This window comes from Nissabacter archeti (assembly GCF_018257325.1).
Taxonomy (GTDB): domain Bacteria; phylum Pseudomonadota; class Gammaproteobacteria; order Enterobacterales; family Enterobacteriaceae; genus Chimaeribacter; species Chimaeribacter arupi.
This window is the reverse complement of record NZ_JAERKB010000023.1, coordinates 1-56851: the sequence shown is the minus strand read 5'-3', so window position 1 is coordinate 56851 and position 56851 is coordinate 1. Positions and strand designations below refer to the sequence as shown.

The window sequence follows — 56851 nt, the reverse complement described above, 5'->3', positions numbered from 1 at the left end:
TGCTCAGGCTATCTGTGAAGCTGTTCGTCGTCCGCATATGCGGTTCGTACCAGTGAAAGACGAAAGCCAGCAGGCCATGCAGTGTTTACATCGTACCCGTCAGGGTTTTATCGAAGAGAAAACAGCAACGTATAATCGTCTGCGAGGATTGATATCTGAATTCGGTGTCATCGCGCCACAAAGTGCTGATGCCCTGCGCCACATGGTTTCTGTGCAGAAGAGCTCTTTACCGCTTCAGGTTCAGCAATGTGTTGATGATTTGATGGAACACGTTGATCGCATTGAAGCTAACATCACTGAATATGACCGAATTTTGTCCCACATAGCCAAAACAGATCATCGCAGTCAGCGGCTGATGGAGCTAAAGGGCGTTGGTCCCACAACGGCCTGTGCACTGGTCGCCAGTATCGGTAATGCACATGATTTTAAAAATGGACGTCAACTGGCAGCCTGGCTGGGGCTGACGCCATCACAATACAGCAGCGGGGGAAAGTCGAAACTCGGCAGGATCACAAAAGCCGGTGATTCGTATCTGCGAACGCTTCTGGTTCAGGGGGCTCGTTCAGTGCTTATTGGCGCCGGGAAAAGGACTGACTCATTCAGCCGTTGGGTTTGTATGTTGGTTGAGCGCAGAGGGTACTGGCGGGCTGTTGTGGCCATCGCCGCCAAAAATGCGCGGCTGTGTTGGGCATCACTACATTACGGTGATGATTTCCGGCTGTACTCAGTCAACTAAAGCTCGAAGCTGTATAACCATCTGACCTGCAATTCGTTGATGATAAAGGGTTAGACCCCGTGAGGCCTATCTGGCTATTGTACAGGATATACGTATCCGCTTAACGAACAAGAACCTCACGCGCGTCTTTCATCAGGGCCCGAATCGATGACGATTCATCATGGCCGTTTATAGTACCGCAGTCTCTCCCCTTTATTTTTACTGAAGAGCAGACAGAAACCATAAATACCGGCTTTGACATGCCGGGGAAGTCCTTATAGTACAATAATTTTCGATATCCAAACTGACCCCATATAACCCGGCGTCATTTTTTTTCCTGACGGCTTCGCGCGTATCTTCCGGACTCAGTCCCGGGAAAACCGGTACCGTGGGGGTGTCTTCGGTAAAAAGGATCCGCTGACGGTCTTCCGCTGGCAGATTTTTCCAGGGAGTGTCGATGTCATACCCCAGCGTCACCAGAATATCCCGCAGATTCTGTCCGTGCCAGGCCGGGGGCCAGGAAGCAATAGCCCTTTCACGGATACTAAGTGAAGGATCGGGCACCATCAGTGTTTCAGTTACCTCATAGATATGGCCCAGACAATGGCAAGAAGGGCATGCCCCCTGCGGCGTGTTGGGAGAAAAATCCTCGGCATACAGCATCGGCTGTCCGGCAAGATAAGCGCCCGCCCGTGAGTACATAGACGGCAGGCGAGCTGTGTTACGCAGTCAGGTTCTGGAACTGCATAACATCAGCCATGGCTCTGCTGGCGCAAGAAGTATCGCCATCATGGCAACCCTGAGAGACTTCAAAATGGGACGCTGGCTTGCTGGCAGGCTCATGAAAGAACTGGGGCTGGTGAGTTGTCAGCAGCCTACCCACCGGTATAAACGTGGTGGTCATGAACACATCGTTATCCCGAATCACCTTGAGCGACAGTTCGCAGTGACAGAACCTACCAAGTGTGGTGTGGCGATGTGACGTATATCTGGACAGGTAAACGTTGGCCTTACCTCGCTGTTGTTCTCGATATGTTCGCAAGGAAACCGGTGAGCTGGGCAATGTCATTCTCGCCGGACAGCAAGCTGACCATCAAAGCGCTGGAAATGGCGTGGGAAGCTCGCGGTAAACCAGCCGGAGTGATGTTCCATAGTGACAGTAATAATGCCGATGTCAGTCTTTACCACCACTTAGTTTGCCGTTTAACCAGATTGGTGTGATTACTGATGCAGTGAAGACCTTCCCGCATCCTGACTCACACAGCGATCGACCTTTTGTGTCCTGCCCTGGACCCGTCGGTTGCCGGAAGCGCCTTCATGCGAGGCATCTCCTCACCGATGCGCGTGACTCAAGAAGGGCCTGACGGCTTGTCTCGTTACTGTCCTGTCCGGGTTATCTGTCTGGAGATTCAACTCTGTTTCCTCACAGGAGCTCTGTCATGGTTGATAAAGTTACCGAAGCTGCCGTTGTGGGTGGCGTGGATACACATAAAGATTTGCACGTTGCCGCTGTCGTAGATCAGAACAATAAAGTCCTTGGGACTCAGTATTTCTCCACAACACGACAAGGTTACCGGCAGATGCTGGCATGGATGACCTCGTTTGGGACATTAAAGCGAATTGGTGTTGAGTGCACAGGTACCTATGGTTCCGGTTTGCTTCGTTATTTTCAGAACGCCGGGTTAGAAGTTCTTGAGGTGACTGCTCCAGACCGGATGGAGCGACGCAAACGGGGTAAAAGTGACACAATTGATGCTGAATGTGCCGCTCATGCAGCATTCTCAGGCATCAGGACAGTTACTCCCAAAACGCGTGATGGCATGATTGAGTCCCTGCGGGTATTAAAAACTTGCCGAAAAACAGCAATATCAGCCCGCAGAGTCGCTCTCCAGATTATCCATTCAAATATTATCTCTGCCCCGGATGAATTACGTGAACAGCTCAGAAATATGACGCGCATGCAGCTCATCAGGACCCTGGGTTCCTGGAGACCTGATGCCAGTGAATACCGCAATGTAACCAACGTTTATCGCATTTCATTAAAGTCCCTTGCCCGACGCTATCTCGAGTTACATGACGAAATCGCTGATCTGGATGTCATGATTGCGGCAATTGTCGACGAGTTGGCACCTGAGCTGATTAAACGTAATGCTATCGGATACGAAAGCGCTTCACAGTTGCTGATCACTGCCGGAGACAATCCTCAACGGTTAAGATCAGAATCAGGATTTGCGGCACTGTGTGGTGTCAGCCCGGTCCCCGTTTCTTCTGGAAAAACGAACCGTTACCGACTTAATCGTGGTGGAGATCGTGCTGCAAATAGTGCACTTCACATCATCGCCATCGGACGCTTACGAACTGACGCAAAAACAAAGGAATATGTCGCCAGGCGTGTAGCCGAAGGACATACAAAAATGGAAGCGATACGCTGTCTAAAGCGATATATCTCCCGCGAAGTTTACACGTTACTGCGCAATCAAAACAGGCGGATCAACAGTATCCCGATAACAGCTTGACTCTTAGAAGGGCGTCCAGGGTAGCCTCTATACAAGCAGGCAGTTCCGGCAGTTACTGTGGAGTTGCCGGATCGGGCAGAGTATGAGCCGACGTGGAAACTGTTGGGACACTCATTCTAATATACTTTCAAATACCGGATCGGACTGACCCGTGCTGGGATTGGCTCGAATGCCTTTGTGTTGACCTGTCGTCCGATTCTGGTATTTCCCGGGCATAGCCGGGCCCAGCGTTTGTGACCTGATAGGAGCTTTGTGCTGCATCTTGAGTGTCCTGTCCTGCGATGGGGATGGTTGTGCTACTGATATCTGGGAGGTAAACCATGCAAAACAATTTTCAATCTCCTGAAAGCGTGATCCTGGGTGTCGATACACACCTTGATATTCATGTCGGTGCTGTTATCAGTCAGGCGGGTAAGCTGCTTGGTACTCGCATTATTCAAACAAATCAAATTGGCTATCAGGAGCTATTTGATTGGGCTAAATCTTTTGGAGTTCTCGAACGAGCAGGTATTGAAGGAACCGGAACTTATGGTGCTGCATTAACACGTTTTCTTATTAAAAATGGTATTTATGTTGTTGAAGTTAACCGACCAGACCGCTCAAAACGCCGCCTTGAAGGAAAGTCAGATCCACTGGATGCAGAGAATGCAGCCCGCACCGTACTTTCGGGGAGCAGCAAAGCCATACCCAAAATGCAATCCGGCGCGTGTGAAGCTCTCCGGATAATTAGCGTTGCCCGACGTAGCGCTGTAAAAGCCCGTACTCAGGCGATTAACCAGCTTCGTTCGCTGCTGGTTAGTGCACCGCAGGATGTCCGCGACAAACTCTGGAAATCGAAACCACACGAGTGCGTAGCTGCCTGTATTAACTGCGGCGTATAGCTCTGTACAGCACGCTTAGAAGCCTTGCGAAACGATGGGGGGCACTGACTGAAGAGTTGAATGAACTGGACGAATCGCTGGATAAACTGACCCGTAAATATGCCAGTAACCTTCGTAGCCAGTTTGGCGTAGGGCCACAGACGGCAGCCACACTGCTGGCAGTTGCAGGTGATAATCCCGAACGTTTAAAAAATGAAGCAGCACTGGCATCGCTTTGTGGCGTAAATCCGCTGCCAGCATCATCAGGAAAAACAGTCAGGCACAGATTAAATCGAGGTGGCTCACGTGAAGCAAACAATGCCCTGTGGGCAATAGCCCTTGTGCGTATGCGAAGTGATCCGCGGACAAGAATCTATGTCGACAGACGAACTGGTGAAGGGCTATCGACCAAAGAGATCCTGAGATGTCTAAAACGCTACATCGTCCGTGAACTCTACCCATTGATTTTATCAGATCTCACATATGCCAATCGCCCGCTCTTGACATAGGAGCGTCAACAGCCCGATGGAACGCTTCTTCCGTAGTCTGAAAAACGAGTGGGTGCCGGTGACAGGTTATATAAACTTTAGCGAAGCTGCTCATGCGATCACAGACTATATCGTCAGGTATTACAGCTCGCTAAGGTCGCATGACTATAACGGTGGATTACCCCCAAACGAATCGGAAAACCGATACTGGAAAAACTCTAAAGCGGTGGCCAGTTTTAGTTGACCATATATGGACGCCCCGGGTGATGCAAGTACTAGTTCGATGCGGTTTGCGACCATATATCCGGCGTCGTTAGTAGGTTCAATGACCTGCGCCATGATGTTATCCGAGCCCTGTTTCCTAATCACTACACCGGTATTTGATTACCCAGGTCAACTTCAGGCTGTTACAGGGACGGCAACCGTGTCAGCACATCCTTGAGATAGGCATACGGATCGTGCCCATTATTACGGGCCGACTGGATCAAACTCATGATCGCAGCAGCGCGCTTGAGCATGCGAACCCACGCCGAGCATTTGAGAAGGCAACGGGATGAACGCTGGCTGGATAGCCGTGGTTTTGTGGGTAGGCAGCCGAATCCATTTGTGGTCGAGGTTGGCATTGAGGCTGTAGCCCAAGGCGATGTTTGCGATGGAGGCACCGGGTTCAGAACACTCCTGAATGACCTGAGCCTTGAAAGATTTGCTGTAGGTACGGCGCTGAGGGCGCATGGAAAATCCGCTTGATGGGCCATGGCCTTCGGAGGCGGTGTCGGGAAGGTGTGTTGGCCGGACGGATACTGTTGAACTACGTTGTCTGGGGCAACGGAAGTGTTTCGGCCCGACTCTGGAACGCGATCCGCAGCGACGACTGGGCAATTCCGCACGTTGGCCTGAGCAGCCTCGGGGAAATCGTCGTCTGGGCGCGCCCAGACGAGTTTCCGCCAAGGAACATGCAGACGAGCAAGGGGCTGCGGGCACTCGGCTACAACGTGAGGATCGGTGTTTGATCGAGGCGCCTGTGGCACACGCAGGCTGAGGAGCTAGGCGCTGTCCATTGCCTGATCAGGCCGCCCCCCTGTGCCTTGCCTGAGCAGTTGACCTGCATCAATGGGGCGGGAGAACGCTGCACATTGACTCTTGACTCTTGAAGTTATTCATAGTAGGTCTAATATTACAAAGTATTGCAAGGATTTCCTTGGCCGGAACCGCAAAGCGACGCGATTGGAGAGGGTGAGATGAAAGCGCACCTACAGGTGATTTTCACGCTCGATGAATTGGCTGCGTACTTGAAAGTCGGCAAGCGGACGCTTTATCGGCTCGCCGCACACGGGGAAATTCCGGCTTTCAAGGTGGGCGGGACGTGGCGGCTTCGTCAAAGTGAAATCGATCAGTGCATCAATGATCAGACCCGAGCCGGAGCAAAGAAGGAGGTGATGCGCAAGCGTGAACAGCAGAAGTCATCCGAGCAGCCCGTGTCGCCTGGGCGCACTGCCCGTCGCAGCAGGCAAAGGGCTTGAGTAACTCGTTTTCCAATTTTTCTGGAGGTATGACATGGACATCGATTTCAAGAAGTTGGCTCCCTGGAACTGGTTCAAGAACGAGCAGCAAGAGCAGCAGACCGCCTCTTCCCTGCCGGTGCAGCGCAATGACCTGCCAGCGGCGAGCGGGCCAGTCAGCCCGATCCTGCAACTGCATCGGGAAATCGACCGGCTGTTCGATGACGCATTCCGGGGCTTCGGTTTTCCGGCGTTGAACATGCCGCAGTGGCCATCCGATTGGTCGGGCATGCTGAAGCCGGCCCTGGACATCCAGGAAACCGACAAGCAGTACAAGATTACCCTGGAAGTGCCCGGTGTCGAGGAGAAGGACATCCAGATAACTCTCGACAACGACGTGCTGATGGTGCGTGGCGAGAAGCGCCAGGAACAGGAGAAGAAGGAAGGTGGCTTCCACCGTGTGGAGCGCTCCTACGGCAGCTTTCAGCGTGCCTTGAACCTGCCTGACGACGCCAACCAGGATTCGATCAAGGCATCGTTCAAGAACGGGGTGCTCACGGTCACGATCGACAAGCGCGAGGTCAGCGCGCCGAAGCAGGGACGCTCGATCCCGATCAACGGCTGACGTCGCCGGCTCGTTCGTCACAAGAAAAACCCGGCACGAGACGAGGAGTCGCGGCTCGCGATGCCTCGTCGCCTCAACCTTGTCAACCTTCTCAGGAGCATCAGCATGGCCAGAAAACAATGCCAGGTCTGCGGCCAACCCGCCACCGTGCGGGTGGAAGCCAATCTCAACGGTCGTAACAGCACCATGCTGTTGTGCGACGACCATTACCGGCAATTAGTGCGCCAGCAAAAGCGCACCGTTTCGCCGCTGGAAGCCTTGTTCGGCTCGCGCAGCGGCCTGTTCGAGGACTTCCTCGGCAGTGACTTCTTCCGCATCGGCGAAAACGCGACGCCAGTTGCCGCCGATACCGATGACGTGGTCGATGCCTCGTTTGGCGAGCCCGCCACCGCAGGTTCGGGTGCGCCGCGCCGTCGCGGCAGTGGGTTGGCCAGCCGCATCAGCGAACAGTCGGAAGCCTTGCTGCAGGAGGCCGCCAAACACGCTGCCGAATTTGGCCGCTCCGAGGTGGATACCGAACATCTGCTGCTGGCGCTGGCCGACAGCGACGTGGTCAAGACCATCCTGGGTCAGTTCAAGATCAAGGTCGATGACCTCAAGCGGCAGATCGAGTCTGAGGCCAAGCGCGGGGACAAGCCCTTCGAGGGCGAGATCGGCGTGTCGCCGCGCGTGAAGGATGCGCTCAGCCGCGCCTTCGTGGCCTCCAATGAACTCGGCCATTCTTATGTCGGTCCAGAGCATTTCCTGATCGGTCTGGCCGAGGAAGGCGAAGGGCTGGCCGCCAACCTGCTGCGCCGCTACGGCCTGACGCCGCAGGCGCTGCGCCAACAGGTCAGCAAGGTGGTCGGCAAGGGCGCCGAGGATGGCCGCGCTGAGACGCCGACCAACACGCCAGAACTCGACAAGTACTCGCGCGACCTGACCAAGATGGCGCGCGACGGCAAGCTCGACCCGGTGATCGGCCGCGCGCAGGAGATCGAAACCACCATCGAGGTGCTGGCCCGGCGCAAGAAGAACAACCCGGTGCTGATCGGCGAGCCGGGTGTGGGCAAGACCGCCATCGTCGAAGGGCTGGCGCAGCGCATGGTGGCGGGTGAAGTGCCCGAGACCTTGCGCGACAAGCGCCTGGTGGAACTCAACATCAACGCCATGGTGGCCGGCGCCAAATATCGCGGCGAGTTCGAGGAGCGCGTGCAGAAGGTGCTGAAGGAGGTGACCGAGCACCAGGGCGAGCTGATTTTGTTCATCGACGAGGTGCACACCATCGTCGGTGCCGGCCAGGGCGGTGGCGAAGGCGGGCTGGACGTGGCCAACGTGTTCAAACCGATGATGGCGCGCGGTGAACTCAACCTGATCGGCGCCACGACGCTGAACGAGTACCAGAAATACATCGAGAAGGATGCCGCACTGGAGCGGCGCTTCCAGCCGGTGACGGTGCCCGAGCCGACGGTGGCCCAGGCCATCATGATTCTGCGCGGCCTGCGCGACACCTTCGAGGCGCACCACAAGGTCAGCATCTCCGAGGACGCGATCATCGCGGCGGCCGAGTTGTCCGACCGCTACATCACGGCGCGCTTCCTGCCGGACAAGGCGATCGACCTGCTCGACCAGGCGGCCGCGCGCGTGAAGCTGTCGGCCACGGCCCGGCCGGTGGCCGTGCAGGAGCTGGAGTCCGAACTGCACCAGCTACGGCGTGAACAGGATTACGTGGCCGCGCGCAAGCAGTACGACCAGGCCGCCGAGCTCGGCAAGCGCATCGAAGCCAAGGAGGCCGAGCTCAAGAAGCTCGTCGAGGACTGGGAGCGGGAGCGGGCCTCCGGCAGTGCCGAGGTCAAGGCGGAACACGTGGCGCAGATCGTCTCGCGCCTGACCGGCATCCCGGTCAACGAGTTGACGGTGGAAGAGCGCGAAAAGCTGCTGCACTTGGAACAACGGCTGCACGAGCGCCTGGTGGGACAAGACGAGGCGGTCCGTGCCGTGGCCGATGCCGTGCGGCTATCCCGCGCCGGCCTGCGCGAAGGCGGTAAACCGGTGGCTACCTTCCTGTTTCTGGGCCCGACCGGGGTGGGCAAGACCGAGCTCGCCAAGGCATTGGCCGAATCGATCTACGGCGATGAGCACGCCCTGTTGCGCATCGACATGTCGGAATATGGCGAACGCCATACCGTGGCGCGGCTGGTGGGCGCGCCTCCGGGCTATGTCGGTTACGACGAAGGCGGTCAGCTCACCGAGAAGGTGCGGCGCAAGCCCTACAGCGTGCTGCTGCTCGACGAGATCGAGAAGGCACACCCTGACGTCTACAACATCCTGCTGCAAGTGTTCGACGACGGTCGCCTCACCGACGGCAAGGGCCGGGTGGTGGATTTCACCAACACCATCATCATCGCCACGTCCAACCTGGGTTCGGACATCATCCAGCGACGGCTGAAGGCGCGTGAGGCGGCTGGCGAGGAGTACGAAAAGACCAAGGCCGAGGTCATGGACGTGCTGCGCGGCCACTTCCGGCCCGAGTTCCTCAACCGCATCGACGAGATCATCGTCTTCCATGCGCTGGGCAAGGAGGAGATCCGCCACATCGTCGGCCTGCAGCTCGATCGCGTGGCGCGCAGCGCCGCCAGCCAGGGCGTGACGCTCACTTTCGATCAGACGCTGATCGACCATTTCGCGGAAGAAGGCTACAAGCCCGAGTTCGGTGCGCGTGAACTCAAGCGCCTGATCCGCAGCGAGCTGGAAACTGCGCTGGCGCGCGAGATGCTCGGTGGCGGCATCGGCAAGGGCGATCACGCCAGCGCACGCTGGGACGACAAGGCCGAACGCGTGGTGTTCGAACGCAAAGAGCCACCGCAGACCCCGGCCGAGCCGGAGCAGCCGGATGTCGCGAAGGCGACCGAGACGCCTCACGGCGACGCTGGCAAAGACTCGAGCAAGAAGAAGTCGGCGAGCGACGCATCTTGATGGCGGGCGAGGCTGCCGTGTCCGACTCCATCAGCCTGGCATGGGCAGCCTCCCTGGCATCGATCGCGGTGGCGGTCGTCTACAAGCGTGATCCGCGGTCGGCCACGCCGTGGGGGCTGCTCATCAGCGGCGGCACTGCCCTCCCGCTCGCTGGCCATCCGTTTGCGTGACGGTGCGGCCCGTCTGTTCACCTGATCCTCTGGCAACTCGACTTTCGAGGAACACGGTCCATGGAAAAAAAGAATCAATGGAATACCGGCTACTGGATCGTTGCCCTCCTGCTGTTGCTGAGTTTGCAGAGCTACTGGCAGACGGCGAAAACCGTCGAGCCGGTGCCCTACAGCGAGTTCGAGAAGGCGCTGGACGAGGGGCGCGTGGCCGAAGTGCTGGTGTCGGATCGTACGGTGACCGGGCGCCTGAAGTCGCCGGACAGCCGGGGCAAGACGACGATCGTGGCAACGAGGGTCGAACCCGATCTTGCCGATCGCCTGTCGAAGTACGACGTACCCTATGCCCGCGTGTTGGAGAGCACCTGGCTGAGCGATGTGCTGTCGTGGATCCTGCCAGCGGTATCCTTCTTTGGCGTCTGGTTCTTCCTGTTCCGCCGCTTCGCCGAGAAGCAGGGCATGGGCGGGTTTCTCAACATCGGTAAGAGCCGCGCCAAGGTGTTCGTGGAAAAGAACACCGGTGTGACGTTCGCCGATGTGGCGGGGGGGGGATGAGGCCAAGGCGGAGCTGGTCGCGATCGTCGATTTCCTGAAGAATCCGCAGGACTATGGCCGTCTCGGGGCGCGCATTCCCAAGGGCGTGTTGCTGGTCGGCCCACCGGGCACCGGCAAGACATTGCTGGCCAAGGCTGTTGCCGGGTGGCCGAATCGACCCAGGCGCGCATCGATCAGGCTATCCGCGACATCGTGATGGGCGTGTTCGAGCGCGCCTACCGGATTCTCGACATCAACCGCGCGGTGCTGGAGCGCTGCGCGCGCGAGCTGCTGGCGCGGGAAACGCTCGACGAAAGCGATATCCGTCAATTGACTCAAGGACTTGTTCGGAACTGAAAACAGTAGTAGCTGCCATTCAGAGTAAACCGACGGCTCTGTTCAGTGCGTCATCCAATTCGTCGGCATTGTTCAAGGAGAACCGATATGTCTGCATTGACTCCGTGGGACCCCTTCCGGGAACTGGATGAATTGCAAAACCGCCTGGCGACGATGTCCGGACGAATACCCCAGCGACAGGGCGCCCGTACCGGCAACGAAGCCATGACCACGGCGGACTGGGCTCCAATGGCGGACATCAGCGAGGATGAGAACGCATTCCTCCTCAAGCTGGATCTGCCGGATGTCCCCAAGGATGCCGTGCGCGTCAGCGCGGAAAACGGTGTGCTCACCATCAGCGGCGAGCGCAAACTGGAAAAAGAGGAGCAGGGCAAGAAGTTCCACCGCATCGAACGTGCCTATGGCCGCTTTGTGCGCAGCTTTGTCTTGCCTGACAACGTTGATCCGACCAAGGTGACGGCTTCCATGAAAGACGGCGTGCTGGAAGTGCGGCTTGTCAAGGCCGAGCAAGCCAAACCGAAACAGATTGAAATCTCAGTCAACTAACTTCAATCAAGAGCCCAAGATCATGAATATCAAACAGCCACAATACACCTTCTCCGCACTTGCCCTGGCGGTTGTCGTCGGACTGAGCGGACCGGCTCTGGCCCAATCGGCGGCAGGTTCTAGCCCAGGTGCTTCAGCACCCTCTGCCGCATCCAAGGCGGCACAGCCACAGGTAGATGACAAGGCCGCCCGGGAAGCCGATAAAAAGCGTGCCGAGCTCACTCAAGACGCCATCACGGTGCTCACCAAGACCCAGGAGGCTTTGACCCTCCTTGATGCAAACAAGACCAAGGAGGCGCTTGCTGCGCTGGAACTGGCCAGCGGAAAGCTGGAACTGGTATTGGCACGCGACGCCAAACTTGCTTTGGCGCCGGTCGATGTACGCGTCATCACCCACGATATCCACGCCAACGTGGAATCGGTAAAGAAAGCGGTCAAGTTGTCTCGGGAGTTGTTGGGTGATGGCGAGGTGCAAAAGGCCCGGCCCATCGTTGCCAATCTGGCCAGCGAAATCGTAATCCAAACCGACAACCTTCCGATGGCAACGTACCCGGCAGCGATCAAGTCGGCCGCACGGCTCATCGACAGCGGCAAGATCGACAACGCCAAAGCGGAACTCGCCCGAGCACTGAACACGCTGGTGGTGACCTCGGTCGCCTTTCCTCTGCCCGTGCTACGGGCCGAAGCCGCGATGGCAAAAGCTGAAAAGCTGGCCGAGACCGACAGGCGCGATGCCAAGCAGAACGAGGAGCTCAGCACCTTGCTGTCGTCCGTGCGCACGGAGATCGAGATGGCGCAGATCCTGGGTTATGGCAAGAAGGCGGACTTCAAACCCATCTTCGATCAGGTGAAGTCCATTGAGCAAAAGTCGGCTGGTGGCAAAAGCGGCAAGGGATGGTTCGACGAGTTGAAGACGCGCATCCAAAAGCTGTTTTGAGGTGATGAAGGGGCTGACTGCTCTGTCGGTCAGTCTCGCGATGTTCGCATTCAGCCCCAATAGATTCGCCTATTTTCACTATCTCATACGAGGCATATCACCATGAATGAGCAAACACCGAATCCCAATGCGACGAACGAAGGAAAAAACGAACAGGCCGCGGTAAGCAGCCTTCCTGTCAGTCCAGAGTCCAAGCCTGAAGTCGTCACGGAGGTACAGCCTGAGGTTCAGAAAGAAACGGACTCGCAGGCGGCAGACAAACGTAAACAAGTCCTCGATGAGGCAGTCTCGGCCTTGTCGCTGACCAAATCAGCGCTGGCCGCACTTGACGGCAAGGACACTGCACGCGCATTGGCAACGCTGGCCGAAGTGACGGGAAAGCTGGAGCTGATCGTCGCGCGCGAACCCACGCTCGCCCTGGCCGGCGTTGATGTGCGCACCATCGTGCACGACTTGTTCGCCAACACGGAAACCATTGAGGCGATGACCGACGAGGCGCTGGATGCCCTCAAACATGGCGAGGTGCAACAGGCTCGCCACGTGCTGGCTTTGCTGGCCAGTGAAATCGTGATCACGGTCACCAGCATCCCTTTGGCGTCCTATCCCGCAGCCGTGAAGGCAGTCGTGCCGCTGATCGATCAGGGCAAGATCGAAGAAGCCAAAGCCGCGCTGCAGTCAGCGCTCAGCACGCTGGTCGAGGAGCGCAGCGTGCTTCCGCTGCCCGTCCTGCGTGCGAAGCTGCTCCTGAAGCGCGCCGAGCCCCTGGTAGAAGATGGTCAGCGCAGCGAAGCATCCAATGAGCGCCTGGAGACATTGTTGAACGAAGCCCGGCAGCAGTTGGAAATGGCAGAACTGCTGGGCTATGGAAAAAGGAAGGACTTTGAGCCCCTGTACGCTGAACTCAAGAAAATCAAGGAAAAGACGGGAGGGGGAGGCTGCGGAAAAGGCTGGCTCGATGAAGTCAAGGCAAAACTGTCCAGGTTGTTCTGAAACCGCTGGAGAGGGGGCGCATAGCGCCCCCTCTCTTGTCCCATGAGTGTTTGATTTTTTATTTTGTATAGATCTTTAGGAGATATTGCATGAAAACAGACACCATCGCCAATTCCAATGCGGATGACCCCACCAAAGCACTGTGTTCGCTGAGCCAAAATTGGTGGCTTTTTGTGCTGCGCGGTGTCTTGGCATTGATTTTTGCAGCCCTCGCGTTCTGGATGCCACAATCGGCTCTGTTGGCCATGACCATCATGTTCGGCGCATTTTCCTTGGTCAATGGCGCGTTCAACTTGTTTGCAGCGGTGCGCCATATCCAGAAAAAAGAGCGCTGGGGCTGGCTGCTGTTCAGCGGCATTGTCGGCATACTTACGGGCGTCGTCGTCCTGGTTGCTCCTTGGGTCGCCACGATAGTCTTGGCTTCTTTTTTATGGGCTAGCGTGGGCTTCTGGGCGATTTTCACCGGTGTGCTGGAGATATCCGCCGCCGTTCGGCTGCGTCGGGAAATCAAGGGTGAAATCTGGCTTGCCCTCAGTGGACTGCTCTCGATTATCCTTGGTGCTATCGTCTTGTGGATATTTTTTACCCGTCCGGTCGAGTCATTCGTGGCCGCAGGCTGGCTGTTGGGTTTCCATGCGGCAGTCTATGGCGTCACGCTTTTGTTCTTGAGTTGGAGTCTTCGCAAAACGCGCCTGGGGTAAGAGCGTGCCAAACCAAAATCTATGGATATGAGCATCCTCGATTCATGCCTCCATAGAAATGACATCGAAGGAGTCATACATGCAGATACAATATAGCTATCGAGCTATCGACAAAGAGTTTCATGAACCTTGGCAGAGAGCTTTGGGAAATGTGATCGAGCACGCCCTCAAGCCATTGCTCGACAAACACACTAAAGATTCAGCGCGACTTCAAATCGTCCTTGATCGCGACAAGATCAAGCGGCAATTTCTGGCCAGTGGCTATATGCACCTGCCCGGCAAAAAGATTGTCAGCGTTACTGCATCACATAACGAGCTGACGCCCCTCGCGCAGATGCTCGCACAGTCGTTGTTCCGTCAGGCCAAGAAGCATTTTGACCGACTGCATGCTCAGGATCAAATCAAGCGCAAAGCACGACGCGAGCGCTTGCGCGAGCTCAAGGTGCGGATTGCCGCAAAACCCGCATCAGCCGCCCATGAGGCCGAGGTGACCCGAATGCCTCTACTGTCGAAACTTGAGGCTGTCGCAAGGCGTGAGCTGGCTTATCTGCGGGCCGTCGGCGATTTACCGCGCGATTATCCGACGCTGCGCGACGTGGTGGATGAAGCGATTGTCCGAGCTAAGGTGGAATGGCAATCCGTGCCGGGGGAAAAAGAGGCTTACACCGGTCTTTTGAAGCATCTGTTCGCCGTCCTGGATAACGAAGTGGCAAGCAGCCGGCAATTTGGCGAATCCGTTTCTCTGGACGCGCCGGTCGAACCGGATGCCCAAGACGTGGCCGAGGCCATGGTGGAAGAGGAAATCTTCGAATTTTATCAGCACGATGACACACTCAAGCTGGCCGATATTTTCGCTGGCAGTCAGCATCCCGATGTCGCAACGATCGCGGAACAGGAGGAGCTGATTGATCGGTCGAGCGAGTTCGCTTTTGCATTTGACCTGCTGAAGGACATGCCGCGTTTGTGGCGGTGCATTTTTCTGCTTATCCGTGTGGACGGGCTGAATGCCAGCAGCGTCTCTGAAATCCTGCTGATTCCTAGTAAGGAAGATGCTGTCCGAAGGTGGCTCATGCAGGCCGAAGCATTCATCGCTGCTCATCTGGAAGAGGCCGGAGTAAGCAAAAACGGGAACGATTGGCTCCAAGGCGTTGATTGGTCGGCATTGTCTGTGACCCGAAACGAGGCAGCCTCACTGTGGTCCAAGGAGGCGAACCATGAAGAATGATCTTCACCTTGTCTGCCCGCATTGCCAGTCCATCAACCGCGTACCGACTGCGAAGCTATCGGAACATCCCAACTGTGGCCGCTGCCAGCAGCCCTTGTTCACGGGCGAGCCCATCGAGTTGACCACGGCGACGTTCTCGCGCCACGTGGAGCGCAGCGATCTGCCGCTGCTGGTCGATTTCTGGGCGCCATGGTGCGGGCCGTGCAAGATGATGGCGCCACAGTTCCAGCAAGCGGCGCACCAGCTCGAACCGAGGATCCGGCTGGCGAAGGTGAATACCGAGGCTGAGCCCCACCTGGCCACGCAGTTCGGTATCCGCAGCATCCCGACGCTTGCCCTGTTCCAGGGTGGGCGGGAGATCGCCCGTCAGGCCGGCGTGATGGGCGCGCAGGACATCGTGCGCTGGACGTCGACGCAAGTGGGACGCTGACCGATGCAGGGCTTGCTCGGCACTACACTAATCCTGCTGGCAGCTTGCAGCCTGGCGGCGATGGCGACGGCGGCGTTCAGAGTGCCCGCCTTGCTGGGGTATCTCTCTGTCGGCGTTGTACTGGGCCCCTCAGTCATCGGCGTGATCGCGCCGGGGGAGACGCTGAGCTTTCTGTCCGAGCTGGGCGTGGCGCTGCTGTTGTTCATGGTCGGACTGGAATTCTCCCTCGGAGACTTCTGGCTCGCCCGCAGGACGGTGCTGATGGCGGGCGCTCTGCAGATGATCGCCGTGGCCCCGCCGCTGATCCTGCTATTGATGTGGCTGGGGCAGCCCGGCCAGAGCGCCGCGCTGCTCGGCACTGCGGCGGCCATGTCGTCCACGGCGCTGGTCAGCCGACAACTGGCCGACCAAGGCGAGCTCACCACCCGCCACGGACGCAGTGCCATCGCCGTGCTGGTCTTTCAGGACCTGGCCAGCGTGCCCCTGCTGGCCTTGCTGGCGATCTGGGCGCGCGGCGAGTCGCCGAAGATCGAGCATGTGCTGCTCGAAGTATTCGGTGTGCTGCTGCTGTTCGCGGCAGCGGCCCTCGCCTCGCGCCGTCTGTTGCATGGCCTGCTGGGCTGGGTGGCGCGGCGGGGCCACGAGGAATCGTTCGTGCTCGTCTCCTTGTGCGTGGTGGTGGCTGCCGCCGCCGCTGCGCACGCGGTCGGCGTATCCGCCGCCCTGGGGGCCTTCCTCGCCGGGATGGTGCTGGGCGAGAGCGACTTCCGGCACCACATGGAAAGCCACCTCAGGCCGTTTCGCGATGTGTTGTCGGGCGTGTTCTTCGTGACCATCGGCCTGCAACTGGACGCAGCACAGATTCTTTCGGCACCGCTGGCGGTGCTGGCGTGGCTGGTGGTGCTGGTACCGGTCAAGATCCTGCTCAATACGCTGGCCTTGCGGGCGACGCGCCTGTCCGCCCTCGATGCCTGGCGCACGGGCATAGCGTTGGGGCACGGCGGCGAGTTCGCCCTGCTGTTGTTGGGCACGGTCTTGCAGCAGCATCTGATCCCCGCGACCGTCGTCCAACCCATGCTGGTCGCGCTGGTGCTCAGCATGGCCCTGGCACCGCTACTGATCCGCCATCACGATGTACTTGCCCGGTTCTTGAGCCGCACCGGCGGCGTCATTCAGCCACCCCAGGCTGAAGAAGTCGAGATCGCCGCGCAGACGACGCGATATCGAGACCATGTCATCGTTTGCGGCGCGGGCGAGCTTGGCCTGACAGTCAGCGAGATTCTTCGCCACGCCGGCGTGGCGCATCTGCTGCTGGAGGCGGACGCGCAGAAGGTCGAGGCCGCGCGTGCCGCCGGCGCGCCGGTGTTCCATGGCGATGCCAGTCGGCCCGATACCTTGCTGGCTGCCGGCTTGACGCATGCGCACTTGGTGGTGCTGACGTTCGCCCATGCCCAGCAAGCGCTGCGCATCGCCCAGGCGATTGCCGAGCGCCGTCCGGCGCTGACCTTGTGGGTGTCATGCAGAAGTACGACCGCGGCCGATGCATTTCGCGCCATGCCCAACGTGCGCGTGTATCAGCAATCCTTTGCCGCAGCTATTGGGCTGGCGGAACAGGTGATGTCGACGCTTGGCATGTCGACCGAGCTGATTGAAGGACACATCAGCGCAATGCGCCGCCGTCTCGACAGCAGCCGTTTTCCAGGGAGTTCATCGTCATGAAATCAACACGCCTTAACCCATTTCAGGTCTTACGTGACCAATTGGCCATCATGAGTTTTTACGAGCGCTTCGAGCAGGTCGTCGCGCTCGTGCTGTCGGCGGTGATCGCCGTCATCATCGTGGTGTCGCTGTTCCAGCTCATCTCCATCGTCTTCACGCTGCTGGTTCTAGATGCCTTCAATCCCCTGGACCACGAGGTATTCCAGAGCGTGTTCGGCATGATCATGACGCTCTTGATCGCGATGGAGTTCAAGCATTCCATCGTGCGCGTGGCGCTGCGTCGGGACAGCATCATCCAGGTCAAGACGGTGGTCCTGATCGCGCTGATCGCACTCTCCCGCAAGTTCGTGATCCTCGACTCCGACGCGAGCCCCGCAAAGATAGCCGCGCTGGCAAGCGCCACGCTGGCTCTGGGTGCGACCTACTGGCTGCTGCGCAAGCGCGGCGACCGCGCCGCCGAGACCTCTGAGCATGACCCGTCATCATCCCAGTGATCCGCGCACGGCGCTCTTGCAACACCGCTGGCTCAACCGCCTGCAGACCGGGCTGTTGGTCCTGACCATGGTCGGGATCGCAGCCGCAGCAGGGAGACTGCCGTTTGGGGAAGGCTGCCTGTGGCTAGCGCTGTTTGCCGTTGCAGGTGCGTTGCTGCTGGAACCGGTAGCCGCGTCGGCGCTGAGCTTGCGCCTGTACCGCGTACGGGCCTTGCACCCGCAAGAAGCCCACAAGATGTGGGCCCTGTTGCGCGAGCTGCCCGCCCGTGCCGGTTTGCCCGCCACGCCGGTGCCGCACTATGTGCCCAGTGCCGTCGTCAACGCCTTCGCCACCGGATCGAAGCAGGAGGCATCGATCGCCCTCACCGATGGCCTGCCTGCTGCGCAGCCTGAGCCCACGCGAGCTGGCGGGTGTGCTCGTGCACGAGGTCGCGCACATCGCTAATGAGGATCTGCGTGTCATGGGGCTGGCGGATTCCGACTGTCGCCTCACGAGCCTACTGGCCCTGATGGGACAGATCGCGATCCTGCTCAGCCTGCCCGCGCAGCTGGTTGGCGCGGCGGAGGTCTATTGGCCTGGTCTATTGTTATTGGCCGCATCGCCCCAGCTGGCCCTGCTCGCACAGCTCGGCTTGTCTCGCGTGCGTGAGTTCGACGCTGACCGCCTTGCGGCGGAACTGACTGGCGACCCGCAGGGGCTGGCGTCCGCGCTGGCGAAAATCGAGCGGGTCAGCCGCTCCTGGCGTGCCTGGCTATGGCCGGGATGGGGCAATCCCGAGCCCTCCTGCTTGCGCACGCGTCCGGCAACGCAAGAGCGCATCGCACGCCTGCTGACGTTGGCGCCTGGGCCAGCATCAGCGTTGCCACTCCGCGCGCCCCATTTTTTGCCGGAATCCGCTTTGGCGACGCGCCCACCGCGCTGGCGCCCGAGCGGGCTGTGGCGCTGATTGCCCATCAACAGGAGACGTCTCATGGCCTATCTCGACCCGTACCAACGCCCCGCGCCGGACCGCTTCGTCCGGCGCGGGCTCTTCATCACCGCCTGCATTGCCGCGCTCATGCTGCTGTGGCAATTTCTGCCCGCCATCGAGGCATGGTTCAGTCCGCGCGAGGCAGCAGAACGCACCGTGATGGCGCGTGGCGATCTGGCGGCGGACGAGAAAACCACCATCGAACTGTTCGAAAAATCGCGCGCCTCGGTGGTCTACATCACCACCGCGCAATTAGTACGCGATGTCTGGACGCGCAACGTGTTCTCCGTGCCGCGCGGCACTGGCTCGGGCTTCATCTGGGACGACGCCGGCCACGTCGTCACCAACTTCCACGTCATCCAGGGCGCGTCCGAAGCCACCGTCAAACTGGCCGACGGCCGCGACTACCAGGCCGCGCTGGTGGGGACGAGCCCCGCGCACGACATCGCCGTGCTCAAGATCGGCGTCGGTTTCAAGCGCCCGCCGGCCGTGCCGGTCGGCACCAGTGCCGACCTCAAGGTGGGTCAGAAGGTGTTCGCTATCGGCAACCCCTTCGGCCTGGACTGGACGCTCACCACTGGTATCGTCTCCGCGCTCGACCGCTCGTTGCCGGGAGAAGCGGGCGGCCCGGCCATCGATCATCTGATCCAGACCGACGCCGCCATCAACCCCGGCAATTCCGGTGGCCCGCTGCTCGATTCGGCTGGGCGGCTGATCGGAATCAATACCGCCATCTACAGTCCGTCTGGCGCCTCGGCCGGCATAGGCTTTGCGGTGCCGGTCGATACCGTCATGCGCGTGGTGCCGCAACTCATAAAGACCGGCAAGTACATCCGTCCGGCGCTGGGCATCGAGGTGGATGAGCAGCTCAACGCGCGTCTGCAGGCGCTGACCGGCAGTAAGGGCGTATTCGTATTGCGCGTGACGCCGGGCTCGGCGGCGCACAGGGCCGGGCTCGTCGGCGTCGAGGTCACCGCAGGCGGCATCGTGCCCGGCGATCGCGTTATCAGCATCGACGGTATCGCCGTCGACGACGTCACCACATTACAGGCCCGGCTAGACGACAAGAACGTTGGAGATGTTGTGGTCTTGTTAGTGGAGCGGGCCGGCAAGACTCGCGAGATGCTTGTGGAACTACAACCGGGAGTTTGATGGAAAGTGGGTCATGGATCTGCACAGCGAAGCAGCCAAGCGACTTCAGCCTTGCGCCGAACTACGAGCCCTAGCTAGGGATGGTCTGAAGTAGCCCTGTATTTCCGGCTGACTTCAGCCACTGCTGATTTTGAAAGCGGTGAACCGATCAAAAACGATCGGATCACCCGCTCATTTCGGTGCTTTCAGCCGTCGCGAGCACCTTGCGACGGCCATTTTCCGCATTACAGGCGCACCTCTCCTGCGCTTGCCAGCAAATGTCGGCGGGCCATCCATAGGTTCGACAGGGCAAACAGCGTCACCAGTTGTGCAGTGTTCCTCACCAGCCCTCGGAAACGTACCTTGGTGTAGCCGAACTGCCGCTTGATCACGCGAAACGGGGGCTCTACCTTCGCTCGCACTTGCGCCTTGGCCTTCTCGATCTTGCGCTTGGCTTTGTACAGGGCGCTGCGTTTATCGAGCATCTTGTAGGTGCTGCGGCGTGCTGCGACCTGCCAGATCACTTCTCGGTCGGCATGCTCGGAGCGCTTTTCGACGCCTGTGTAGCCGTCATCGGCGCAGACGACGTTCTCGTCGCCGTGCAGCAGTTTGTCGACCTGGGTGACATCCGCCACGGTGGCTGCCGTGCCCACCACGCTGTGTACCAGCCCCGATTCATCATCAACGCCGATGTGCGCCTTCATGCCAAAGTAATACTGGTTCCCCTTCTTGGTCTGGTGCATTTCCGGGTCGCGCTTGCCGTCCTGGTTCTTGGTTGAACTGGGCGCGTGGATCAGCGTGGCATCGGCGATAGTGCCCTGGCGCAGCGACAGACCGCGATCCCCCAGGTAGCCATTGATCACACAGAGGATGCCGGCTGCCAGCTCATGTTTCTCCAGCAGACGACGGAAGTTGAGGATGGTAGTTTCGTCAGGAATACGCTCCAGGCTCAGCCCGGCGAACTGACGTAGGATGGTCGTCTCGTACAGCGCTTCTTCCATGGCCGGATCGCTGTAGCCGAACCAGTTCTGCATCAGATGGATACGCAGCATCGCCATCAAGGGATACGCCGGGCGACCACCTTCGCCTTTCGGATAATGCGGTTCGATCAGGGCAATCAGCCCTTTTCACGGCACCACCTGATCCATCTCGATCAGGAACAGTTCCTTGCGGGTCTGCTTGCCCTTGCCGGCATACTCGGCGTCGGCGAAGGTCATCTGCTTCATGGAAGAACTCGGGTGGCGGGATCAGCGTATTTTGGACTGCCCCCACGCCCGTAGACAAATTCTGTCCTCACGATGAGGCCTGTTCGAAGGCCTCCGGACTGGCGCCGCCGAGGTGACTGTGGCGACGGGCCCGGTTGTAGAACACTTCAATGTAATTGAAGATATCCGGCCGGGCCAGATCCCGAGTTTTGTATATTCTCTTCCTGATGCGTTCTTTTTTCAGTGAACTGAAGAACGATTCGGCCACCGCATTATCATGGCAGTTGCCACGCCGGCTCATGCTCGGTGCAAGGTTATTGGCCCGGCAGCAGCTCTGCCAGTCGTTACTGCCGTACTGACTACCTTGATCGCGATGTACGATGACCTCGCCGTCTGGGTTTCGGCGCCAGACCGCCATCATCAGCGCGTCGAGCGCCAGTTCGCGTGAGAGAGTGGGGTTCATCGACCAGCCGACCACATTACGGGCGAAGAGATCGATAACCACCGCCAGACACAGCCAGCCCTGCCAGGTGCGGATATAAGTAATATCGGTGATTGGCCCGGACAACGGTAAACTGCCGCTGCACACGATTAGGCGCAACCACTAAAGGTCGGCCAGCGATACGACGCGGAGCTTTATAGCCGCGCACGGCTTTAATCCGGTTCAATTGCATAATACGGCCCACCCGGTTTTTACCGCAGATTTCCCCGATTTCGTTCAGGTCGCCATGAACCCGGCGGTAACCGTATACGCCTCCGCTCAGTGAATAGGAGTCACGGATAAGCGTCAGCAGACGCTGGCTATCTTTATCACGCGCCGAGGCAGGGTCATGCAGCCACGCATAGAACCCGGCCCGGGCGACATTCAGTACCCGACACATCGTCATCACACCCCATACAGTTCGGTGCTCATTGATAAAGCGGTACTTCAGTCGGGCTCCCTTGCAAAGTACCGCGCGCCCTTTTTCAGGATATACCGTTCTTCTTCGGTGCATTTTAGTTGCGCCCGGAGTTTGGTAATGCTGCCAACTTACTGATTTAGTGTATGATGGTGATTTTAAGGTGCTTGCGTGGCTTCCATTTCCATCAGATGTCCTTCCTGCTCCGCTACTGAAGGCGTGGTGCGTAACGGCAAAAGCACTGCCGGACATCAGCGCTATCTCTGCTCTCATTGCCGTAAAACATGGCAACTACAGTTCACTTACACCGCCTCTCAGCCCGGTACGCACCAGAAAATCATTGATATGGCCATGAATGGCGTCGGATGTCGCGCCAGTGCACGCATTATGGGCGTTGGCCTCAACACGGTTTTACGTCACTTAAAAAACTCAGGCCGCAGTCGGTAACCTCGCGCATACAACCGGGCAGTGATGTGATTGTCTGCGCTGAAATGGACGAACAGTGGGGCTACGTCGGTGCTAAATCACGTCAGCGCTGGCTGTTTTACGCGTATGACAGGATACGGAGGACGGTTGTGGCGCACGTCTTCGGTGAACGCACTCTGGCCACACTGGAGCGTCTTCTGAGCCTGCTGTCGGCCTTTGAGGTCGTGGTATGGATGACGGATGGCTGGCCGCTGTATGAATCCCGCCTGAAGGGAAAGCTGCACGTTATCAGCAAGCGTTACACTCAGCGCATTGAGCGACATAACCTGAATCTGAGACAACATCTGGCAAGGCTGGGACGGAAGTCACTGTCGTTCTCAAAATCGGTGGAGCTGCATGGCAAGGTCATCGGGCATTATCTGAACATAAAACACTGTCAGTAAGTTGGAGTCATTACCCGATGCACGGTGATGCTGCCAACTTACTGATTTAGTGTATGATGGTGTTTTTGAGGTGCTCCAGTGGCTTCTGTTTCTATCAGCTGTCCCTCCTGTTCAGCTACTGACGGGGTGGTGCGTAACGGCAAAAGCACTGCCGGACATCAGCGCTATCTCTGCTCTCACTGCCGTAAAACATGGCAACTGCAGTTCACTTACACCGCTTCTCAACCCGGTACGCACCAGAAAATCATTGATATGGCCATGAATGGTGTTGGATGCCGGGCAACCGCCCGCATTATGGGCGTTGGCCTCAACACGATTTTACGTCACTTAAAAAACTCAGGCCGCAGTCGGTAACCTCGCGCATACAGCCGGGCAGTGACGTCATCGTCTGCGCGGAAATGGACGAACAGTGGGGCTATGTCGGGGCTAAATCGCGCCAGCGCTGGCTGTTTTACGCGTATGACAGGCTCCGGAAGACGGTTTGCGCACGTATTCGGTGAACGCACTATGGCGACGCTGGGGCGTCTTATGAGCCTGCTGTCACCCTTTGACGTGGTGATATGGATGACGGATGGCTGGCCGCTGTATGAATCCCGCCTGAAGGGAAAGCTGCACGTAATCAGCAAGCGATATACGCAGCGAATTGAGCGGCATAACCTGAATCTGAGGCAGCACCTGGCACGGCTGGGACGGAAGTCGCTGTCGCTCTCAAAATCGGTGGAGCTGCATGACAAAGTCATCGGGCATTATCTGAACATAAAACACTATCAATAAGTTGGAGTCATTACCCTTTTTTCAACTTCTGATGGATGCGAGTGATTGAACTCATACATTAATGTTTTCCCACGAAGTCTTTTTTCAGGTAAGCCTTCGCACATATCGGTAAATAGCTTGCCTGCTTTTATTTTTTCTGTCATCGACATGTTCATTTTTAACATTCCGTCCTGATAAGTTGGTCGGATAAGGCGCTCGCGCCGTATCCGACATTAATTTCTTAAGCGACTTCATTCACCTGGCGACGCAGCAGGGAAAGTGGGCCGGGGCCGCTAAGCGTGAACACGGAAATTAAGGTGAAGCCCAGCGCCACCAGACCCAGCACCAGGTAAGCGCCCTGGAAACCGATGCTTTCATACATATTGCCCGCCAGAATAGACATAAAAATCATCGCCAGTTGCTTAAAGAAGCAGAAACAGACCAGATAAATCGTCGCTGAAAAACGCACTTCAAACTGGCTGGTAATATATTTAAAGCTGCCCACCAGCAGGAACGGTACTTCAAACATATGCAGCGTTTTCAGAATAACCACTTCCAGTGCTGAGGTAGCGAACGATGAGCCAATAATACGTACTGACATAATAGTGCCAGCCAGCAGCAGGGCGTTTTTCCCACCGATGCGATTAATGATCAGTGGCGCAAAAAACATAATCGAGGCGTTAAGTAATTCGCCCATTGTCGTTACGTAGCCAAATACCCGCGTACCCTGTTCACCGGTAGCAAAGAACGAAGTAAAGAAATTAGCAAACTGTTGGTCAAAAACATCGTAGGTGCAGGAAACGCCAATAACATACAGTGACAAAAACCACAGTTTTGGCTGTCTGAACAGTTCCAGCGCCAGCTTAAGGCTAAATGCCGAATGGTTGGCACCTACCGCATTGGCAACCGTGGCAGAAGAGGGCGCATCCGTTTTGGCGAAAAAGAGTAAAACGGCGAGGAGGAGTGCACAGCCAGAACCCAGCCAGAAAACAAACTGATTATTGATGGTGAACATGATGCCGACAATCGAGGCACACAGCGCCCAGCCAACACAGCCAAACATCCGCGCGCGACCAAATTCGAAATTACTGCGACGGCTGACTTTCTCGATAAATGCCTCTACTGCTGGCGCACCGGCGTTAAAACAAAAGCCTAGATAAATACCACCAACAATCGATCCTACTAAAATGTTGTATTGTAACAGTGGCCCGAAGATAAAAATAAAGAACGGCGCAAACATCACTAACATGCCGGTAATAATCCACAGCAGGTATTTGCGCAGCCCGAGTTTGTCAGAAAGCAGACCAAACAGCGGTTGGAATAATAGCGAGAACAGAGAAATAGCGGCAAAAATAATACCCGTATCACTTTTGCTGATATGGTTGATGTCATGTAGCCAAATCGGGAAAAACGGGAAGTAGGCTCCCATGATAAAAAAGTAAAAGAAAAAGAATAAACCGAACATCCAAAAGTTTGTGTTTTTTAAATAGTACATAATGGATTTCCTTACGCGAAATACGGGCAGACATGGCCTGCCCGGTTATTATTATTTTTGACACCAGAGCAACTGGTAATGGTAGCTACCGGCGCTAAGCTGGAATTCCGCCGACACTGACGGGCTCCAGGAGTCGTCGCCACCAATCCCCATATGGAAACCGTCGATATTCAGCCATGTGCCTTCTTCCGCGTGCAGCAGATGGCGATGGCTGGTTTCCATCAGTTGCTGTTGACTGTAGCGGCTGATGTTGAACTGGAAGTCGCCGCGCCACTGGTGTGGGCCATAATTCAATTCGCGCGTCCCGCAGCGCAGACCGTTTTCGCTCGGGAAGACGTACGGGGTATACATGTCTGACAATGGCAGATCCCAGCGGTCAAAACAGGCCGCAGTAAGGCGGTCGGGATAGTTTTCTTGCGGCCCTAATCCGAGCCAGTTTACCCGCTCTGCTACCTGCGCCAGCTGGCAGGTCAGGCCAATCCGCGCCGGATGTGGCGTATTGCTCGCCACTTCAACATCAACGGTAATCGCCATTTGACCACTTCCATCAATCCGGTAGGTTTTCCGGCTGATAAATAAGGTTTTCCCCTGATGCTGCCACGCGTGGACCGTGGTAATCAGCACCGCGTCGGCAAGCGTATCTGCCGTGCACTGCAACAACGCTGCTTCGGCCTGGTAATGGCCCGCCGCCTTCCAGCGTTCGACCCAGGCGTTAGGGTCAATGCGGGTCGCTTCACTTACGCCGTCGTTATCCAGCGGTGCGCGGGTGAACTGATCGCGCAGCGGCGTCAGCAGTTGTTTTTTATCGCCAATCCACATCTGTGAAAGAAAGCCTGACTGGCGGTTAAATTGCCAACGCTTATTATCCAGCTCGATGCAAAAATCCGTTTCGCTGGTGGTCAGTTGCGGGATGGCGTGGGGCGCGGAGGGGAGTGTCACGCTGAGGTTTTCCGCCAGACGCCACTGCTGCCAGGCGCTGATGTGTCCGGCTGCTGACCATGTGGTCGCGTTCGGTTGCACTACGTGAACCGTTAGCCAGAGTTGTCCGGCGCTCTTCGGCTGCGGTAGTCCAGGCAGTTCAATCAACTGTTTACCTTGTGGAGCGACATCCAGAGGCACTTCACCGCTTGCCAGCGGCTTGCCATCCAGCGCCACCATCCAGTGCAGGAGCTCGTTATCGCTATGACGGAACAGGTATTCGCTGGTCACTTCGATGGTTCGCCCGGATAAACTGAACTGGAAAAACTGCTGCTGGTGTTTTGCTTCCGTCAGCGCCGGATGCGGCGTGCGGTCGGCAAAGACCAGCCCGTTCATGCAGAACTGGCGATCATTCGGCGTATCGCCAAAATCACCGCCGTAAGCCGACCACGGATTGCCATTTTCATCATATTTAATCAGCGACTGATCCACCCAGTCCCAGACGAAGCCGCCCTGTAAACGGGGGTACTGACGAAACGCCTGCCAGTATTTAGCGAAGCCGCCAAGACTGTTACCCATCGCGTGGGCGTATTCGCAAAGGATCAGCGGGCGCGTCTCTCCAGGCAACGAAAGCCATTTTTTGATGGACCATTTCGGCACAGCCGGGAAGGGCTGGTCTTCATCCACGCGCGCGTACATCGGGCAAATAATATCGGTTGCGAAGGTGTCGGCTCCGCCGCCTTCATACTGTACCGGGCGGGAAGGATCGACAGATTTGATCCAGCGATAGAGTGCGTCGTGATTAGCGCCGTGGCCTGATTCATTCCCCAGCGACCAGATGATCACACTCGGGTGATTACGATCGCGCTGCACCATTCGCGTTACGCGTTCGCTCATCGCGGGTAGCCAGCGCGGATCATCGGTCAGACGATTCATTGGCACCATGCCGTGGGTTTCAATGTTGGCTTCATCCACCACATACAGGCCGTAGTGGTCGCACAGCGTGTACCACAGCGGATGGTTCGGATAATGCGAACAGCGCACGGCGTTAAAGTTGTTCTGCTTCATCAGCAGGATATCCTGCACCATCGTCTGCTCATCCATGACCTGACCATGCAGAGGATGATGCTCGTGACGGTTAACGCCGCGAATCAGCAACGGCTTGCCGTTCAGCAGCAGCAGACCATTTTCAATCCGCACCTCGCGGAAACCGACATCGCAGGCTTCTGCTTCAATCAGCGTGCCGTCGGCGGTGTGCAGTTCAACCACCGCACGATAGAGATTCGGGATTTCGGCGCTCCACAGTTTCGGGTTTTCGACGTTCAGACGTAGGGTGACGTGATCGGCATAACCACCACGCTCATCGATAATTTCACCGCCGAAAGGCGCGGTGCCGCTGGCGACCTGCGTTTCACCCTGCCACAAAGAAACCGTCACCCGCAGCTCATCGCGCAGCTCGCCGTACATCTGAACGTCTGCCTCCAGTACAGCGCGGCTGAAATCATCATTAAAGTGAGTGGCTACATGGAAATCGCTGATTTGCGTGCTCGGTTTATGCAGCAACGAGACGTCACGGAAAATGCCGCTCATCCGCCACATATCCTGATCTTCCAGATAACTGCCGTCACTCCAGCGCAGCACCATCACCGCGAGGCGGTTTTCTCCGGCGCGTAAAAATGTGCTCAGGTCAAATTCAGACGGCAAACGGCTGTCCTGGCCGTAACCGACCCAGCGCCCGTTGCACCACAGATGAAACGCCGAGTTAACGCCATCAAAAATAATTCGCGTCTGGCCTTCCTGTAGCCAGCTTTCATCAACATTAAATATGAGCGAGTAACAACCAGTCGGATTCTCCGTGGGAACAAATGGCGGATTGACCGTAATGGGATAGGTCACGTTGGTGTAGATGGGCGCGTCGTAACCGTGCATCTGCCAGTTTGAGGGGACGACGACAGTATCGGCGACAGGAAGATCGCACTCCAGCCAGCTTTCCGGAACCGCTTCTGGTGCCGGAAACCAGACAAATTGCCACTCACCATTCAGGCTGCGCAACTGTTGGGAAGGGAGATTGGTGCGGGCCTCTTCGCTATTACGCCAGCTGGCGAAAGGGGGATGTGCCGCAAGGCGATTAAGTTGGGTAACGCCAGGGTTTTCCCAGTCACGACGTTGTAATACGACGGCCAGTGAATCCGTAATCATTGTCATAGTTGTATCCTGTGTGAATTGTTATCCGCTCACATTTTCGCATAACATACGAGCCGGACACATAGAGTGTAAAGCCTGGGGTGCCTAATGAGTGAGCTGACTCACATTAATTGCGTTGCGCTCACTGCCCGCTTTCAAGTCGGGAAACTTGTCGTGCCAGCTGCATTAAGGAATCTGCCAACGTGCGGGGAGAGGTGGTTTGCGTATTGGGCGGTAGGGTGGTTTTTCTTTTCACCAGTGAGACGGGCAACAGCTGATTGCTCTTCACCGCCTGGCCCTGAGAGAGTTTCAGCAAGCGGTCCACGCTAGTTTTCCCCAGCAGGCGAAAATCCTGTTTGATGGTGGTTAACGGCGGGATATAACACGAGCTGTCTTCGGTATCGTCGTATCCCACTACCGAGATATCCGCACCAACGCGCAGCCCGGACTCGGTAATAGCGCGCATTGCGCCCAGCGCCATCTGATCGTTGGCAACCAGCATCGCAGTGGGAACGATGCCCTCATTCAGCATTTGCATAGTTTGTTGAAAACCGGACATGGCACTCCAGTCGCCTTCCCGTTCCGCTATCGGATGAATTTGATTGCGTGTGAGATATTTATGCCAGTCCGCCAGACGCAGACGCGCCGAGACAGAACTTAATGGACCGGCTAACAACGCGATTTGCTGGTGACCCAATGCGATCAGATGCTCCACGCCCAGTCGCGTACCGTCTTCATGGGAAAAAATAATACTGTTGATGGGAGTCTGGTCAGAGACATCAAGAAATAGGGCCGGAACATTAGCGCAGGCAGCTTCCACAGCAATGGCATCCTCGTCATCCAGCGGATAGTTAATGATCAGACCACTGACGCGTTGCGCGAGAAGGTTATGTACCGCCGCTTTACAGGCTTCGACGCTGCTTCGTTCTACCATCGACACCACCACGCTGGCACCCAGTTGATCGGCGCGAGATTTAATCGCCGCGACAATTTGCGACGGCGCGTGCAGGGCCAGACTGGAGGTAGCAACGCCAATCAGCAACGACTGTTTGCCCGCCAGTTGTTGTGCCACGCGGTTGGGAATGTAGTTCAGCTGCGCCATCGCCGCTTCCACCTTTTCCCGCGTTTTCGCAGAGACGTGGCTGGCCTGGTTCATCACGCGGGAAACGGTCTGATAAGAGACACCGGCATACTCTGCGACATCGTATAGCGTTACTGGTTTCACATTTACCACCCTGAATTGACTCTCTTCGGGTGCTATCATGCCATACCACGAAATGTTTTGCGCCATTCGGAGGGGGCACGCCGAAGTGAGATTCAAAATGCCGACGTCAGTTCACAGGTGGGTAATGATACCAACGTGTTGATTTCGTATTTTCACTGACACCAGGATCATCCTGATGTTACAAGGATTGAATGACTACAGATTAAAATAGTCATCAACAGGTTGACAGCATTACCCAGAATATCGCAGCCTGGCTTAAGTCATCCATTTAATTATTAATCAAGGGATTGTCAATGAAAAATATCATGACGTTATTCCTCTCTATAATCCTGCCTTTTTCAGTCTGTGCTCAAACCGTGACGGCAACAGGCGATACACTGGAGCAGACGGAAGAAAAAATTCGCCAGCAGGCTGACAAGCAGGGTGACAGGTATTATAATATTACCGAAGCCCGCATGGGAAATAAAGTACATATCACAGCAGAAATCCTGCCGAAATAAATAGTTCGGGGTAATACTGCCCCCTGATTTTACAGGTATGGATATTGACGCGGTCAAAGATATTAATATCAATATTACATGCTGAAGGTTTTTATTTTTGATTCATTAATAACTTTATAAACTATCATGGGTGGGGAACTGCGAGTTACCCGTACATGTCGGGTAAAACTCACCCATCATCATGTACAGCAACTCCAGACTCCCCACTGGCAGCAGTACTTGCGGATATCTTGTCAAGAAAAATGCGAATGACTCACACACCCGGAATAAAGAAACGATATTTTTTGCATGTCAAAACAATTATCAGATTAAAAATAAATCCAACAAGTAAAAAAGAGACAATCAATCCTTTCAGAAACGGAAAGTCAATAAATGAAACAGTAAGACTTGCTGGCGCATCAAGCATTAAAGCTATTCGAACATGTAAATTTACTGATTGATAATTTAAAGAAGCCACAGCCCTGCATGAGCTGTGGCTGTACATCCTGAAAATTCAGTAGCGATACAATCTATTCTTTTTCCTTACGAAAATAAACTTGTTTAATATAACGCCCCCGACCATCTCCATGGCCCAGGTCCATTGAAACTAATGCCTCGGATTCATCGCGACTCATTCCATTTTTAATATGGTGATTTACAGCATCGCGGGAGTAAGCGTAACGTAAACTGTGCGGCGCATTTTTACCATTCATTCCGGCCTCTCTTACAATATTACGGTAGCGATCAATAGCGGTATGCAGAGAGGGTTTATCAATCAGTTTTCCGTTATGTTCACTGACATAACTAATTGCCTTGTCAAGAATTGATAAAAGTTTTTCGCGATTAAAAACTGTCGTTTCCCTTGGACGTCCGCCTTTAGTCCCGAAAACAACACGGACACGCTCATGATTATTAATCAGTGCCTGCCTCCATGTCTTTAAAGACTTTGCAGACTGAACGGTTTCTTCTGTTCTCAATCCAAGATATCGGGAAAGTTGCACAGCAAGAGCAACGCCCTCGTCTTTTCTTTGGGCAAAACTGACCACAGCATTAAGTTTTTCGTCTGTAATGGGAAGTTTAGTTCCATCCCGGTTAGCACCAGAAATCCCGAGCGCCTGATTACTCAGGTTAATGTGACTGGGATCGGCCAGTTTATTTCTTCCTGCTGATAATAAAACAGAACGGATAGCAGACATCTCATTCTGTAACGTCCTGAGAGATAAACTATCTGCCTTCCTGCTCTCAATATACTTTTCAATATGGGAAGTTTTGATATGTTTTACGTCCCTGATCTGAATATTCAGTTCAGACAGTCGTTCAGAAAAACGTTCTGCGATTCTTGAACGGTCAGCCACCGTTTTATAACTTCCCCGCCCCTGACGGGCAAGCGTGACGAGTTGTTTGCACAGCTGTTTACTGAATCTGGACATTTCACTCTCTCCAAAGGCATACACGTCCCTCTGCTTGTAAAGAAGCAGACGGATCTGTAGACCAGCAATTCATTCCCCGACGACACGGTTGCTGTTGCGCTTCCTGCGTCTCGACTGGTATCTGTGCATCGGGGCGGCGAATTGTTGAGTTCTTGCGAGGCACCCCAGATCTCTGATCTGTTTGCTGCTTATGCAGAGCTGACTTACGTCAAGCTGCCTCCAACACTACTGCTCGTAGTGTCGCCATCGATACCGAGTCGATTTCCTCCTTACTGATAGTTGAACGTTCAGACGGCCTCCCGTCGTGCTTACGTTGATGTGAAAGTGATTTTAAAACCGCACTGACACGGGCTACATGTTGGTCAGATGGTAGTAAAACGTTGAAAACCACGTCTTACGTGGGTTGAGACGTTATGCGCTGCGCGCGTCACTTGGTAGTGTCTTCGCCACTTCACAAGTGACGCCACGCAGCTTCGTGCTCCTAATGCAACTCCGTAAGCGGCCAAATGTACCAAATGGCCTTATACGTCGGCGCAAAAGTCGTACGAAACTCAGGGCGTATCACTGCAAATGAGAAGACGTTGAACTGATGCCGTTCACAGAACGGAAGTGAATTGAAACTGGCAGCTTTGCTACACAGTAAACCTTCATCGCCGCGTCATAGTGCGCTTTCATAGACGATATCTGCTTTCAAAGGTGAGCAGATTTGCCACATTTTTCATGTACTCCCTTCTAGGCTTAGAGAGTTTTATTGTGCAGTCACCCGAAGGCGCTCCTCACAGACTGCCGGAACATTGGTGGTCGCAGCTTAAGTGCGACTGTAGCCACCCGAAGGCGCTCATCACAGGCTACAAGAGCATTGGTGGTCGCCAGTGCGACAGTACAACAATTTAATAGTACCAACAGGGAAATACGACGTCAAATGGATGTAGACATCGTTTTTTTTGGTGATTAATATGTAGTTTTCTCCGATGAAAATGGTTGATATGCATATTTTCAACCAACGCTTTCTAATTCTTACTTTCGGATTATCTAACTTTTTATTCTTTTATTTATTATTAACCTCTATTGATCTAAATATATTCTTAATGACCAAGCTTAATTTCTCAATATTACATTTGCAGATAATTAAGCCTCTAATAATGCTTGTGTTTTTTATCCATAACCCACTTATTAAATAACACCTCACCTTACCAAGGATTAACTTGGGGAAAACCTAACAAGCAGTCATTTGTTTTTCTTGCGCTCATAATTATTGCTTACGCTGCTTCATACTACCTTACGCCGAAAGAACCCTTCGATACAGATTTTACTAAAGGTTTGTCACACGAAATGGCAGCTGTAAAAATTGCAGCCACTATTATTATTTTCCCACTTCTGGAGGAACTGGTTTTCAGAGGAATTATCCTGAGTTCTTTCTTAAACGCTTTTGGTGAAAAGGCGGGCTATATTATCGGCGGATTGACTGTTTCTTTTTTGTTTGCAGTTACACACAAACAATATTCATTCCCCACCAAAATCCAAATGTTTGCACTTTCATTAATTTTCTGTGGAGCAAGATATCAAAGTAGAGGGCTTCTTTTACCAATTCTACTGCATGCTTTTTGTATCGCGCTTGGTCTCTACATCGAATTAAAATAGCAGAATCAAAAAATGGTAGTTATCATTAACACATAATGGTAACTACCTTTTCCCGATTGTCTGACTGCTTCGTGCCAACAGCGGGCGTCATCTACAGAAGTGGCTCGACACAGGTTTCGCGGAAAATACTGAGGATCTGTTCTTCGGATGAACATTTCTGCATGGGGGTGCTCTCAGGTCACTGATAAAGCATTACTAATGCGATATGTTGATGAACAGGGGCACGTCAAACTGATTATTTTAAGTTTTATCAAATTAACCACATTTTATACCATCAATCATCAATTTTATGCTTTCTTAAATCTAAAAGTTGCTTTAACTCAACACTATAGCGTTTTTTATTAATTTAACTTATGCATCCATTGAAGATGATGAATTAAGCACCACTTTAGACTTTGATGAACTGTTTTTTTATTTCCTCTGGAGGTAATCACTTGAACGCAGAAGCCCCCCCCAAGAAAAAAGGTGGAAGATTTAACACCAAATCCGAAGTAAAACAGATGGTATGGGTAAGGATGGCAGGACACTGCGAGCTTTGTGGAACAGACCTGACGCATGATTTTCGCGTGGGCACATCCATGCAGTGGGGTGAGGTCGCACATATACTTCCGGCTAGCCCCAAAGGACCCAGAGGGCGAGAAGAGCATAGTGATGAACAGGCTCAAAATCTTACTAATGACTTCTCAAATCTGATGCTGTTGTGCCCAAATTGTCACGAAAAAATAGATCGCGATGATGACGGTTATCCTGAAGATGATTTGAGTGGCCTGCATGAAAGCTGTCTTGCTCGTATACGCCTTGCAGCCTCTCAGCCTGCTGAAGGACGGGCTATACCGCTAATTGTTCAGAGTCAGCATTTTGCATCTACCAATAATATCCCGGCAGGGGAATTGCTGACAGCGATGTCTTCCGAGGGACTGACTGCGTTTGGTCACACAATTAACATCACTTTCAGAGAGCCTGGCCCCCGCGGAAGGGATGACTTGTACTGGCAATTAATTAAGGACGATATCGAGCAGAAGATTTCAGGGGAATTAGCCAAACGCGGAGGCAGCTTCGGCGATATGCCTGCTTTAGCCCTCGTGGGTCTCGCAGACATCCCTGCATTGATTATGCTCGGACAAGCCATCGGAGACCGCTCTAACCGGTATTTATTTTCCAGAAGTCGCACACATGGTCTTCGCTGGCCATCTAAATCCGCTTCTCCTCCTGATTATATATTCTCTCCAGCACCTCAAGGTAATGGGCCACTGGCCTTAGTCCTTTCGATATCGGCGACTATTCCTGAACGGGATATTGAAGCAGTGCTGCCGGGCGTGCGAATCGCGTCGTTCACTATTCCAGAGCCCTCATATGCGATGGTTTCAAACCGGAATGTTATCAACACATTCCGGGATGAACTTCAAAAGCATTTGAGTCAACTTGAAGCAGAATCGGAGCAACCTATCAGCGTCTTTGCTGCGATCCCTGCAGCGCTTGCAATTGAATTTGGTGCTTTGCTGACGACGCAGCATCAGCACCCTTATGTAATTTTTGATAGAGAGAGTAATTCAAACCAGTTCCGGTCAATGCTGACTATCGGCCACCCTCAGGAGTCACAGAAATGAATAATGAACAGACTAAACACAGCAGCTGGGAATTTTTCCTTCTTCGAGCAGCAAGAGCGATTTCTCTGACCGGTCCGCAGTATGAAAAAATTAATGGCCGCTACGCACAACTGCAGACAATCCTCTCAGCTTCCGATGATCCTATTCTGCAGGATGCACATATTTTTCCGCAGGGATCTATGCGCCTTAAAACTACCATCAACCCCGTGTCTGATGCGCCGGCAGACCTGGGCACAATTGATGCAGATGCAATTGTCTGGCTCCCGAATTCCAGAGGAGTATCAGCGGACACTGTGCTTGAAACGATAGAAAAACGGTTTCAGGAAGGCAGTCGCGTTCATGAGGACATAAAGCCTCTGCGAAGAGGGGTACGTGTTGTTTATGCAGATCAGAACCCAGGTTTTCATATTGACGTGACCCCAGCACGACCCCGCAGCTGGAATGATGAAACTCACGGCCATGGCATGCTTGAAGTACCAGATAGAGAAACTGGGTGGAAAGCGAGCAGCCCTATCCCCTATGCAGACTGGCTCCATGATGCTTCGGAGAGTCAAATCATGCTTGAAAATTATGTTGCTCTCAATAAAAGTCGGGCTGTTGCAGATTCCGCGACCATAGCCCCACTACCCGAATATGAAGAATATCAGACTGAGGATCCACTTAGAGCCAGTATCAAGCTTCTGAAACGTCATCGCGATGAATGGGCTATTCGCACTAAAAATGAAAGATCGCGCCCAATTTCAGCTGTCATCACAACGCTCGCCGCTCACGCCTGGCTGAATGTAGCAATGCAATCGCGGCAAAGGCCATTTACGCCACTTGAAGCCATTCTTGAGATCGTCAGAACTATGCCAAACTTCATTCGAAGCAATGGACAGGAATACATGGTCTGTAATCCAGAGGATAGCGGCGAAAACTTTGCAGAAAAATGGAATCGCCCAGGAGAAGGCTCTGCTTACCAAAGGGCGTTCTATGAATGGCATGAAAGTGCCTGCAAGGCATTCAGCCTTGGACTTGAAAGCTATTCATCCGTGGAATCATTTGCCAAGGCAGTAAACGAAAGCTTCGGAATCGGGCGTTCATTTGTAGATGAAGTAAATACTAGTATCCCCGCTAACTGGACAATGCCGGGTCGGCCTTCAGGTATGAACCGAAACTCTGTTTCAATGGGAGCGCTGTTTGGAGGTGTGGCTGGCAGCGATCAATCTCAGGCTGATACGAAACCGGTAGGTCGACTTGGTTAATATTCCAGATGATGCGGTTGCACAGGGAATTGCCACACTTGAGGCACTCCTAAACACAGGTAATGCCGCAGGTCTACTGCAGCACACCAAAGCGCGCTCAGATGAAACCGTAGCATACCGTTTCCCGCTTCCAACAGATTATCTGGGCATAGAAAGGACATTGCACATAGGATTTCCCAAGGGATTCCCATCCGCTGGTCTCAATCTGTATGTGGATCCCTCACCTTGGCTTGTTTGGCCACACGCAACAAAAGCAGGTCTATGTCTTCACGGGTTTAAAGAAGAGCCAGTTACGGGGTCACCTGACACAGTAGTTCGCGACAGCATTAATCGGCTGAAGAAAATATTGTCTTTATCCATCCAGGGCGCAAACGCAGATAAACGTAATCTCGAATTTCAGAATGAGATTACGTCTTACTGGATAAGACAGCACGGTAGGTCTGTACGGAATGTATTGCTCATTGGGCGGCCAGAATATGCTTCTGAACTATTCGCACTCAGTGATTCTCGATACATCGTTCCCTCAGGCTATGAGTCAGTCTGGTTATCATCAGATATAAAAGCTCTTGGTAGCCATGCCCGCCGGATTATGGGAAGGCAAGTCACGATACGCTCTCCACATGCAGGCGGTTTTTTTGTAAAACTCAAAAGTTTTCCTGGACTCGTGTTTCCAGCACCGGCAGAGCTGTTGTCGTGGATCCTCCCTCATGTATCTGAGGCGGATGCGACAAAACTTTCCACGTGGTTTAGTACCAGTAGCTCACTTATTTCCCGATGGCTGATTCTAGAGTTACCTGGCAAAGCCGGCGCGCCTTTATACACACTGAATGTTTTTGCAAAGGTAGATACTCGTCGCCGTAGCCCATTCTTCGGATCGCGCTCCGCACGTCGGAAACCTCTGGCGATAACCGGGCAACATCCTGCAATTATTTATTCCTCCAGATTAAACGTCATTGATCGTACAGATTTCTATGCGCGAGATTTAAGCGGCAGCATCAGAGGGCTGGAAGCAGCACACGTTGTGTTCATCGGGGTAGGATCGCTGGGTGGGGCTGTTGCATCACAACTTGCAAGGTCGGGACTTAAGCATCTGACTCTTATCGACCCAGATACTTTTGAGTCCGCCAATATGGGAAGGCATGTGCTTGGCATGGATGATTTAGGTAAATTCAAAGTCGATGCACTTAAAACCAGGCTCATGCAGGATCATCCAACTTCTGAGGTCAAAGCTTTTAATACGTATGTGCAATTTGCCTTGGAAGACAAGCCTGACCTTCTTCAAACTGCTGATTTAGTCATCATCACAACAGCTGACTGGGAGTCTGAAGCTAGTTTGTGGAAACTAAAAGCAAAAGGTCAATCATGGGCATTTATTCAGGGATGGAGTGAGCCTCATACGCTTGTGGGACATGCATTAGCGTCACCTCGAGGTGACTATGATGGCAGGCACTTATTCAGTGACAACGGCGACTTTAGTCACAAATATACAGAGTGGCCGGAAGGAGGGGTTGTTCCGCTACCTGCCTGCGGGGAAAGTTTTATTCCCGGGAACGCAGCGGGTATGAATACCATCGCCACAATGATAACGCAGGCATCGATTCAGTATCTGAACGGTATTAAAAAGGAATCGCTCTGGTTAACAAGCATAAACCGCCCTGCTGATGCACAGGTGCAGGGCGGGACGTATATCGGCCCTGACTTACCGACAGGAACCATTCAAACTGTTCTGGAGCGGGCTTGGCCCGAGTCTACACATGAGGGTGGAAAATAATGGAGGTTACCTGGAGTTGGAAATGGCCCGGTGTTGAGGACGTCTTACTGGTATCCCACTCCGCGGCTGATATTTTTCACTGTAATCGGCAAATAAGTGGGGAACATGAGCGAGGGGGTCAGCTTTTTGTCGACCCCAATCATCCAGACGGTATCATTTTGTCTCTTGCAACAGCACCACACAAAGCCGACAACGCAGGGCGAACATGGCTTGAGTTAGACCCTGAACGCTGTAAGAAGGAGATTCAGAAGGCAAATGCTCTTGGGTTACGATTAATAGGATACTGGCATACGCATCCTCAGGTAATACCGCAGATATCGAGTGCAGATATTTCGAGCTTTTCCCGCTTTGCGAAACGTTACTCTCAGGTACTTCCGCATCCTGTAGCCATTATCGTCGGCACCTCTCCAGATACTTCAGGAATTAAAGCTTGGTTATTTAGAGAGGGGGGGTATTTTGAAGCTGTCAGAATGGACTGTCCCTTTTAGCAGAATCACAACTAACGGCCTGATCGCGCGAGTAATAAAGAAAAAAGTTCAGCCTGAAAACGGGCATCATCAAGCGCATTATGCGTGGGTTGGGTTAGAGGGGCAAGGACTGCAGACATATGTGATGATTTTGTGTCTGACCACTCGCACCCCATAGCCCCCATGTAGCAGGCTTTAATGTCTATGGCTGTGAAACCAAAGGGGTTGCTGCCAATATACTTGTGAAAGTAGTAATTGATGAATGACCAGTCAAATGGGGCATTCAGACCGACAAAAATGGGTTTCCGATGTTGAGAAATTAAAGAAGCAAGCCAGTCTTTTAGCTTTAACATAGCCTGTTCTGGAGCAAGTCCCTCGCTCTGTAGTCGGTTAATATCAAGCCCAGTCACAACAAGAGATTCAGCATCATGCTTCTCGCCCTCTGGTTGAAGTTCAAGGTACAGTGCGTTCTCAGGATCACTCACCAGACAAGCCCCAATTGATAGGAGGCTGTAAATTCCGGGAACAGGACCTGACGTTTCAATATCAACTGACACATATATCTCGGAATTGCGCATAGAAATCCTCTGATGAAGAATTTGGTAATCTGGGTAGGGGCTAATCTTACATCAAAGACTGAATAATCATGGCAGTCAATGTTTCCACGAGTTGATGAAATTCGTTGTCTGGTAGGTTATGTTGTGCCCCCCAGATATCTTGCCCCGTTAGCATGTCCGCCTCGTGCTGTGAGTTCAACGGGTCGATGTAACGCTACCTTAATCAAGTGGGACGTTGCCATGAAACGAAGAACTCGGATTAACTACATACCAGAACAGAAGGCGATTATCTGGGACAGATATAAACAAGGTGATTCAAGCGCTGGGCTTACCTCACCGTAGTTCTCGAACTGTTCGCAAGGAAACCAGTGGGATGGGCAATGTCGTTCTCACCGGATAGCAGACTGACTCTTAGAAGGGCGTCCAAGGCTGCCACTTTACAAGCAGGCAGTTCCGGCAATGTCTGTGGCGATATCGGATCAGACAAGGTATGAGTCGGCGTGGAAATTGCTGGGATAATAGCCCAATGGAACTCTTCTTCAGAAGCCGAAGAATGAGTGGGTGCCAGCGACTGGCTATATAAGCTTCAGCGATACTGCCCATGCGATAACTTACTATATTGTTGGGTATTACAGCGAACTCAGGCCACACGAATATAACGGCGCGTTACCACCAAACGAATCGGAAAAACGATACTGGAAAAACTCAAAGTAGAGGCCAGTTTTAGTTGACCACTACATTACGCATAGAATCCCCTTCTATGATGGCGTAGTCGTAACGCATTGGTAAAAATATTAACCTTATGATTTTAAAGAATTTATTAGGTAGCCCAGAGTGCTGAAACAGTAATTAGCAATTGCTCAAAAAATCCGCTATAGTCCCTGAGAACTCACCTAATTCGGAGGGGGATATGTATCAGTCTCAAGAGAAACGCGCCTGGGAACGTGGTGTTCGTCTCGCTGCAATATGGAAGGGTACCAAAAAAATTTTTACACGTTTAGATCAGCGCTGCGTCATGCTGGCTAAACTATACAAACTGCCGAAGTGGTTAGGCCACATGCCGCTGCTTTTAGCTGTCCTTTGTTCGTTAGTTGCGCTTATAGCAGGCGGTCTCCTGATAAGCTGCAGCGCAGTTTTATTATGGGCTTTAATTGCTGCCATAACACATATCGGATCTGGCTCTGAAAATGCTTCAATAAATAGTTTTAATGAAAAGAAAGGTGAAAATAATTTTCATGATGAATTTGTAATGAATAGCGCCACCAATAATGAATATGATGGCGCTCCTTACAAATCCCCGAGTGAAGATTAGGCCGAATCAACTGTACCAGTAAAACTACCCTTTGGTTGCTTTACTGCCGATAGCATTACCAGCAGCTTCTCCAAGTTTCCCGCCTGTATTCTGAGCAGTTTCAGTACCCTTTTGAAAGGCAGCGCTAACAGCGACACCCACGCTGGCCCCTGCCCACGAAAGAGCTCCCAGCCAGACAGCAGGCAGTACAATAAACATCGCTCCCATCACCAGATTCATAATAAGGTCATCTGAGCTGTTCTGCAGTCCCGCCATATTGAACCGACTGTGTGTATCCGAACTGTACAACGCGGTTAACAACCAGCTGTCGAGCCAGCGCGCCAGTTCCCACCAGAATGTCAGGAAGTTAAGAGCAAACATCACAAAGGTCAGCGTAATAACGGTTTTGAATTCGTAGGCCGCAAATGCCAGGATCAGCGGCAGCATGACATATATTGCCATCAGCAGGATGGCCTGCACCATTGGCAGCGCCTGCCGCATAGCATCGAACGCAGGGAACGCGGCCAGACTGCCGAGAGATGTCCCGCCAATGGCCGCCACGCGTGCTGCTGCATTATCCAGGGTGAAATCGGCGTTGCCGCCATAGCCGGCATACACGTGACCATTCTGTGAGACCGTCAGGCTTTCCGGGCTGACCAGACGACGGATGACGGCTTCCTGGTAGTCACTGTCGTTAAAGCCTGACATTTTCATTGCGGCCGAGATACGCAGCCACATATCGGGGTCGGCCTGGTCCTTCACCCGTGCTTTCAGTCCGGTGTCCGTACTGCTCCACCACTCGCTGCAGGTGGGATAACCGCCTCTTCCGGTATTGGGCCGGCCGCTGTCCCGGCTGTCGCTCCACGGGAACGCCGCCCGTGGCAGTTTCGACTGCAGCGACGGATAGTACCGGCTCAGGAATGTACTGCTGCCAATCCATTCGATATCACGCAGCGTGGTTTTATCTTTTGTCTGTCCCTGGTCCTGCTGCTTCCACAGGTACAGCGCAACCGAATAGCAGTCGTTGGTGAAGTCCTGCAGCTCCTGCGCCAGCGCTTTGTTGTCGATACGCGTATGCTGCACTTCAAAGCGGATCTGCCGCATGTCAGGGCGGCAGGGAATGGTCGCCACCGCCGCCTGGGTTACCCCTTTCGAGAGTTTATGAATCAGCACCCACCATACCGGTGCTGCAGCCGTCTGGTCGTTGAGACTGGTGACCACGCCGGCATAGCCGCTTTCATCCGGCGCTTTTGGCGTCCACACACCACAGCTCTTTGCCCGGGTTGTGTCGTACTGCATCGTACTGAGGCTGACATTAATCAGCGGTACGCAGCAGGCAATCATCACCAGGAAACCGGCATACAGCGCGTTCTCGATACGGGGCAGCGACAGCATCCCCTTGTTGCCTTCATCCTCCCCTTCTTCACGGACCTTCAGCCAGATCCCCACCACCTTAAACGCCAGCGGCAGGACAAAAAGCCCGGTGCTCAGCAGGACATTCCACAGGCCGTTATTGATCACCCAGCCGAGCAGCGTGAGAAAATACTCAAGATAGCTGTTTGTTGTCATCGTCAGGCTCCCGGACCGGTAAACATCGCGTACTCACACAACGCGATAAAAAGCACACTGACCACACTGATGCGCAGCAGCGGCCGCCGGTATGCCTCCCAGAAGCCCGGCGCATGCCGGATTTTCCAGAGGCCCCAGGCAACCAGCGCATACAGCGCCAGTCGCCACATCAGCCAGCCGTAACGCGTCGACTGCATCCAGCTCCGGAATGCAGCAGCTTCAGTCGGATGTTTCATGGCGGTGTCAGCCATCATCAGTGAGACCACCATGAACAGCGCCATGCAGGCGAGGAAGATGCCGGCACGGGTAAGGACTTTCCTGACAGTCGTTTTATTACGCATCCTTATTCCCTCATTCAGCCGACTGCGGCGCTGCCATCTGGTTGAAGCGACTGTCGGTATTGTCATCAGACTGGGTCTGCGGGTTGGTTTCGACGCGCTGGTTCTCCCTGTCGATAATGGTCAGCACCGAATTACGTGATAGTTCGCGCTTCATCTCCATCTCGTTTTTCAGCGCCGCGATTTCCCGGTCCAGCGCCTCGATACGCTGACCGGCGGTATCAATGGCCTTTGGCTGGGCAGCGGCATTCGGCTCCGACATACCGGTAACCATCATGCGACGCATCAGCAGCGCCGTTTCCACCGTGTCAGACATGGCCAGTTCGCCGGCAAGGCGGGCGGTCAGGGCAGCATTATCCGGATCACGCTGCAGGGCTTTAATCACGCCGGCCGTCACCGGCAGTCCGCCGGTTTTCAGCTTCGCCAGATTCGCGGCCGTCGGCTTTTCCGTACCGTTGACGAGCCTGACCAGCTGCTCAGCGTTGGCTTTGGTTGCCTCTTCCAGTAGTGGGGCAAAGCCGGTGCCGGCAACGGTCGTACCGGGCTGGTCATCCGCATCACCGCTGGTACATTCGCTCGCGTTGGCACAGGTGCGCATCGAACGATCGCCCAGCACCTTCACGGTCATGGCCGCCGCCTCTTCCGCGCTGCCGAATTTAGAGCATGCGCCACCGTTACAGCTGCTTTCGCCGACAGTCGAATTAGCGGTGACAGGTAAACCGTTCATCATGTTGTAGCCGGCAGCAACAAGGTCATGGGTGACACGGATGGCGGGCTGCCCCGCCCCCCCACGTTTCTGACCACCAATCCAGTTGTTGCCCGACGTGCCGGTGACTTTCCGCCCCGCCTCATCTGCACGAACCGCATCAGTATCTCCGCTGTTCACAACAGACTTGTATTCATCCATCATGGCCTGCTGCGTCCAGTTACTGCTGTCGCTGAAGTCCATCATTTTTTTCGCCATGTTCTGGCAGTTGAGTTGCGCCTTGTCGAATGACACATTGGCCTGAAGCACGCCGTTGGTGAGCATGTCATACAGACCGGGGTTGGCCCGCTGAATGACCATCGCCGGCAGACTGGCCACCGCGCCGGTGGCCCCCTGAATCACGTCGCCCATCAGGTTTTTAAAGCCGGATGTGACGCCGTTGAGCTGATTGCCGACGGTGGTTTTCAGATCAAAATTGCCGCACATCAGGTCACTGCTCCAGCCGGTATTCAGCCCCAGCTTCTGCATATTGCCGCGCGTGGCCGGCTGGGAAATGACCGAGCCGCCGCCGAGGGTGTAGAAGAGCTTGTCCGACACCGCACCATCGACGGATTTGCCGTAACCGATGGCGCTGTTGTTCACCTGCGGCAGGGACATGCCCAGGATGGTATTGTCATCATCGGCCGCGTGCGCGCCCGGGAGGACAGTCAGCAGGGAGCCGGTCAGCAGCAGGCTTAAGCGAACGGCTGAAAATGAAGGTGATTTTTTCACGGTTTTCCTCATCAGATATCAGTGCTGCCCAGAAATTTCTGCCCGCGCTTTTTGCAGCAACTGTAAGGCTGCCAGAGCGCAAAGGCTTCATTGTTATCGCTCGCGGCGGTATAGCTCCCGTCCGGGAATACGGCACATGACTGAGTCATGTGGGGAGCCAGCCGCTGCCATTTGTGGTTGCGCGTGCCGGTGTTTTCCGTGACCTCGCCCGGTGGCCAGTACCCGTCATGACGGCTGCCCAGGAGCACCTGATAAACATGGGGCTGCCCGGCGCGGGTGATAATGTCTGCCACACGCTGCGCCACCACGGCAGAGGCTTTGTCATCATCGGTCTGGCTGATAAACCCCGAACGGGGATAGATGTTGCCCCACATATTGGCTGCTGCCTGACTGCCGATTTCCCGCTGGCCGGGCACAAGAGCTTCCGGATACAGGGACTCCGGTACGCCTGTGCGCCAGGCCGCCGAATCCAGCGTACTCAGGAAGTAAGGCATTAACGGGGTGGCTGCGGTGTCACAGGAATAGCCCGGAATACTGCCGCCAATGAGGGAGGTGGCCGGGTGGCCAATCGCATCGGCATACTTGAAACGCACGGCGGACTTGCGCTGGCCGGGATTTTTCATGTCGGCCGGATTGGCTCCTCCGGCAGAAACACCGGAGAGCCCGCTGGTCACAGCACTTTCCAGCCCGCCGGCGGTCTGGCTGACAAACGCCATTTCCTGCCACGGGTTGCCGCCCGGCGCGACATAGGTCGAAACGACTGTCTGAGGAATGAAGTGGGTGACTTTGACCGACGTGCGCACCTTGCAGCCAAAGGGGGTGCAGAACAGCCAGTAACAGATGCCACTGACACGCCAGCTGATACAGTTTTGCGACACGGCGCTGGCAATAATCTGCGCAGTGTTAAGTGCTGCAACAGCTGCCGGCGCGGTTGCCGTACCCAGTACCGTGGCAACCGCCAGCGAGCACACCGTGGTTCTGATGCGGGAAGGTTTTGTATTCACTGACCACCTCCCCGGTTACGCAGGGATGTGGCCACGGCCACATCCCTGGTGCCGTACACCACATCGCGGTCATCAAACACCACTGCCGGCACTTTTTTAATGCCCAGTTCCCAGGCCCGGACCACCTGGCGATAGGAATCATTCAGCTGCAGCTGTTTTTGTTGCCAGGCAGGAGACGCCATAACCTGCCTGACGTGTGCCTCGGCCTGCTGCGGATCTGCAGGCAGTTCCCCGAATATGTCGGCCTGCAGCCGGTCAGGACCATCAAGAAGGACCACCGGCACGTCCGGCGGCAGATTTGCCGGCAGATGGTGACTGTCGGTGAAGATGGCCGTGCCGGCCAGTACGGATGCCGGCAGCAGAGCCGGCAGGAAAACAAGAGAGGTCAGTTTCATGAATCGGGACTCCGTCAGACTGAATCGCCTGACAGCGTGCCCGTGGCCGCTCAGAAAAACCGTAATAAACTAAAATCCCGTACTCAGAAGTTTTTCTACCACTTAATGAATGTTAGGAGTACAGAGTAACTTTGTGAAAATCTCATTTATATAATAACGGCTTAACTGCCATATGGGTTATCGTGAGAAATTTCTATGAACCAATAAAAATAGGGATCAAAGAACCAGATTCAATCAATGGTTTCTCTTTAAACTCTTGATAAGTAAGGAAAAGCAAGTGAAACTCTTCTCCAGTTTCCGTACCTAACAAACTTAAAGCTTCTACACACTCCTCATAAAGGCCTAGAAGCTCTTCAAAAGGGCAATCTACCACTATCATTATATCGATGTCATTGTAAGTTTGAGCTCGAAAAAAAGATCCAAACCCATATATTCCCACTACGTTACTGCTCCTCTCTAATATGATATTGCGGACTGCCGTTTCTATCTTTTCTATGGAAATTCCAGTAATCATTTTTGAATAAAGCCGCGCCGATTTCTGCCGAATTAAACAACCCAAGTTCTTGCTGTATAGCATGCTCTTTGGCACCAGATGTGTAGCTATTCCAATTACCACCAACAACGATTATATCCACCCCACCAAACTCTTTGATAACTTTGAGTATTTTTGTCACACTCATTGTGTATTCATTCAGAAGAATGATCGTCAACATATCATTTTGAATTTTCCTCTCAACACGAAAGACTATATCCTTTTCGCGAATAAAACCCTTGACATTTTTATGATATTTCAAATAATCGTCAAACCATGAAATCGATGCGAAACTGACACCCCATGAATTATTATTCATAACCGAACTCCTTCTGGAACTCTTCAGGAAATAAAGGATAGGTATCCAATCTATTATACTGATTGTATTCCCAAGCTTCGGCATGATCTCTAAAGTCAATATACAACCGTTTTTGCCTGGCGCTTAATAAACCCATATTACCTTCAATTACATTTATTATTTTACGATTATTAGGCACCATCACACTTAGTTTTTTTAGCTCCCACAATTCTTGAGTATTAGAACCCATATCTTTTGCAGCTTCAGAATATGGTCCATAATGAGTAAAGCATTTATTATTTTCATAAAGCATTAACGCAATTTCTTCTTTAAGTTGCTCAACACTATCAAAAACAGCCTTCTTAAAAGCATTTGCAACAGAAGATTCGTGTTTCTCTTTCCACTGAAAAAGCATTTCATTCGGATAGGCCCCTTCTGGAGCCTTATCGATCATCCTATGATGGGTTGGGCATAAAAGGATCAAATTGTCATAGGTATCAGGTCCTGTACCCTCAGTTGTCCTGGCTGCACCTTTTTTCTTACCGATAACATGAGCCATTTCACCTACATGATAATTGCCTAAACCATCCATGATATGTGTAAGGTCACACTGGCAGTAAGAACAGCGCCCTGCTGCGCGGCCCCACAGTAACTTGATATCTTTTTCTGAAGTACCCGCCATAGCAACTACTCGCTCTTAAAAAGCACTTTGGAAGTTATAATATATTTAGCATTGAAATTGGTTAAACGCTCATAAAAAAACCGGCCCTGGCGGCCGGTATCAAAAAAGCATTAAGTAATTTTTATTATCATGCCCCTGGTGAAGGCAAGTCTGTAGTTATACGTCAAGCCCGTTAATCCACAGCATCAGATACACCAGATCAGCCGAATCCGGCACCGTGATATACCAGCGCGGATGCGCATACTCCTCTTCCTGCGGCCAGCTTGTCTGCCCCGTCACGGTGATAAGGATGTTCACCACCTGCTTCAGCTTTCCCTCAAGATAGATGGCCACGCTGCTGCTGAGTCCCACCCGGTGCGGGTGACAGGTCATTCTGACCGGGCCGGTCAGGCGCTGCCTGAGCATCGCCCGCAGCCTCACAAGGTGCTGATGTGTCGCCGGGAGCACGCCGGGCTCCCCCTGAGGCGACAGGGTGAATAGCGCACCACCACTGTGCTCATGAATGGCGGGTTCAGGGTACTTCAGTGTCATCATACCGTGGCAGGCTCCTGTTGTTTCTCCGTCAGACCGCGCAGACGGTCCAGATTCTGCGCGACGCGTTTTGCCGCCTCCAGTTCGCTGCAGTGAAATTCATTCATCAGCGCCCGGCGTTCGGCTTTCTCTTCTTTTTCCGTCATGCCCAGTGCCAGGAAGAGACTGGGCGGCACGGCACGAAACAGCGCTTCGATCCGTTTCGCCAGCACCACGCCTTCCGTATAACAACCCGACAGTTTACTGGCGGAAAGCAGCACCGATTCCTGCTCCGGCGTGAGCGCGCGGAAACGGCTGATATCTTTGACCTCTTCCGGGGGCATGGTCAGACAAATCCACCATTCAGCCATGTTCAGCATTTTTTCGGCAATATCCGGGTAGTCCTTAAGGTTCTGGGTGGCCAGCCACAGCCAGGCACCGAGCTTACGCCACATCTTGACCACCTTGGTCATATACGGCGACAGCAGCGGGTTGACCGTCACGATATGCGCCTCATCCACCGTGAAGACAATATCCCGGCCCAGAAACTGGTCACGCTCCGCGATGTTGTTAATCATGTTTGTCATCGAGACCATGGTCAGGGCCATCTGCGCCTCGTAGCCCTCACGCGCCAGATGCCCCAGGTCAACCAGCGTCACGTCCGCTTCCGGCCACAGCTCCCCTTCGCGGTTGAACAGCTCCGCTTCAAAGCTGCCGGCCTGGGTAAACATGCCCAGGGATTCCGCCATCTCCGCCGCTTTCGCCTTTCGCTGGGCATTGCGGACATTGATGACGCCCTCATCGTTGTCAGAGGCAATGGCATATAACGCCTGCTGCAGGTCAGACGGCAGCATCTGCCGCCCTTCTTTATACGTGGCATGCGCCGCCATCAGCAGCGCCTCACGTATCATCGCCCTGTCGGCGCGCTTCAGGTCGGCCTCTTCTTTCGGGTCGCCGCCGGTGATCATCATGCGCGCGGAGATTTCCATTTCACCGAGAACGTCACGCTTGTCATCCTCGCTATCGTCGTCCGTGTCGATATCCGGCAGGTCGCTCTCATCCACGGCCTGGGCGGCCAGGCCTTCTTCCACCAGTTTGTGAGCATCAGCAAACGGCGGCAGACTGACGCCACTCCCGGGTTTGACGCTGATTTTATTCACCGTCAGCCCGAGGCTGTCAAAGAAGTCGGCCAGCAGGCCGAACGAGTTCCCGGCCTCCGCAATAAACAGCCGCGGACGGTGGACGGCCATCAGCTGGGAGAGCGCGGCACACAGCGTGGCCGACTTGCCCGCCCCGGTCGGGCCGAACAACAGCAGATGCGCGTTCTGGGTGCGGTCGAGCTTGTTGAGCGGATCGAATGTCAGGGTATCCCCGCCGCGGTTGAAAAAGCTGAAGCCGGGGTGCCCCGTGCCGGTTTCCCGCCCGGTTACCGGCAAAAGTCCTGCCAGGTGCTGAACCCATGTCAGACGGGTATACCAGTGTTTTTTGTCGCTGTCTGGGTTAAAGCACATCGGCAGCGCCCGCAGCCAGCTGTTCAGCGGACCCTCTTCAAACTCCGGACGTACCGGCTGCAGACCGGCCCCTAGCAGCACGGTGGACAGCTCCAGCCGCTTGCGCTTCAGGCTGGTCATGTCATCGCCGCGCAGCAGGAAGGTGATTCCCGCCCGGTACAACTTGTGCCGGTTGCCCAGATACTCTTTTACCGTCTTCACATCCTGGCGGACGCGGCCCGACTCGGTATTCTCACCGACCGCATTTTTCGACAGCCGGTTAAACTGCTCTTCAAGCCGGTCCTGGGGCTGTACCACCACGGTCATGCACACCATGGTCCCTTCCGGAAACATATCCATCAGGGCATTAATTTTCTTTTCACCCCGGCTTTTCTCGCCGGTAAGGGTGCCCGGCTCCGGCGGTGTACGCAGTTTTTCCACCGCCACCGCGCAGTGCGGCTTGTTGTCAATCCACCACACGCCGTTTTCCGGGTCTGAAACCGGCGGCGTGAACCACAGGGTTTCGGCAAAATCATTGCTGACCGGCACGGTGCCTTCAGGTGTCTCGCGCGGGTCTGCGTAAGCAGCCTGCCGATAGAGCGTGGTTTTCTCCACCCAGTCCGGTGACGGATTGAACAGCCGCAGCAGCCAGCCATGCACCTGCAGGCCGTTCTGCCGGGTGCAGCGGATCCCCGCCCCGCCCAGGGCATTCACGACCCGGTCGCACACCTGATTGAGCATCGCCACCGGCGGCATCGGATCGCGGCTTTTCCCCAGCCAGCGATAAACAACCATCCGGGTGCGGCGCTGCTGCCCGCGCCACGGCTGGCCGGTAATCAGCGAGTCAGTAAAAAGTCCCTCAGGCCGGGAGATACTGCGAATATGGCGCTCCATTTCACCCAGCCAGGCGTCGGTAAACGCCGTGCGCTGTGCATGCGGTTTGACATACCCGCGCAGCCTGTCCAGGTACGCGTCAGTGTCGTCCTCGTCCTGGCAGAAGAACTGCACGACCCAGGGATTCACGTCATGTTCATCAAAGCTGTCCTGAAGCGCATCCTCAACCGAGTCACGGATCTGCTCCAGGCGCTCTTCGGTTCGCCCTTCGGTCGCCACCGGTGTCACATCATAAACGGCCCCCACCGACACGCCGTCATCAAGCAGGAGACACTGCTCTTCATCAAGAAATTCTGCCCAAGGCAAAAAGTCAATGATGGACGGATTGGCGTGATAAACCTTCTCCTCATCCTGGCGCGTCATTTTCCCGGGGCGCTTCAGGGGTTGCCGGCCCTTCACGGCCGCGGTCAGGGTTTCATCTGCCTGAAAGGACTGGCCGTCATCAACCGGCGTCTGCCGGTCGGTGGATTTATTACGCGTAAACAGTGAAAGCATTACAGGGCCTCCGTGCGCTCGCCAGGCATGGCATACTGCGTCTGGCTGTAGAACGGGAACACGGTGCTGTAACCCGGCACAGGAGTGTTACCGTCTGCCAGGTGAGGATACAGGTACATCACCATGTCGGGGTTGGGCAGCCGGGGAAACTGCTGGGTGATTTCGCTTTCCTGAGTACGGCTGTAGCTGCGGTCGGCCTGCGCGTCCGCCTGCGTTTCGCTGCCCGTCAGCGGGCGTCGCAGCGTGTCGCGGGCCGCCGCAGACTGGCGGGAAGTACTGCCGCCACCGTCCGCCCCGTTCCACAGTTCAAGCATGGTGTTATCGCCCGCCGGCAGCATTTCCTCTTTGGAGGTTGAGCAGCCGCTGAGCATCACACAGCTCAGGGCCAGAATGAAAACCGTTCTGTACATTACCGGTATCTCCTTTGTGAGGCGGCCGGATCGTAACCGCCGCAGATAAAAACGAACGCACTGACATTCAGCAGGTGCCCCAGCTCCCGTAATGTCATACGCGGGCAGTAAAGCCGGCGCGGGATTTTCGGGCTGCGCCACGAAACGGCACACTCCCGGGCACTGAGCGGCAGGGAGAACCTGCCGATATCCAGTAAAAGCTGGCCATCGCGCCAGCGCAGTAAAGGTGCGCCGGCAGGCAACAGCGCTATGGGTCGCAGCAACAGAACCGCAGAAGACGCAGGGTTCACGTCAATATGCCAGCCTGCCCCGTCGCTGAACGTCCAGCACACGGATGAAAGAGGGAAAAACGTTATCTGTCCCGCCATGGCCGTGTACTCAGTCCAGTCCGCCGTTGTCACTGACGCCACCCGGCAGGGTGAAGTCGTAGCGCACCTTACGGCCCTTATCTTCATAATCAATGGCCAGCTGACGGGTGATATGCACGGCAAGACGGGCACCGGGCGGCACATAAATGGCATCAAACGTCATCCCGTAACGCTGTTTGATCCAGTCGGTGGTTTCAGACATACCGCCAGAAATGGCTTTCCCCAGCGCCGCCTGTCCGGCGTCGCCGGTCATGGTGGCGGAAATGCCATTCACGTTGTTCTGCGTCGTGTACTGCCCCTGGCTCATCGCTTCACCCGCCGCACCGGCAGCCGACAGGCCAAAAATGGTGGGCAGATAAGTGGAGGCATTGGACTTACGTTCGCCGCCAATGCACGGGATCCCGTTTTCATCCGAAATCCAGCCGATACCGCCACTGGTGCCGGTATCCTGTTTAGCCTGAGCGTTATTATTTTGCCCGCCGGCGTTGTTACTGGTGTCGGGTCTTGGGAGGGTGCGTACCGTACCGTCGGAAAAGACAAAGGTGACGCTGTTAACCTGCCCGCGCACACAGGACAGCGTCCAGTCTCCGCTGGCCGTCCCGGAAACAATCGCCCCTTCGACGTCCGGCAGCTCGATGCCGTTCGCCGTCAGGTTATCCTTACCGATAAGCACTTTGAACGGATAAGGATCGGTCACGGTGCCGTTGATGGGCACCCGGCCAAGCAGTGCCGTCATGGCGCGGCTGCCGACCAGCGTGGAATTTTCCGGCAGCGTGTAAACCGGCTCGGCGCTCTCTTCCGCCCCTTTTTCATTCGTCCGTCCCTTCACTTTCTCCTCATAAGCGGCTTTCTGGCGGGTCAGCTCATTTTCCCCCAGAAAAGAGGTCGGGAACTGAGGTGAGGCTTTGCCGCTGGCCGCATCCCGCGGATCCGTCTCTTTCTGGTCCGTCGGCGCGACCCACATCATGCCGTCGCTGCCCTGAGAAGCGCTCCCCCCGGTGCTGCTGCCCATGCCGTCCAGGCCCAGCCCCAGCGGGATATCGCTGTCCGCCGTTTTTTTCTCGCTGTCAGGCTTTTTGAGTTTGTCAGTCAGCTCCTGGATTTTCGCCGTCAGGCTCAGTTGTTCGTTCTGAAGCTGAGCCTGCCGCTTGTCGTACTGCTCGCGCAGACCATTGACGGCCTCATTCACCTGCCCTGAAACGTCCTGATTGCGCCGGCGCAACCGCTCGTTTTCTTTCACCAAATCCGCGTTCTGCTTATCCAGCGTTTTCTGGCGGTCACGCACATCGTTCAGCCGGCCGATGAGCGTGCGCAGGGTGTCCTCCGGCGTGTCGCCTTCCACACCCAGCGCCTTCAGTTCATCCGGCGAGAGGTTTTTCAGGGAGCCGCTTTGTTTTGCCTGAGGTTGTTCTGCCGGTTCGTTTTTGCAGCTTTTGAGCCCCACGGCCAGCCCGGCAATCACCACGGCCGGCACGATAAACTTCACCAGGGCATTAGATTTAATCTGCATGGCGGGCCTCCTGTTTTACCGTGCGGGCCGCTTTACGCAGTGCAGACGGCTCAGCGATGAATGCGCTCTCCGGACGACCGGCGGTCACCACATATACCGTGGTGGTGTCTTCCGGCGTGCCGGCCGGACCGACCCAGCGGTGCTGGAAGGTAGCGGACACAAACTGTCCCTGCAGCGCGCGCGGATCCAGAACGACTTTACGGCTGCCGGTGTTCGTGAGCCTGAGTGCCACCACGCTGCGGTTTGCCACGCCCCAGCCAGCCACCGGCGTGACCGTTAATGGTTCAGAGGGATACAGCGTGCTGACACGTCGGGGCAGATGAGGATTGACCGGATGAATACCCGGGACCGCCTCGACCGTACGTGCCGGCGCATAAAGGCTTTGAGCGGCATAGCGGGTCAGCAGCACCGGGATGGGGGCGCTGTAGCGGATTTTTTTACGCTTTGCCTGGGTGCCGTCATCGCTGCCGGTGGGAGCCGATGAGCCTGATCCGGAAGCAGCCCGATCTGCACCACCTGGCTGACCGGCCGCATCGCCGGCGTGACTCAGCGTGCTGACATCACCGCTGTAGACCAGACGGACCGGCTCAGTCGGCCCTTTTTCACCGGCGGCGATATCAAACAGCAGAACCTCGCCGCTTTCCACATCCTGCAGCTGCACCCGCGTCTGCGGAAAGGCGCTGTCGGCTTTCAGGTAGACGGCACCCCCGGTGCTCTGCACCCGAAGTTTGCCGTTAAGCGCCGGCGGAAAACCAACGCGGACGTTTTTGTCCACAAAGACCACCCGCTCCTGCCCCACCTTCAGGGGGATCTGCAGCGGAATACGCTCCCATTTCATCAGCTCATCTGCGCCGGCAGGACGTGATACCAGTGTCGCCAGGGGCAGCAGGACGAAGGACAGCGCCATCAGCACGGCGCGGTAGTGGGGTTTTTTACTCATCACTGAAACACTCCTGACTTCTCCGGTTTAGGTGCAGGCGGTGCCGCCTCCAGACGCTGGGGCACACCGGCATAACAGTCCAGCGCCAGACCGAACGGGTTGCGCTCCGCATCGCCTTCCCAGCGCACCACCTTCAGCGGGTAACGCACCGGGGCGCGTTTGACCGGCTCGGCATGGAAATATTCATCGGCCACCACGTCCAGGCGGGCTATCCAGTGATCGCGATCCTGTACGGTCACGCTCTGTGACTGGTAACCGCGACCGGGCACTTCATACACCACGCGCACGCGGTCGGTGAGTTCCCCGGCGTCACCGCGTTTCTTTGCATCCGCTTTCAGGAAATCCTGACAGGACGGCGTCAGATACGGCGACAGCGCATTGATTTTGGCGGAATAGTCCACCTCGCCATTTTTCGGCCAGGCATTGAGCTGCTGAAAAATGTAGAACGCAAAGGAGTAGACCGTCGGGGGCGGCACTTCCCACCAGGGCCGCGTGCTGCCGGTACGTAAATCCGGCGGGTTATGCACGGTCAGCTTGCTGGGTGCCAGCATCCAGCCGGCACAGGTGAATAAAAGGAAAAAGGCGAGTACGGCGCAGGCGATGCGCAGCGTCTGAATATGCTGGTCACGGTCTTTTACCGCATGGCGAAAACGGCTCATGAGACTCTCCTGTTACGTTTCACTGACCAGCCCCGGGCATCCACAATCAGTTTCGGATTACCCATCCCCAGCCGGCGTTTTTTGGTCTCCAGTCGCTGCCAGAGCCAGTTCTCGGGCTTGCCGCGCTTGAGTCTGGCCATCCAGCGGCCGCCGAACCAGACGAGCAGCAGCGGCATGACCAGCAGGCCGGTGGGAACGACAACCCAGCCGGCAAGCGGGATAAACGGCAGTGACAGGAGCAGACCTGCACCCGCGCCGGCAAGGGCAGCCAGCCCCATCTCATGGGTGGTGAATCCGCGAAACACCACGGGCTCACTGTTGAGACGGTCAGGTAAAAAACGAATGGTCTGCATCGTCGCAGGCTCCTACAGCAGAATGTCGGCAGACTTGCCGAGCAGCCAGATAACGGCAACCAGCAGCACCACACCCACCACCACAATGGCCCCGAATTTGGTCCAGGTGGCTTTCTCATTGCGGACTTCGGTGAAGGTGTGCAGGGCGGCAATGGCAACGTTGATAAAGGCAACGGCCGCCACGACCAGCCCCCCGATAACAATGCCGTCCTGCAAGTAGCCCTTGATTTGTCCGGACAACCCGCTCCCGCCTCCGGACTCAGGCGCTTCAACGCTTGGCAAGTCCGCAAAGGCCGGTTTGCAGGTGAGCCAGCCCAGGAGGGCAAGCGTACCGGCGCGGGTCAGCGTACGACTGCCGAAACGGCGCAGGCGGGCAACAACAGACTCAGAATGGTGCATGGGATTCATCTCCTGACTTAACGTTTTGAATGAGTTAACTGGCAAACATCCAGATACACACAAGCAACAGCAGCACGGTGCGGACGGCAAAACGTCCCAGGGCCGCGTCCCGCACTTTGGTGTTACTCCAGCCGGTCCAGACATCCGACAGCGCCCACGCGGCCCATAAAAAAAGAAACGCCAGCAATGCCCCGATGCAGAGCAGATGAAGGATGTTCACATCAAGACTGCCGGAGCCGGCTTTAAACGCGTTCGTTTGTTCGGATGTCATGGGCATCAGGGCCGCTCCCGCCGGTAATTACCGGCCACAAAAGACGGGTCACGCGGTTGCGCGCGGGAGGGCTCCAGATAGCGGTCAATGCCGCTGCGGATGGTGTTGAGATCGGATGTGGCCTGACGGTAATCAAAGAAAAAGCGGCCACGGTCAGCCGGATCGGCCTGTGCAGCCGCCACGCGGGCCCTTTCAAGCGACGCCTGAACGTGGTCCAGCTGACGCTGAACAGACGCAAGCTCGTCTTTCTCGGATGCCTGTGCAGCAGCTGACACCAGAAAGGTCAGCAATACCAGGCCAGTGATGCCCGGGACACGACGGTTGCGCCGCATGGCCGGACGAGTTGAGTTCATACGCACCTCCAGAAGGATTAAGGGATGCGTACAGAATGCGAAAGGGCAGACGCCGGGTCAGCGATAAACTCTATTTGCCATTTGTGAAATTAATGGGGCAACAGGCTCTGTACTGCCGGAGGCGGGCTGAATCTTAGTTGAGGGAAGTGTGAATTTAAGTTAAGTAGATATCCGGATAAAAGATAATCTGTAGCCGGAATAGTTCACACGGAAGCATGGTGATGGATATAAAAGACCTTTTACTTCTGGCACTCTGTCTGGCCTTGCTTTTTTTTATAGTGAAAGGCATCGATGCGTTTGAACTTCGCCTTCCACTCTGGTTACTGCGAGTAATCTATGCTGCAGGCATTTTTCTTGGCGCATCAACGATCCTGGCAAGTATGTGGTTATTGCATATATCGACATGAGCCATTATCACTGACCTCGGTAAAGTCTTCATCAGGCGTCAGAGGCTCAAATCGTTCGTGAAGTAAATAAAATGTCTCCCTCGCTATATAGAGACTATTTGTCGGCGTTTTATTTCTTTTTTGAATACGTTCCCATGCAATGTCATCCGGGCAGGACAGACGGCAAAGGACTGCCTGACCATTATGAGCTGTGATGATTTCACGCACCCGGACTCTTTCCTCTCTCGACCAGAATCCGAAATCTAGAATGACATTATTGTTAAGCTCAACGCATCGCGTCCATAGGGGCTCCATAACGTTGAACACCCGTTGTGCGTAATCAGCAAAATTAGCCTGCGGGGGATCGATGCCATACAGCTGCTGCATCCATTCATCATGAGTAAAACGTAAAGCGGTATATTTGTGTTCCAGATGTCTGGCAAAAGTCGTTTTCCCACTACCAAGAAACCCATGGAGCATAAAAACCGTTGGTGATTTGACTTTGTTAATGGCCATAAGCCACATGTCCTCCTGAGCCGTCATATAATTATTCATTATTACAGCCAGGACAGCTGACGCACCAGTAACGGTCGTTTCATGGCTTGTCTGCTGACGGCAGGCGCGCAAAACAAGTTTTGCACGCCTCCGTCCAGCCCTGATTTAAAGATAATGAAATGAGCGCCTCCCACTCTTGCGAACGGTAGGGCGGTAGCGTTGTGATAGAAATGAAATTTTGAATGTCTTGCCAAAGGATAGTTGTCATTTTGTTTCATACGAAACACTACTAAAATAACTGGAATTATTGTGCCAGATGTTGCATTTGCCGCCGAAAAAGGGGGCAATAAAGTTACTAGTTTTGTTTTTGAAATTCCTCATTAAGCCAGTGAGCAAAAGTCATAATCCGTTTTTTGAAATCAGCTATGTCCCCTTGTGGCTCATTACTCATGGCCAGTAAATAATCCATATCCTCTGCTAAAGCTGGATATCGTGCGTTAAATTTAAGGCGATGTTCACTGAGAGTGTCTGGCCAGTCATGGTCAGTTTCTCGGCGAAGGATATTCGTCGATCTGATGATCTTTCGTGCAGCAGCGCGCTGTAACAGCAGCTTTTTATTCGCGTCAACTGATCCCTGCATTCGAGCAGTTAACTCTTCTAATACCGACAAAAAGTCGCCATTGACTGCTAACACAATGGCTTTTGAAGGTTTAAAAGCACTAAATAGACGACTCAGGTCTTCGCCAAAGACGCAGACGCAATGATGCTTAAGCCAGTACCCCCAGCTAAATTTGTTATCCGGATGCAACACCTGTTGTAGCAGACCGCAATCAAAATCAATTTTGCTGACAACAGGATTACTCTTTTCCAGTTCACATTGAAGCGCAGCAAGTTTTGCGGTAGTAGCCTGATTGGGTTCGTAGTTAAAGATGACTGTTAAATCAAGATCGGACCTTCCAACCTTTGCCTTAGATTCAGCTACGCTTCCATAGGTAATGACTCCAACTTACTGATAGTGTTTTATGTTCAGATAATGCCCGATGACCTTGCAATGCAGCTCCACCGATTTTGAGAACGACAGTGACTTCCGTCCCAGCCTTGCCAGATGTTGTCTCAGATTCAGGTTAT

General features: G+C 54.7%; 55 protein-coding genes and 11 pseudogenes (1 of these 66 cut by a window edge). 32 read left to right on the top strand and 34 right to left on the bottom strand.

The genetic code is table 11. The features are described 5' to 3' along the window. Positions 1-736, top strand: partial view of an IS110 family RNA-guided transposase gene (locus tag JK232_RS22325; RefSeq protein WP_000156887.1) — the 3' portion only. The gene continues 287 nt to the left of window position 1, outside the view; only the last 736 of its 1023 coding nucleotides appear in the window; its start codon lies beyond the left edge, outside the window; its stop codon occupies positions 734-736. Positions 737-934: 198 nt separating this feature from the next. Here the strand turns inward: JK232_RS22325 and JK232_RS22320 are convergent, their stop codons facing one another. Further along, positions 935-1378: a hypothetical protein gene (locus JK232_RS22320; protein WP_246538802.1), complete on the bottom strand. Its 444-nt coding sequence runs from the start codon at positions 1376-1378 to the stop codon at positions 935-937. A 40-nt stretch (positions 1379-1418) separates the two neighbouring features. Between JK232_RS22320 and JK232_RS22315 the strand changes: the two are divergent. The 4 genes and pseudogenes from JK232_RS22315 to JK232_RS22300 form a co-directional block, all read left to right on the top strand. Next, positions 1419-1882: pseudogene (locus JK232_RS22315) on the top strand (DDE-type integrase/transposase/recombinase); the annotation flags it as partial. Between the two features lie 272 nt (positions 1883-2154). Further along, positions 2155-3231 carry an IS110 family RNA-guided transposase gene (locus JK232_RS22310; RefSeq protein ID WP_000227969.1) on the top strand — a complete coding sequence of 359 codons (1077 nt, stop codon included), beginning with the start codon at positions 2155-2157 and terminating at the stop codon, positions 3229-3231. A 320-nt stretch (positions 3232-3551) separates the two neighbouring features. After that, positions 3552-4600, top strand: a pseudogene (locus tag JK232_RS23040) (IS110 family RNA-guided transposase). Positions 4601-4607: 7 nt separating this feature from the next. Continuing rightward, positions 4608-4823 (top strand): annotated as a pseudogene (locus tag JK232_RS22300) (IS3 family transposase); the annotation flags it as partial. Between the two features lie 163 nt (positions 4824-4986). On the opposite strand, the pseudogene JK232_RS22295 reads toward JK232_RS22300, so the two are convergent. Then, a pseudogene (locus tag JK232_RS22295) lies at positions 4987-5103 on the bottom strand (transposase domain-containing protein); the annotation flags it as partial. Next, complete coding sequence (locus JK232_RS22290) at positions 5048-5311, bottom strand: transposase (protein ID WP_039185905.1); 264 nt, start codon at positions 5309-5311, stop codon at positions 5048-5050. The pseudogene JK232_RS22295 and the gene JK232_RS22290, both read right to left, overlap by 56 nt. A 14-nt stretch (positions 5312-5325) precedes the next feature. On the opposite strand from JK232_RS22290, the gene JK232_RS22285 reads away from it, so the two are divergent. From JK232_RS22285 to JK232_RS22210, 16 genes and pseudogenes are all read left to right on the top strand, one after another. Continuing rightward, positions 5326-5589 carry a hypothetical protein gene (locus tag JK232_RS22285; RefSeq protein WP_001295708.1) on the top strand — a complete coding sequence of 88 codons (264 nt, stop codon included), beginning with the start codon at positions 5326-5328 and terminating at the stop codon, positions 5587-5589. 228 nt (positions 5590-5817) lie between these two features. Beyond that, positions 5818-6099: a helix-turn-helix domain-containing protein gene (locus tag JK232_RS22280; RefSeq protein ID WP_000643630.1), complete on the top strand. Its 282-nt coding sequence runs from the start codon at positions 5818-5820 to the stop codon at positions 6097-6099. Positions 6100-6133: 34 nt separating this feature from the next. After that, positions 6134-6703 carry a small heat shock protein sHSP20 gene (gene hsp20 / locus JK232_RS22275; protein ID WP_000350436.1) on the top strand — a complete coding sequence of 190 codons (570 nt, stop codon included), beginning with the start codon at positions 6134-6136 and terminating at the stop codon, positions 6701-6703. Between the two features lie 105 nt (positions 6704-6808). Next, complete coding sequence (gene clpK / locus JK232_RS22270) at positions 6809-9658, top strand: heat shock survival AAA family ATPase ClpK (RefSeq protein WP_212589705.1); 2850 nt, start codon at positions 6809-6811, stop codon at positions 9656-9658. Between the two features lie 230 nt (positions 9659-9888). After that, positions 9889-10525 (top strand): annotated as a pseudogene (locus JK232_RS22265) (ATP-dependent metallopeptidase FtsH/Yme1/Tma family protein); the annotation flags it as partial. Beyond that, positions 10525-10716: a hypothetical protein gene (locus JK232_RS22260; protein ID WP_004118789.1), complete on the top strand. Its 192-nt coding sequence runs from the start codon at positions 10525-10527 to the stop codon at positions 10714-10716. The pseudogene JK232_RS22265 and the gene JK232_RS22260, both read left to right, overlap by 1 nt. An 87-nt stretch (positions 10717-10803) precedes the next feature. Next, positions 10804-11262: a small heat shock protein sHSP20-GI gene (gene hsp20-GI / locus JK232_RS22255; RefSeq protein ID WP_049082097.1), complete on the top strand. Its 459-nt coding sequence runs from the start codon at positions 10804-10806 to the stop codon at positions 11260-11262. A 22-nt stretch (positions 11263-11284) separates the two neighbouring features. Continuing rightward, on the top strand, positions 11285-12199 hold the full coding sequence (gene yfdX1, locus JK232_RS22250) for a heat resistance protein YfdX1 (protein WP_064360302.1): 915 nt from the start codon (positions 11285-11287) through the stop codon (positions 12197-12199). A gap of 102 nt (positions 12200-12301) precedes the next feature. Next, the gene (gene yfdX2, locus JK232_RS22245; protein ID WP_013307890.1) at positions 12302-13189 is read left to right on the top strand and encodes a heat resistance protein YfdX2; all 888 of its coding nucleotides are present in this window, start codon (positions 12302-12304) and stop codon (positions 13187-13189) included. Positions 13190-13278: 89 nt separating this feature from the next. Beyond that, positions 13279-13890 (top strand): heat resistance membrane protein HdeD-GI, encoded by a 612-nt coding sequence (hdeD-GI, locus tag JK232_RS22240; protein ID WP_101982333.1) that lies wholly within the window; start codon positions 13279-13281, stop codon positions 13888-13890. 79 nt (positions 13891-13969) lie between these two features. Next, positions 13970-15115 carry a hypothetical protein gene (locus JK232_RS22235; protein ID WP_045282331.1) on the top strand — a complete coding sequence of 382 codons (1146 nt, stop codon included), beginning with the start codon at positions 13970-13972 and terminating at the stop codon, positions 15113-15115. After that, a complete protein-coding gene (gene trx-GI / locus JK232_RS22230; protein ID WP_000786816.1) occupies positions 15105-15545 on the top strand; it encodes a heat resistance system thioredoxin Trx-GI in 441 nt (146 codons plus the stop codon). The genes JK232_RS22235 and trx-GI overlap by 11 nt, the downstream gene beginning before the upstream one ends. 3 nt (positions 15546-15548) lie before the next feature. Then, positions 15549-17264: a heat resistance system K+/H+ antiporter KefB-GI gene (gene kefB-GI / locus JK232_RS22225; RefSeq protein ID WP_039185889.1), complete on the top strand. Its 1716-nt coding sequence runs from the start codon at positions 15549-15551 to the stop codon at positions 17262-17264. Continuing rightward, on the top strand, positions 17261-17758 hold the full coding sequence (psiE-GI, locus tag JK232_RS22220) for a heat resistance protein PsiE-GI (protein WP_016154556.1): 498 nt from the start codon (positions 17261-17263) through the stop codon (positions 17756-17758). The genes kefB-GI and psiE-GI overlap by 4 nt, the downstream gene beginning before the upstream one ends. Continuing rightward, positions 17736-18705, top strand: a pseudogene (locus JK232_RS22215) (zinc metalloprotease HtpX). The gene psiE-GI and the pseudogene JK232_RS22215 overlap by 23 nt, the downstream one beginning before the upstream one ends. A 24-nt stretch (positions 18706-18729) precedes the next feature. Next, a complete protein-coding gene (locus JK232_RS22210; protein WP_003847784.1) occupies positions 18730-19881 on the top strand; it encodes a S1C family serine protease in 1152 nt (383 codons plus the stop codon). A gap of 224 nt (positions 19882-20105) precedes the next feature. Here the strand turns inward: JK232_RS22210 and JK232_RS22205 are convergent. Together JK232_RS22205 and JK232_RS22200 are read right to left on the bottom strand one after the other, a co-directional pair. Then, positions 20106-21086, bottom strand: a pseudogene (locus JK232_RS22205) (IS5 family transposase). 67 nt (positions 21087-21153) lie between these two features. Continuing rightward, positions 21154-22086 (bottom strand): annotated as a pseudogene (locus JK232_RS22200) (IS3 family transposase); the annotation flags it as partial. Between the two features lie 49 nt (positions 22087-22135). Between JK232_RS22200 and JK232_RS22195 the strand changes: the two are divergent. The 3 genes and pseudogenes from JK232_RS22195 to JK232_RS23100 all read left to right on the top strand — a co-directional run bounded on the left by JK232_RS22195 (position 22136) and on the right by JK232_RS23100 (position 23607). Beyond that, positions 22136-22833 (top strand): IS1 family transposase gene (locus JK232_RS22195; protein WP_338086344.1). Its coding sequence is split into 2 segments (ribosomal slippage): positions 22136-22385 and positions 22385-22833, totalling 699 coding nucleotides; the frame shifts between segments, so codons are not numbered across the junction. A gap of 78 nt (positions 22834-22911) precedes the next feature. After that, positions 22912-23187: an IS1-like element transposase gene (locus JK232_RS23035; RefSeq protein WP_000179213.1), complete on the top strand. Its 276-nt coding sequence runs from the start codon at positions 22912-22914 to the stop codon at positions 23185-23187. Continuing rightward, positions 23106-23607 (top strand): annotated as a pseudogene (locus JK232_RS23100) (IS1 family transposase). The gene JK232_RS23035 and the pseudogene JK232_RS23100 overlap by 82 nt, the downstream one beginning before the upstream one ends. Before the next feature lie 14 nt (positions 23608-23621). Here JK232_RS23100 and JK232_RS22185 read toward each other — a convergent pair. From JK232_RS22185 to lacI, 4 genes and pseudogenes are all read right to left on the bottom strand, one after another. Then, positions 23622-23762 (bottom strand): annotated as a pseudogene (locus JK232_RS22185) (maltose acetyltransferase domain-containing protein); the annotation flags it as partial. 65 nt (positions 23763-23827) lie between these two features. After that, entirely contained in the window at positions 23828-25081 is a 1254-nt protein-coding gene (gene lacY, locus JK232_RS22180; RefSeq protein ID WP_045282304.1) for a lactose permease, read from the bottom strand. Between the two features lie 51 nt (positions 25082-25132). Next, positions 25133-28204 carry a beta-galactosidase gene (gene lacZ / locus JK232_RS22175; RefSeq protein WP_045282305.1) on the bottom strand — a complete coding sequence of 1024 codons (3072 nt, stop codon included), beginning with the start codon at positions 28202-28204 and terminating at the stop codon, positions 25133-25135. 121 nt (positions 28205-28325) lie between these two features. Continuing rightward, the gene (gene lacI / locus JK232_RS22170; protein ID WP_016809493.1) at positions 28326-29408 is read right to left on the bottom strand and encodes a DNA-binding transcriptional repressor LacI; all 1083 of its coding nucleotides are present in this window, start codon (positions 29406-29408) and stop codon (positions 28326-28328) included. Between the two features lie 293 nt (positions 29409-29701). Between lacI and JK232_RS22165 the strand changes: the two genes are divergently transcribed. Further along, positions 29702-29908, top strand: a complete 207-nt coding sequence (locus tag JK232_RS22165; RefSeq protein ID WP_016809494.1) for a YdgH/BhsA/McbA family protein — start codon at positions 29702-29704, stop codon at positions 29906-29908. Between the two features lie 509 nt (positions 29909-30417). Here JK232_RS22165 and JK232_RS22160 read toward each other — a convergent pair. Then, positions 30418-31317, bottom strand: a complete 900-nt coding sequence (locus JK232_RS22160) for an integrase domain-containing protein (RefSeq protein WP_212589704.1) — start codon at positions 31315-31317, stop codon at positions 30418-30420. Positions 31318-32649: 1332 nt separating this feature from the next. Between JK232_RS22160 and JK232_RS22155 the strand changes: the two genes are divergently transcribed. The 5 genes from JK232_RS22155 to JK232_RS22135 all read left to right on the top strand — a co-directional run bounded on the left by JK232_RS22155 (position 32650) and on the right by JK232_RS22135 (position 38068). After that, positions 32650-32958: a CPBP family intramembrane glutamic endopeptidase gene (locus tag JK232_RS22155; protein ID WP_212589703.1), complete on the top strand. Its 309-nt coding sequence runs from the start codon at positions 32650-32652 to the stop codon at positions 32956-32958. Positions 32959-33392: 434 nt separating this feature from the next. After that, on the top strand, positions 33393-34565 hold the full coding sequence (locus JK232_RS22150) for an HNH endonuclease (RefSeq protein ID WP_032636827.1): 1173 nt from the start codon (positions 33393-33395) through the stop codon (positions 34563-34565). After that, positions 34562-35809 (top strand): nucleotidyltransferase domain-containing protein, encoded by a 1248-nt coding sequence (locus JK232_RS22145; protein ID WP_039187746.1) that lies wholly within the window; start codon positions 34562-34564, stop codon positions 35807-35809. The genes JK232_RS22150 and JK232_RS22145 overlap by 4 nt, the downstream gene beginning before the upstream one ends. Continuing rightward, complete coding sequence (locus tag JK232_RS22140) at positions 35802-37580, top strand: HesA/MoeB/ThiF family protein (protein WP_077267667.1); 1779 nt, start codon at positions 35802-35804, stop codon at positions 37578-37580. Before JK232_RS22145 ends, JK232_RS22140 begins: the two co-directional genes overlap by 8 nt. Further along, the gene (locus tag JK232_RS22135; protein ID WP_077267666.1) at positions 37580-38068 is read left to right on the top strand and encodes a Mov34/MPN/PAD-1 family protein; all 489 of its coding nucleotides are present in this window, start codon (positions 37580-37582) and stop codon (positions 38066-38068) included. Before JK232_RS22140 ends, JK232_RS22135 begins: the two co-directional genes overlap by 1 nt. An 11-nt stretch (positions 38069-38079) precedes the next feature. Here the strand turns inward: JK232_RS22135 and JK232_RS22130 are convergent, their stop codons facing one another. Continuing rightward, entirely contained in the window at positions 38080-38625 is a 546-nt protein-coding gene (locus tag JK232_RS22130; RefSeq protein ID WP_039187748.1) for a 3'-5' exonuclease, read from the bottom strand. A gap of 296 nt (positions 38626-38921) precedes the next feature. Between JK232_RS22130 and JK232_RS22125 the strand changes: the two are divergent. Both JK232_RS22125 and JK232_RS22120 read left to right on the top strand, forming a co-directional pair. After that, positions 38922-39318, top strand: a pseudogene (locus JK232_RS22125) (integrase core domain-containing protein); the annotation flags it as partial. A 196-nt stretch (positions 39319-39514) separates the two neighbouring features. Beyond that, positions 39515-39916 (top strand): hypothetical protein, encoded by a 402-nt coding sequence (locus JK232_RS22120; RefSeq protein WP_048797722.1) that lies wholly within the window; start codon positions 39515-39517, stop codon positions 39914-39916. Positions 39917-39940: 24 nt separating this feature from the next. Here JK232_RS22120 and JK232_RS22115 read toward each other — a convergent pair whose 3' ends face one another. From JK232_RS22115 to JK232_RS22005, 23 genes are all read right to left on the bottom strand, one after another. Then, positions 39941-41464, bottom strand: a complete 1524-nt coding sequence (locus JK232_RS22115) for a conjugal transfer protein TraG N-terminal domain-containing protein (protein ID WP_039187749.1) — start codon at positions 41462-41464, stop codon at positions 39941-39943. Between the two features lie 2 nt (positions 41465-41466). Further along, entirely contained in the window at positions 41467-41805 is a 339-nt protein-coding gene (locus JK232_RS22110; protein ID WP_039187750.1) for a hypothetical protein, read from the bottom strand. 10 nt (positions 41806-41815) lie between these two features. After that, a complete protein-coding gene (locus tag JK232_RS22105) occupies positions 41816-43291 on the bottom strand; it encodes an integrating conjugative element protein (RefSeq protein ID WP_045282309.1) in 1476 nt (491 codons plus the stop codon). Further along, positions 43291-44283 carry a TIGR03756 family integrating conjugative element protein gene (locus JK232_RS22100; RefSeq protein ID WP_039187752.1) on the bottom strand — a complete coding sequence of 331 codons (993 nt, stop codon included), beginning with the start codon at positions 44281-44283 and terminating at the stop codon, positions 43291-43293. The genes JK232_RS22105 and JK232_RS22100 overlap by 1 nt, the downstream gene beginning before the upstream one ends. Next, positions 44280-44678, bottom strand: coding sequence for a TIGR03757 family integrating conjugative element protein (locus JK232_RS22095; RefSeq protein ID WP_039187753.1), 399 nt, complete (start codon positions 44676-44678; stop codon positions 44280-44282). Before JK232_RS22095 ends, JK232_RS22100 begins: the two co-directional genes overlap by 4 nt. A gap of 193 nt (positions 44679-44871) precedes the next feature. Further along, positions 44872-45057, bottom strand: coding sequence for a hypothetical protein (locus tag JK232_RS22090; RefSeq protein ID WP_135711188.1), 186 nt, complete (start codon positions 45055-45057; stop codon positions 44872-44874). Positions 45058-45121: 64 nt separating this feature from the next. Further along, the gene (locus JK232_RS22085; RefSeq protein ID WP_048797723.1) at positions 45122-45529 is read right to left on the bottom strand and encodes a hypothetical protein; all 408 of its coding nucleotides are present in this window, start codon (positions 45527-45529) and stop codon (positions 45122-45124) included. Further along, positions 45522-46190 (bottom strand): HNH endonuclease signature motif containing protein, encoded by a 669-nt coding sequence (locus JK232_RS22080; RefSeq protein WP_039187755.1) that lies wholly within the window; start codon positions 46188-46190, stop codon positions 45522-45524. The genes JK232_RS22085 and JK232_RS22080 overlap by 8 nt, the downstream gene beginning before the upstream one ends. A gap of 156 nt (positions 46191-46346) precedes the next feature. Continuing rightward, the gene (locus tag JK232_RS22075) at positions 46347-46724 is read right to left on the bottom strand and encodes a hypothetical protein (protein ID WP_039187756.1); all 378 of its coding nucleotides are present in this window, start codon (positions 46722-46724) and stop codon (positions 46347-46349) included. Next, a complete protein-coding gene (locus tag JK232_RS22070) occupies positions 46721-49579 on the bottom strand; it encodes a conjugative transfer ATPase (protein ID WP_050310924.1) in 2859 nt (952 codons plus the stop codon). Before JK232_RS22070 ends, JK232_RS22075 begins: the two co-directional genes overlap by 4 nt. Then, positions 49579-49989: a TIGR03751 family conjugal transfer lipoprotein gene (locus tag JK232_RS22065; protein WP_006785978.1), complete on the bottom strand. Its 411-nt coding sequence runs from the start codon at positions 49987-49989 to the stop codon at positions 49579-49581. Before JK232_RS22065 ends, JK232_RS22070 begins: the two co-directional genes overlap by 1 nt. Next, a complete protein-coding gene (locus JK232_RS22060) occupies positions 49989-50390 on the bottom strand; it encodes a hypothetical protein (protein WP_224261759.1) in 402 nt (133 codons plus the stop codon). Before JK232_RS22060 ends, JK232_RS22065 begins: the two co-directional genes overlap by 1 nt. Further along, positions 50368-51867, bottom strand: a complete 1500-nt coding sequence (locus JK232_RS22055; protein ID WP_039187759.1) for a TIGR03752 family integrating conjugative element protein — start codon at positions 51865-51867, stop codon at positions 50368-50370. The genes JK232_RS22060 and JK232_RS22055 overlap by 23 nt, the downstream gene beginning before the upstream one ends. After that, positions 51857-52807: a TIGR03749 family integrating conjugative element protein gene (locus tag JK232_RS22050; RefSeq protein ID WP_212589702.1), complete on the bottom strand. Its 951-nt coding sequence runs from the start codon at positions 52805-52807 to the stop codon at positions 51857-51859. Before JK232_RS22050 ends, JK232_RS22055 begins: the two co-directional genes overlap by 11 nt. Beyond that, positions 52807-53466, bottom strand: coding sequence for a PFL_4703 family integrating conjugative element protein (locus tag JK232_RS22045; RefSeq protein WP_045282312.1), 660 nt, complete (start codon positions 53464-53466; stop codon positions 52807-52809). The genes JK232_RS22050 and JK232_RS22045 overlap by 1 nt, the downstream gene beginning before the upstream one ends. Next, entirely contained in the window at positions 53463-53819 is a 357-nt protein-coding gene (locus JK232_RS22040; protein ID WP_045282313.1) for a TIGR03750 family conjugal transfer protein, read from the bottom strand. Before JK232_RS22040 ends, JK232_RS22045 begins: the two co-directional genes overlap by 4 nt. A 12-nt stretch (positions 53820-53831) precedes the next feature. Then, positions 53832-54218: a TIGR03745 family integrating conjugative element membrane protein gene (locus JK232_RS22035; RefSeq protein WP_016808260.1), complete on the bottom strand. Its 387-nt coding sequence runs from the start codon at positions 54216-54218 to the stop codon at positions 53832-53834. 34 nt (positions 54219-54252) lie between these two features. Then, on the bottom strand, positions 54253-54495 hold the full coding sequence (locus tag JK232_RS22030; protein ID WP_003029734.1) for a TIGR03758 family integrating conjugative element protein: 243 nt from the start codon (positions 54493-54495) through the stop codon (positions 54253-54255). Next, entirely contained in the window at positions 54495-54842 is a 348-nt protein-coding gene (locus JK232_RS22025) for an integrative conjugative element protein, RAQPRD family (RefSeq protein WP_045282314.1), read from the bottom strand. The genes JK232_RS22030 and JK232_RS22025 overlap by 1 nt, the downstream gene beginning before the upstream one ends. 386 nt (positions 54843-55228) lie before the next feature. After that, positions 55229-55744, bottom strand: coding sequence for a P-loop nucleotide/nucleoside kinase family protein (locus tag JK232_RS22020; protein ID WP_157843663.1), 516 nt, complete (start codon positions 55742-55744; stop codon positions 55229-55231). Positions 55745-55785: 41 nt separating this feature from the next. Next, positions 55786-56001, bottom strand: a complete 216-nt coding sequence (locus tag JK232_RS22015) for a hypothetical protein (protein ID WP_212589701.1) — start codon at positions 55999-56001, stop codon at positions 55786-55788. A 77-nt stretch (positions 56002-56078) separates the two neighbouring features. Continuing rightward, positions 56079-56417, bottom strand: a complete 339-nt coding sequence (locus JK232_RS22010) for a hypothetical protein (RefSeq protein WP_127791747.1) — start codon at positions 56415-56417, stop codon at positions 56079-56081. Positions 56418-56729: 312 nt separating this feature from the next. Next, a partial coding sequence (locus JK232_RS22005) for an IS1 family transposase (RefSeq protein ID WP_059287946.1) occupies positions 56730-56851 on the bottom strand: 122 nt, incomplete at its 5' end.

Bases quoted from the DNA above. Each gene is read 5' to 3' on its own strand.
- JK232_RS22320 (WP_246538802.1), bottom strand. From the start codon at position 1,378: ATGCTGTATGCCGAGGATTTTTCTCCCAACACGCCGCAGGGGGCATGC.
- JK232_RS22310 (WP_000227969.1), top strand. From the start codon at position 2,155: ATGGTTGATAAAGTTACCGAAGCTGCCGTTGTGGGTGGCGTGGATACA.
- JK232_RS22290 (WP_039185905.1), bottom strand. From the start codon at position 5,311: ATGCGCCCTCAGCGCCGTACCTACAGCAAATCTTTCAAGGCTCAGGTC.
- JK232_RS22285 (WP_001295708.1), top strand. From the start codon at position 5,326: ATGGGCCATGGCCTTCGGAGGCGGTGTCGGGAAGGTGTGTTGGCCGGA.
- JK232_RS22280 (WP_000643630.1), top strand. From the start codon at position 5,818: ATGAAAGCGCACCTACAGGTGATTTTCACGCTCGATGAATTGGCTGCG.
- hsp20 (WP_000350436.1), top strand. From the start codon at position 6,134: ATGGACATCGATTTCAAGAAGTTGGCTCCCTGGAACTGGTTCAAGAAC.
- clpK (WP_212589705.1), top strand. From the start codon at position 6,809: ATGGCCAGAAAACAATGCCAGGTCTGCGGCCAACCCGCCACCGTGCGG.
- hsp20-GI (WP_049082097.1), top strand. From the start codon at position 10,804: ATGTCTGCATTGACTCCGTGGGACCCCTTCCGGGAACTGGATGAATTG.
- yfdX1 (WP_064360302.1), top strand. From the start codon at position 11,285: ATGAATATCAAACAGCCACAATACACCTTCTCCGCACTTGCCCTGGCG.
- yfdX2 (WP_013307890.1), top strand. From the start codon at position 12,302: ATGAATGAGCAAACACCGAATCCCAATGCGACGAACGAAGGAAAAAAC.
- hdeD-GI (WP_101982333.1), top strand. From the start codon at position 13,279: ATGAAAACAGACACCATCGCCAATTCCAATGCGGATGACCCCACCAAA.
- JK232_RS22235 (WP_045282331.1), top strand. From the start codon at position 13,970: ATGCAGATACAATATAGCTATCGAGCTATCGACAAAGAGTTTCATGAA.
- trx-GI (WP_000786816.1), top strand. From the start codon at position 15,105: ATGAAGAATGATCTTCACCTTGTCTGCCCGCATTGCCAGTCCATCAAC.
- kefB-GI (WP_039185889.1), top strand. From the start codon at position 15,549: ATGCAGGGCTTGCTCGGCACTACACTAATCCTGCTGGCAGCTTGCAGC.
- psiE-GI (WP_016154556.1), top strand. From the start codon at position 17,261: ATGAAATCAACACGCCTTAACCCATTTCAGGTCTTACGTGACCAATTG.
- JK232_RS22210 (WP_003847784.1), top strand. From the start codon at position 18,730: ATGGCCTATCTCGACCCGTACCAACGCCCCGCGCCGGACCGCTTCGTC.
- lacY (WP_045282304.1), bottom strand. From the start codon at position 25,081: ATGTACTATTTAAAAAACACAAACTTTTGGATGTTCGGTTTATTCTTT.
- lacZ (WP_045282305.1), bottom strand. From the start codon at position 28,204: ATGACAATGATTACGGATTCACTGGCCGTCGTATTACAACGTCGTGAC.
- JK232_RS22165 (WP_016809494.1), top strand. From the start codon at position 29,702: ATGAAAAATATCATGACGTTATTCCTCTCTATAATCCTGCCTTTTTCA.
- JK232_RS22160 (WP_212589704.1), bottom strand. From the start codon at position 31,317: ATGTCCAGATTCAGTAAACAGCTGTGCAAACAACTCGTCACGCTTGCC.
- JK232_RS22155 (WP_212589703.1), top strand. From the start codon at position 32,650: ATGGCAGCTGTAAAAATTGCAGCCACTATTATTATTTTCCCACTTCTG.
- JK232_RS22145 (WP_039187746.1), top strand. From the start codon at position 34,562: ATGAATAATGAACAGACTAAACACAGCAGCTGGGAATTTTTCCTTCTT.
- JK232_RS22135 (WP_077267666.1), top strand. From the start codon at position 37,580: ATGGAGGTTACCTGGAGTTGGAAATGGCCCGGTGTTGAGGACGTCTTA.
- JK232_RS22130 (WP_039187748.1), bottom strand. From the start codon at position 38,625: ATGCGCAATTCCGAGATATATGTGTCAGTTGATATTGAAACGTCAGGT.
- JK232_RS22120 (WP_048797722.1), top strand. From the start codon at position 39,515: ATGTATCAGTCTCAAGAGAAACGCGCCTGGGAACGTGGTGTTCGTCTC.
- JK232_RS22115 (WP_039187749.1), bottom strand. From the start codon at position 41,464: ATGACAACAAACAGCTATCTTGAGTATTTTCTCACGCTGCTCGGCTGG.
- JK232_RS22110 (WP_039187750.1), bottom strand. From the start codon at position 41,805: ATGCGTAATAAAACGACTGTCAGGAAAGTCCTTACCCGTGCCGGCATC.
- JK232_RS22105 (WP_045282309.1), bottom strand. From the start codon at position 43,291: ATGAGGAAAACCGTGAAAAAATCACCTTCATTTTCAGCCGTTCGCTTA.
- JK232_RS22095 (WP_039187753.1), bottom strand. From the start codon at position 44,678: ATGAAACTGACCTCTCTTGTTTTCCTGCCGGCTCTGCTGCCGGCATCC.
- JK232_RS22090 (WP_135711188.1), bottom strand. From the start codon at position 45,057: ATGATAGTGGTAGATTGCCCTTTTGAAGAGCTTCTAGGCCTTTATGAG.
- JK232_RS22085 (WP_048797723.1), bottom strand. From the start codon at position 45,529: ATGAATAATAATTCATGGGGTGTCAGTTTCGCATCGATTTCATGGTTT.
- JK232_RS22080 (WP_039187755.1), bottom strand. From the start codon at position 46,190: ATGGCGGGTACTTCAGAAAAAGATATCAAGTTACTGTGGGGCCGCGCA.
- JK232_RS22075 (WP_039187756.1), bottom strand. From the start codon at position 46,724: ATGATGACACTGAAGTACCCTGAACCCGCCATTCATGAGCACAGTGGT.
- JK232_RS22070 (WP_050310924.1), bottom strand. From the start codon at position 49,579: ATGCTTTCACTGTTTACGCGTAATAAATCCACCGACCGGCAGACGCCG.
- JK232_RS22065 (WP_006785978.1), bottom strand. From the start codon at position 49,989: ATGTACAGAACGGTTTTCATTCTGGCCCTGAGCTGTGTGATGCTCAGC.
- JK232_RS22055 (WP_039187759.1), bottom strand. From the start codon at position 51,867: ATGCAGATTAAATCTAATGCCCTGGTGAAGTTTATCGTGCCGGCCGTG.
- JK232_RS22050 (WP_212589702.1), bottom strand. From the start codon at position 52,807: ATGAGTAAAAAACCCCACTACCGCGCCGTGCTGATGGCGCTGTCCTTC.
- JK232_RS22045 (WP_045282312.1), bottom strand. From the start codon at position 53,466: ATGAGCCGTTTTCGCCATGCGGTAAAAGACCGTGACCAGCATATTCAG.
- JK232_RS22040 (WP_045282313.1), bottom strand. From the start codon at position 53,819: ATGCAGACCATTCGTTTTTTACCTGACCGTCTCAACAGTGAGCCCGTG.
- JK232_RS22035 (WP_016808260.1), bottom strand. From the start codon at position 54,218: ATGCACCATTCTGAGTCTGTTGTTGCCCGCCTGCGCCGTTTCGGCAGT.
- JK232_RS22030 (WP_003029734.1), bottom strand. From the start codon at position 54,495: ATGCCCATGACATCCGAACAAACGAACGCGTTTAAAGCCGGCTCCGGC.
- JK232_RS22025 (WP_045282314.1), bottom strand. From the start codon at position 54,842: ATGAACTCAACTCGTCCGGCCATGCGGCGCAACCGTCGTGTCCCGGGC.
- JK232_RS22020 (WP_157843663.1), bottom strand. From the start codon at position 55,744: ATGGCCATTAACAAAGTCAAATCACCAACGGTTTTTATGCTCCATGGG.
- JK232_RS22015 (WP_212589701.1), bottom strand. From the start codon at position 56,001: ATGAAACAAAATGACAACTATCCTTTGGCAAGACATTCAAAATTTCAT.